Here is a 57,671-nt window from a genome sequence, read left to right as displayed (position 1 = left end):
GGAAATTGCCCCTCTACTCATAGTTGGGTACGGATTCGGCGCCAGTTTTGTGGCCTTGTTTGCCCAGCTGGGCGGCGGGATCTATACGAAGGCAGCTGACGTGGGGGCGGACATCGTAGGGAAGGTAGAGGCCGGGATTCCCGAAGACGACCCCCGCAACCCGGCAGTGGTGGCTGACCTGGTTGGGGATAACGTTGGGGACTGTGCCGGTCGTGGAGCCGACCTGTTTGAATCCACGGCAGCCGAAAACATAGGGGCAATGGTGTTAGGAATCGCTTTGTACCCTGTATTCGGGGTTAATGGTTTATTGTTCCCGCTGGTGGCCCGTGCTTTTGGGATTATCGCCTCCATAATCGGCATCATGTGCGTGCGCGGGAAAGAAAACGAAGACCCGATGTGGGCCCTAAACCGCGGGTACTTCGTGACAACCCTGTTCTGTGTAATCTTCCTCTACTACGTGGTCAACAACATGCTGACCGGCGTCAATCCCGAGACCGGTCAAGCCATAAAATCCATGAACTTCTTCTGGTGCGCCATCATCGGGGTTGCCTTGAGCTATATTTTTGTTCTCTTGACCCAGTACTATACAGACATTCATTTCCGACCAGTAAAAGAGATCGCCAAGGCTTGTACCACTGGACCTGCAACTACTATTATCCAGGGAACTGCGGTAGGAATGGAGAGCGTTGCCCTGCCCGTAATATTCATCTCGGCAGCGATTTACGGCGCATATACCTTAGGGGCAACTAGCGGGCTTGGAGCCGAAGGCGGTCTTTACGGGACTGCCGTAGCCACTATGGGCATGCTATCGACCTGTGCATTCATACTGGCTATGGACACCTTCGGACCGATTACCGACAATGCCGGGGGGATCGCCGAGATGTCTGGGGCACCCGAGACGGTTCGCTTAAGAACAGACCGGTTGGATGCCTGCGGCAACACCTGTAAGGCTCTGACCAAGGGGTACGCCATCGGCAGTGCGGCTCTGGCCACGTTCTTGCTGTTCCGGGCTTACCTGGACGAAGTGGTCATCAAAGTGCAAGCGCTTCCTGCGGAAAAAATAGCTGCCAACCCTGAACTGCAGATGATCGGGAAGCACCTGCCCGTTGACATAGGGAACGTGAAGGTGTTCATCGGTGCTTTTGTAGCCCTGATGCTGGTATTTCTCTTCAGCTCGACTGCCATCCGAGCTGTGGGCAACGCCGCTCAATCGGTTATTATCGAGGTAAGAAGGCAGTTCCGGGAGATCCCGGGGTTGATGGAAGGGAAGGCTAAGCCGGAATATGGACGTTGCGTAGACATAGTAACTGCCCGGGCTTTGAAGGAAATGGTTCTGCCAGGTATGCTGGTGGTAGTTACTCCTATCCTGGTCGGAATCCTGCTAGGACCGGCGGCAGCAGCTGCTTTCCTGATGGTGGGTACCATCGGCGGGGTCGTGGTTGCGCTGTACCTCAACAACGGCGGCGGTGCTTGGGACAATGCCAAGAAACTTATCGAGCTCGGACACTACGGCGGTAAAGGTTCGGAAGCGCATGCGGCCGGGGTGGTAGGCGATACAGTGGGTGACCCGTTCAAAGATACAGCCGGGCCATCCTTGCACGTTCTGGTCAAGCTGATAAGCACCATTACTCTGGTCTTAGTAGGAAGTTTCTTCATGTTCATATAAGTTAGGCGTTTGGGCGCGGGGTGGGAATACCACCCCCTTTTTGGTTTTGGGGAGGAGAGGATCGTGGACAACGTCCATCCCAAGGCAGAACCGTTTCTCCTAACCGGGAACTCGGGAACATGCATTCTGTTAATTCATGGTTTTACTTCTTCTCCATCTGAGCTGAGGGAATTGGGAGAAAGACTGAACCAACAGGGCTTCACCGTGAGGGCACCCTTATTGCCTGGGCACGGGTCGAGCCCGGTTGACCTCAATGAGACTACCTGGCGCGATTGGTACGGTAAGGTGAAAGGGGAGGTAGAAGGTCTGCAATCTCTTTGCAGTTCGCTGTTTCTGGTGGGGCTGTCCATGGGTGGACTGTTAGCCCTGAAGGCTGCGGCCGAGTTAGAAGGGATAAGGGGAGTAGTTACGATTAACGCTCCTATTTTTTTCAAAGGTTCCCTGGTGCCGTTTGCTCGCATCCTGAGGTTCATCAGACCGTATATGCCCAAGAAACTGGATGACAACTACCGCATTATGAGGGAACAGGACCGGTTTGCTTATGACGAGATACCGGTAAAGGCGTTTTTGAGTGTTAGGGAGTTGTCAAGACAGGTGGTCAGGGACTTGAAAAACGTCAAGGTGCCGGTTCTGATTTTTCAATCCAAGAACGACGAGTCTATCGAGGAGAGAAGTGCTCTGGTTATCAGGGGCCAAGTGGGGAGCCAAGAAGAAAACCTTATATGGCTTGAAAAATCGAGTCATGTGGCTACAATGGGGCCTGAGTTATCGTTCATAACTAGAGAGATATGTCGGTTTATTCATAAACATACCAATTAGAGGACATTACAACCATATGTAACAGGGAGGTTTCGCACGGCATGACTAGGGATGAAGCGCTTAAACTTTTGAAAAGATACCTTAAAAACAAGAACCTGTTCAACCACTGCCTGGCGGTGGAGGCCATAATGCGCGGTGTGGCCCGGCATTTCGATGAAGATGAGGAAGAGTTCGGATTGGCTGGGCTTTTGCACGACATAGACTACGATTCCACCGCTAACGATCTGTCGCGCCATTCTCTGGTAGGTAGTGAGATGCTGGCTCAAGAGGGGCTTCCCCCAGAAATCGTTTACGCGGTGAAGGTCCACAACGACGCCCACGGTCTGGAGCGTAAGTCACTGCTTGACAAGGCCTTGTACGCCGCGGACCCCGTAAGCGGGTTCATCGTGGCCGCAGCTCTTATCCGGCCGGAGAAAAAGCTGGAGGTCGTAGATGTGGATTTTTTGCTGAACCGCTTCAAAGAGAAGTCGTTTGCCCGGGGAGCCCGGCGGGAACAGATGGCTGCCTGCGAGGAGTTTGGCATGAGCTTGCCCGAGTTTTTGGAATTATCTCTGAGGAGCATGCAGGCAATAGCGCCTGCCTTGGGACTATAAATTCAGGAAAAGTTGAGAGTGAGGCAGATTTTATTTGATAACCCGCGATGAGATAATCGCCTATATGGAACAGAAGAGCTACCGGCCCCTCGGGTACCTGGAGCTTAAGGAAGCCCTGAACGTCTCCGAGGAAGATGAGACGGCTTTTGCCCGGTTGTTGGGCCGGATGGAAAAGGAAGGCGATATCGTCCAGACCCGGAAGGGAAAGTATGGATTGCCCCGGATGATGAACCTCGTTCGAGGCGTCATTTCCATTAGTCCCAGGGGATTCGGAATCCTGAGGCCTGACGAACACACCGAAGGAGAGATATTCGTTTATGGAAGGGATCTCAACGGGGCCATGCATCACGACCGGGTGATGGTGCGGATTAACCGCACAGGAGCGGGAGGTCAGCGCCCGGAAGGCGAAGTAATTCGGGCGCTAGAGAGGGCTCACCGGCAGGTGGTGGGGACGTTCCGAAAACTCAGGCCGCTGCCCCAGGTCATCCCCGATGATCCGCGTTTGCTCTATCCGGTTTACGTCAAACCCAAGACTAAGATGAGGGTGAACGATGGCGATAAGGTCCTGGTAGAAATCACGGTTTGGCCCGACAAGGACCGGTATCCGGAAGGCAGAATAATCGAGGTACTGGGCGGTAAAGGGGAACCAGGACTGGATGTGCTGTGCATAATAAGAAAATTTCAGCTTCGAGACGAATTCCCAAGCCAGGTCGTGAAAGAAGCTCGACGGGTAGCGGTTTTACCGGGCGAAGACGAATTAGCTCAGAGGCGGGATCTTCGCGAGTGGAAGATGGTGACCATTGACGGCGAAGATGCAAAGGACCTCGATGATGCGGTTTCGATTGAAAGAACACAAGGGGGTTATCGCCTCGGGGTTCATATTGCCGATGTTTCTCATTACGTGAGCGAAGGCGGTGTTTTGGATAAGGAAGCTTTCAGAAGAGGAACCAGCGTGTACCTTACAGACAGGGTCCTGCCCATGCTTCCCCCAGAGCTATCAAACGGAATATGCAGCCTCAACGCGGGGGAGGACCGCCTGGCAGTCAGTGTAGTTATGGACATAGACGAAAAAGGAGAGGTAAGGAATTACGAGATTTTCAAATCTGTCATCCGGGTCAAAGAGAGGATGACCTACACTGACGTGAACAAGATACTTCTGGAAAACGACCCGGATCTTCGGACGCGTTACTCGGAACTAGTGCCTGATTTTGAAGTCATGGGGGAACTCTGCCGGATATTGCGAAAACGACGCATGGACAAAGGTGCTTTGGACTTCGATTTTCCCGAGACTAAGATAATTGTGGACGAAAAAGGGTGGCCAGTCGCCGTGGCCAGGATGGAGCGGCAGTTGGCCGAGATGATAATCGAGGAATTCATGATCAAGGCCAATGAAGTCGTGGCTGAGCACCTGTACAGTCTGAAAGTTCCAACTCTTTACCGGGTTCACGAAAGACCGGACGAGGACAGCATTAGGGAACTGAACCGCGTACTCGGGGTGTTTGGACACCGCGTAGCAGAGCGAGAGGTTCAGCCGAAGCATTTCCAGGAGATACTTGAAAAGATAAAGGACAGGCCGGAGGAGAGAACGGTCAGCACTATAATCTTGCGTTCGATGCGGCATGCCCGGTATGCTCCGCAACCCTTAGGCCATTTCGGCCTGGCGTCTGCATATTATACCCACTTCACTTCCCCCATCCGGCGTTATCCGGACTTAGTTGTGCACCGGGTTCTCACTTACTTGCTGGAAAAGGGAGCGATACCAGCCAAGAAACGAACGGCCTGGGAGATGAAGATGCCGCTTTGCGGCGAACACTCGACACTGAGAGAGATAACAGCCGAAGAGGCGGAACGGGAATCGGCGGACCTGAAGAAAGCCCAGTACATGAAGCAGTTCGTAGGCGAATTCTTCGACGCTGTTGTTTCTTCGGTAACCTCTTTCGGCCTTTTCGTGGAACTGGAGAACACTGTTGAGGGACTTGTCCACGTGTCGTCTATGGCCGATGATTATTACGAGTTCGATGACCGCAGCTTCAGTTTGACAGGCAGGCACACGGGTAAACGGTTCCGCATCGGTGACCGGGTGAGGGTACAACTGGTCAACGTGAACATCGACGAAGCTAAGATAGACTTTGAACTTGCAGGCTAGCGACGCCAGACGCGAGCCGCTCGAAGGCTTTGGCTTTGGTTGACGAGTGCTCGCGACGTGTTATATAATGGGAATGCGAAGCAAAGGAAATCATGCAAGTAACCCTGGCTGGAGAAAGAGAAGCTTCAAGCTCGAGTCGGGGTTTATTTTATCTGCCGAAGGTGGGTTTCAGAATGAGCAAGGAAGGTTATAAAGTAGTGATTGAGAACCGCAAAGCCCGCCATAATTATCATATTGAAGAAACGTATGAAGCCGGCCTTTGCTTGGTAGGGACCGAAGTAAAGTCCTTGCGAGAAGGAAAAGGGAATATACAGGACGCTTATGCAGAGGTCAAGGACGGGGAAGTATGGGTGAACAACTTCCATATAAGCCCCTATGAGAAGGGCAACAGGTTCAACCACGAACCTAAACGGCCCAAGAAACTGCTTTTACACCGCCGGGAGATAAACCGTCTCTACGGTTTGGTTCAGAAAAAAGGTTATACGCTCGTCCCTTTGCGAATATATTTCAAAGACGGAAAAGCTAAGATGGCCCTGGCGGTGGCCCGCGGCAAGAAGATGCACGACAAACGTGAGGACATGGTAGCGCGGGATGTGAAGCGGGAGATTGAACGGGCCATGAAGGCCAAATAAACTATGAGGGGGCGTAATGGTTTCGACGGGGGAATAGATGGGTTGAGTAGCGAGCCGAGTTGCCGCCAGCTCGTTAAAACGGCGGGAAAACAATAACTGCCAACAACGAATTAGCTCTGGCAGCTTAGTGCTGCCACGTCCGGCTGGCCAGCCCTACGGGTCAGTGCAGGGCGTCACCTAGTAGGGATACTCTGGAAGCCTTTCTCCCTGGGGGCCTTCAAGGGAAACACACAGGGATAGCCTGAGGGTAGCCTGTCTGTGGGCGGCCTGAGGGCGAAAAGCAAAACACAGACTGCGCTCGGAGAGACTCGGCTGGTCTTTCTTCCGGACGGGGGTTCGACTCCCCCCGCCTCCACCATGCGTATCCACAGTCACCTTAAAGGTGATCTCGATAGATTCGGGATTTACGACGACTTTCTCGATGAACCTTTCGAGAACCTGTTTGATCTGAACAGGGTCCTTGGAGCGAAGCAATTCCCGTTGTGCCTTAAGATAGGCAGCTATATTTTCAAGGGAAAACGTGCTCTGTTCATGCCTGTGGCGCCATTCGAGAAGCCTTGCTTCGAGGATGGCCTTTCGCATTTCTAGGGATTTGAGCTGTTCTACTAGCGTCTTTATTTGTCCGCCAATGGTTATGGCTTCGACTACGTTCGTGATTTGCTGTTCCACCGTTCGTATTTCTTGCGCAAGGTACTTATTCTCGCCTTCAGTGTCCTTTAGCTCCCGTATATATTGCTTATACAGCCGAGATGCCAGCTTGCGGATCGCACGAGTGCTGAACACTTCCTCTTCCAGCCTCTCAATTACATATGCTTCGATCTCTTCTTTATTGACTTTGCGTGCGCTGCACTGTTTTGTACGCCAGGCATTGTTGCAGTGATAGTAACATCTGCGGCGGTATTCCCGACTGACGCGGGTATGATAGCTGCCCGAAGTGCCGACCATCCGCGAGTCACATTTCCCGCAATAAATAAGGCCTGAGAGCAGGTACGCTTCTCTGGCTCTGTAGGAGCCGCTGGCGGCCTGGGCCAGTCTCCTGTTTCTCTCCAACCTGGCCTGTGCCTTTCGGAATAATTCTTCTGTGACGATCGCCGGTATCCCTCCCGGGATTTCAATTATTTCTTCCGGCGGCTTCGATGCGTGGTTGTTCCGCTTCCCATCCGGGGACTTCCGGGCTGAGCGGTTAAACGTAAAGTATCCCGCATACTTCTTGTTGCGGAGTATATCATGGATACTGTTTTTCCCGAAGGGACGGCCCGTTTTCGTTTTGAGCCCGCGCTTATTAAGTTCGTCTATTATCCGGTTATAACTGTACCCGTCCGCATACATGCTGAAAATCAGCCGCACAGCTTCCGCTTCTGCTTCATTGACTATGTAGTTTCGTTCTTTGTCCACATCGTAGCCCAGGGGTGGGGTCCCACCGGTATGCTTACACTGGAAGGCCGTTTCTTTCATACCTTTCATGACTTCGCGCGCCAAATTCTTGCTGTAATATTCGGACATGCCTTCGATGAGGGATTCAAGAAGGACAGACTCCGGACTGTCGTCCAAGCGTTCTAGAACGGATTCTACCCGTACACCAGCCCGGCGCAGCTCGCGCTTGTAAAATGCGCTGTCATAGCGGTTCCGGGCGAAGCGGTCCAGTTTATGGACCAGGACAACATCTACTACCAGCCGCTTGGCCTTTATGTCCGCTATCATCTGGAGAAACCCGGGCCTATCGTCCGTCTGCGCACTCCTGGCCTCATCGGTATATACCTTTACGACGGTATAGCCCTGCCGTTCCGCGTACTCCGTGCAGGCCCGGACTTGGGCAGTTATAGATTCTTCCCGTTGGTTATCGCTTGAGTAACGGGCATAGATCACTGCTTTCATTGTGTTCCCCTGTCCTTACTATTTATCTTCTAAACTAAACATGAGGCCACAAGGATGGTGATCAGAGAGTCGAACAACCTAAACATAACAAAACCTTCTACTCGTGGCTTTGGCAGTAGGTCTGTTATAAGACGTCTCGCCTTAGTGTTTCGTATTCTTCGGGCGATATATCTATATCCCGTAGAATCTTCCTGATTAGACCTCTGGCTAAGTCTTCGCCTTTGTGGAACGGGACAACTGTACACCGTCCATCGGGATGGGCAAACATCACATGGCTTCCTGCCTGTCTTTTACGCTGGAATCCCAAATGAATCAATATGCGCTCCATGTCTTCAGCAGAGATGACGGCAAGCCTCGTCATGGCAGTACCTCGATCTGGTAAACACCTATTAGTTTCTCAGTTGTAGGAACTATATCCCCGGCCTCGTCAAGGTAAAGGCTGATGGCTTCTTGAATCCGTTTCTCCAAGTCGGCCAGGTTATCTGCCTGGGTATGGCAGCCAGGCAGAGATGGTACTGATGCGATATACTTTCCATCCTCGTCCTGTTCGATAATGACCAAAAAGCGACGGGACATTCTGTTTCCCCCCTTTTGCCTTCCCTACCAGAGCACCAATAACTTGGTTTATTTTATGCTCTTGTTTATCCTGCCGTCCATGGTCTGAGTCACCGCAGCGGTTTTTGTTTGGTTAAGTTTCTCAATCTCCCGTATCAACCGCGGGCGGTCCCACAGTTGCACATCAGTATAACCGCTTGCTTCCTCTATCATTTCGCGCGTGAAGTACTGGTTCGTGACCACTATGCCCCGTGGAGCCTTGTAATACTTCATGGCTCTCAAGACTTCACCAAGTACCTTCACCCCAACTTTCCTTCCCGGAGCAAGTTTTTTGGCCTGCACTGCTATTGTGAGTGGTCCTTTCTGCAAAATTAAATCTGCTCCCTTGTCTTTGAAGCCTCGCTGTAGTTGTACTTTATACCCCATCTGCTTGAATTTAACACTCAGCCATTGTTCAAATTCTCTGCCGGACATTCTATCCGTTTTGTCAACGCCAGTTCTACGTGCCCGTGCGTTAAAGTGAACCCTAACCAACCATCTAATGAAAGAGGGCATGATAGCAAGTGCATAGAGCATCAGGAAGAACTTGTGTGTTAGTACTTGCCATAAAGGACGAAAAAAATACATGAATTGCTCAAATGGGTCAGTACCAAACTCCATGTCATCCGGTCTCCCACAGTTAGTTAAACCGCTAAACTCGTTATTCCCCTTCCGCTTTGCGCTTATCTTTGTCTAGGTCCTCTAATCCAGCGGACGTTTCGTCGTGCTTGGGATTAAGCTTCTGCTTTGTTCGCAACCATTCTATATATTGTAGTGCGTCCTGCTTCATCTCTTCGTCTAAGTCGCTTATGTCTATAATGTCTTTTGTTAAGGCACTATCCATCGCCTCTCTCAGTGTTGTTTCGAGATCGCTTACTAATCGTCCCTTTTCTTCGTCTGCGACATTAGCGAGTTTTTCGAGCAGTGCCAAAATAACAGCCGGTATCACGATGAGAAGACCAAGTAAAGTCTCCGACGGCATCATGCCGCGGTTATCTTTGAGCATGTCTATAAATGACCTCTTAACGTTGTTTGTAATTCCTCTGGAGGATTTTTCAGCGCTTTCATATGAGACATTTGCCGTGACTTTTGTGTCAAAAGGTTCGCGCGTATCAGTCAAACAGAGAAGATAATCCACCGATACGTTAAAAAACTTCGCGAGCTTTTTCAGCGCCTCACTGTCGGGTAGAGTGTGACCTTTTTCATATTTGGAGATGGCAGCCTTTTGTACGTTAAGAATTTTTCCTAATTGTTCTTGAGTGAGTCCGCGCTCTTCTCTGAGTTGTTTAATGCGGCTTCCCACTGAAGTCAAGGAACAGCACCTCACTTACTCCTTTATTATACAGTTCCGTCGCGGATACTGCTTATAATGTTTCCATCTTTTCAACTTTTTTAATCTCAGGCATTGACAGTTTCTTGCGGAGACACCTATAATGATAATGACAGTATCCCAGCCTGATACAACGGAGGTGACTACAGTGGCGTATCAACGATTACGAGATTTAAGGAAAAGCAAAGGCATATCAGCAAAGCACATGGCCGATTTACTTGGGCTTGTAACCAAAGCTGCATACTACAAAAAAGAATCCGGGATGACGCGGTTCACCTTGCACGAGGCGCGCATTATCGCTCAGAGACTTGGTACAAGCATCGATGAACTTTTTTTTGCCGACGAGGTCTCTTGTAGAGATACAAAAGCGGATACCGAGACTGTATCACAGTACTTCGCTTCTGATTGTCTAATTCCATTCGACAAGGGGGTAGCGCAAAGCAATGTTAACGAGAGACGAATACATCCACCTGCGAAACATCCTTGAAGATCGCATCAACGAGCAGTACGACCTGTTCCTGGAACTTACCGACGGGCCCAATACCGGCTGCGTTGAATCGGCAGTCGAAACCCTTCTTGCCTCGATATCCAAGAATGTGAACATTCTAATGAAACTGGCTGACGTGATCGAAAGCGACTCCATGTATGACAATCGCTGGCTGGAGCACCTCTACAATCGCAAGCACGAATGGCTCAATACGAAAACCGTGCGAGACCGGGCAAGCGCGGTCTGAAGACCCTTTGTGCCCGGTTTTTTGCTCGCGTTTCTTGATGTCATTTTAGCACTACTGGTTTTATTTCCCAAGTGAGAGGGGGGGTGCACAAATGGCGTCAAGAAGGACCACGAATACCGAACCGGCGGCTGAGATAAAGAAACCCGTCGGAAAGGAGAGGAGATGTTAGAGATGCCCGTACACTATCTGACCATCATTGCTGCCCGCCAGAAGGGAAAACGCGGCAGGGAAACGTACCGTGAGGTGGCGCGCGTTCTCGGACCAGAAGTACCGGACATGACGGAGGACGAGTACTACGACGAGCTCGCAAGGCTGATGTGGCCAATGATAAAGGCTGGGCTGTTCGCAAGCACCCCACAGGATGCGCCAATACAAAGGAGCGAAAATAAGGAGGTGCAAGACAGATGAAAACCTGTCTGAATTGTTTACACCGACACGGTCTCAACATGTCTAAATGCATACCATGCTGGACCAGGCAAGACTTTTCGAACTGGCAGTTTGGTGGCCGGACCGACCAAGAGCGTACTAGCAACGATAACGAGTGAGGAAGGTGAATCAAGAATGCGGTTAATAGCAAGAGCGGCTTTATATGAATTGCAGCCGGAAATCGTACAAAGAAAAAGAAACGACCGCATGAAAAGCGGCCACGCAATACTACCGGCTAGATTATACCATAAGCAAAACCAATACGGCAAAAACTCTTGCAAATTGCCTAAGACTATGCCTCCGGGTTTGTTTCTAAGAGGAGGTGCTCACAAATAGTGTTTCGGTTTCGGATCGGTTCGTGCAAATTCAAACGTACAGGGAACGACAAATGGGAATACGGTATTGCTATAAATGACGGTGAGTACATCATAGGCGCGGATGGGTACAAGGTACAGGCAGACGATGTGTTAGGATGGCGCCCAACTTCCGGATTGGCGATAGATTTCGACGCATTAGAAACGTACCTGCCCATTCTCACTGCGTTACTTGCCCGACTGACTGAAAAGGAGGCGAAAGAATGTACTGCCCGATAAAGTCTCTTCTGTTTGACACGGTTTGCGGCTTTGACGAAGCTGAGTTGGAATGTAACCGGCACATCGCGGGGAAGGGGTCCACCTGGTACATCGAAGATCATGGTTGCTGTGCACTGGTCCAGCTTGGCTCTTCGCTGACCAGACTTTCAACCATGCAGAGACTCAGGTTGACGGAAAGGAGGCATAAACAGTGAACAAGGAACGCCTGTACGCGCTTGAAACCTGTCTCTTCCGACGCAATGGAGACGGTGAATGGGAGCCCGGAATAATGCTCAACGATGGTCATGTTGGCATTCTGGACCAGTACGGTTCGTTCGTCGACGAATGCTGGGAAGTTAAAAGGGTGCCCGGGATTAACCTGGTCCTGGATGTGTTTCTCTCCGAGGAATACTGCAACCGTTTTGTTACCTCGAGGACAAAATAGCGGGAGGAGATCACTTTGCAGAAACCCAAACCCGATGATGACATAATCCAGTGGGTACATGACAAGCTGGGCGTCACTAATAAGCACTTTATGCCGAAACTTGCTCCCGAGCTTCGCTCAAAGTTCGTCGTAGCACCGCAAACACCGCCAGAATATGTGCCAAAGGCTGCACACAGGTGGTGTCCCTATTGTGGAAAAGGGACTCGGTTTCCATACGACGCATATCTTGGCATTCATCGGTGCGAGCTATGCGGGATAACCGAAAACGATTATTACGTTCGAAGTGCCAATCGATCGTGGCCGTCTAAGCGATGATGGCCACGCACATTCGTCCCCGTCGCCACTGACACTGGTGTTGGGCGACGACCGGGATATTCACAAAGGAGGGTGACCATGCGCAGGGCGGTGGGAATAACCTCATATTACAACGGACAAGTAAGGCGCTTCACAGCAACACCCTTCGACGAAAGCACCATCCAATATACCAAAACTCAAAGCGACGACCACCTCCAGTTAGAACGGCTAGAACATTCAATGGAGCTCATAGGGCGAATAATAGCACTTGCGGCGCTCGCGTTGGGTGCTGCCGTACTCATTGTTCAAATAGGAATTTGGCGGAGCTGGTGGTGACCATGATATTTATTACCGGCGATACAAGGAACACCAAACTCATAACAATTTTGCGGCATTATGGGTGGGGGAGGATGGTAATAAATAAGAAAATCCATCCCTACCCGGGGGAACCATGGGGTTTTGACAACGGTGCCTTTCGCGATTGGCGAAGTGGCAAACCCTTTGATGAGGTCGCATTTATGCACCGGTTGGACATGGCGTATTCCATTGGGACACCTTATATGGCAGTGGTTCCAGACATAGTTGCCGGCGGCAAACGAAGTCTCGAGTTTTCCCTTCGTTGGTTAGAACGATTGCCGCGACAGTGGCCGTGGTATCTGGCCGTGCAGGACGGGATCCAACTTCAGGACGTGGAAGAGGTCCTACCTCTTTTTTCCGGCATTCTGCTTGGGGGAACCGATCGGTTCAAAACTACTGCCTGGTATTGGAAACAGCTTGCTCACAAACACAGGAAGAAGTTTCACTATGCCAGGGCTGGAACGCCTAGGAAGATTGAGTTGGCCAGGCAAATCAGTGCGGACTCGGTAGATAGTGCTTTTCCACTTTGGTCTTTTCACCGTTTTGACAGTTTTATCGTTGCCTTCCATGGATCACTGGAACTTACTCTCTTCGGACCGGAAACATGGGCTTTGCACGCGAGCGCGTTTAACAGAGCTCATGCCGTTTAGAAGGAGGGTGAATAGATGGCACAACCCAGGCTTACTATAGTCCCATGCACATTGGCCCAGGCCAACGAGTACATAAGAAGATACCACCGCCACCACGGGCCGGTTCGGGGACATAAATTCAGTCTCGCAGTTGCGGACGAATCGGGTCAAATACGCGGTGTCGCCACTATAGGCAGGCCGGTGGCGCGTGGGCTTGATGACGGCTGGACTTTGGAAGTAACGCGGGTGGCAACTGACGGCTGTCCAAATGCCTGTTCCGCATTATATGCCGCTGCATGGAGGGCAGCACGAGCTCTGGGGTATCGCCGGCTGGTCACATACACTTTGACCACCGAAAGCGGATCGTCTCTATTAGGGGCAGGCTACAAATGCATCGGACTGGCTGGGGGCGGGACCTGGAACAGGCCCAACTGCGGTAGATCCCGCCTGGATAAACACCCTTTGGAGAAAAAGCTGCGATGGGAAGTTTCTGACCGCAGGCCTTATCTTCAGAATGAAGACGTGGGAGGTATCATACCCAATGAAGCCTGAACTTAAACCTCCGCTGAAGTGGTACGGGGGCAAACAGTACCTTGCGTCTAAGTTGGTGCACTTAATCCCGCCACATCACACGTATGTAGAAGTTTTCGGGGGAGCTGCTGCTCTCTTATTCGCCAAACCCCCGGAGCTCTCCCAAATAGAAGTTCTAAACGATATAGACTCCGGCTTGATCAACTTCTACCGGGTTCTCCGGGATCCAGCGAAGTTTTTTGAATTCCAGCGAAAGGTGAACCTTACTCCATTCAGCCGGGAAGAATTCTACTCTTTCCGTGAGAACTGGCACGAGGCTCAGGACGACGTAGAACGTGCCTACCAGTGGTATATTGTCGCTCGAATGTCTTTCTCGGGACACTTCGGCCACTCATGGAGTTTCTGCGTGACGGAATCACGGTGGGGAATTTCGCAAGCGGTGGCAGGTTATCTTTCGGCTATCGACAGGTTACCCGACATCCACGAGCGCATTAGAACAGTTCAGATCGAACACAGGGACTTTCGCGACTTAATCAGGGTGTACGATACTCCCGACACCTTTTTCTACTTGGATCCACCCTATGTGCACTCTGCACGGCGATGGGGGAAGTACGAGCATGAGTTGACCGACGAGGATCACCGCGAGTTGGTCTCTCTAGTCCTTTCTGTCAAAGGAAAGGTGTTATTGAGCGGCTATGACAACGAACTCTACCGTCCCCTGGAAGAGAACGGATGGGTACGGATTGACTGGCTGAGTGTATGTTACGCTATAGGCCGGACTAGAACCGTGACGGCCAAGACAAACTGGAAAGAGTCACAAAAGAGAACCGAAACCGTCTGGATGAATTACAGACCGCCTTCAGTGGCAGGGTCCTTATTTTCGGAGTAGGTGGGGGATACCAACACTATGACACAGGAGTTCACAGTTTTGCAGGTCTTAAGCGGCATGGGCGGCGCGGCACCGGGTTGTCAACAGTCCATAACTAACAAAGGGACATTAGGTTTGACATAATGCACGTAATCAATTTGCTTATTCAATTACGTCCAGAATTTCCAGAACGTATTAAGACAAAAGGAGGACTCGCTTGTGATAGAGCTCAACTGTGATGTATGTCGCAACAGAAACACCTATAAGTGCGATGCATGTATCCATAACGAGGATGTCCTTTTGGAAGATCACTTTGAGGCTTGCCCCGAAACGCTGGCCAAGCTCGAACAGGAGAGGATAGAACAGGTCCAGAAGGCGGCGATAAAAGAATGGATAGCGGTTCCCACTCTATCCGATGCGTTCAGGAGTATCTTCGCTACTGCCAAAAAGTGTACGGCCAAGGAGCATTTCAAGACTTGCTTTATGGGAGTCTTTGTGGCAGATGGGGAACTCGTGGCTTCAGACACACATGAGATACTGGTAATGCTTTTTGCCGATATTCCTTCAGAGCTGCGTAACAGAGTGGTTATCAAACTGGAAGGGGATAAAGCCGGTATTACCACTGAAAAATACCCGGAATACGAACATCTGTTTAATCTTTCTGGCTACGTTTCCGTCCCCATTCATCAGGTTGAAATACGGCCACCTCTGGGGACGGACTTCCCATATAGAAGGTGGCAGGTTCTCTCTCACGGCAGTTTCACTGCCCACGTATCGAAACATTACCTGGATTTGATGAAGGATGTCCTAACTGGTAACGTAATTGTTTCGCATTCGATCGACGATGAATCATTACCTATTCTTTTTACCGGAGAAAACGGGCGGATGCTGGTCATGCCGCTCATCATAGAGTAAGGGCATTGAATCAAAGCGTAAGAGTGAGCAGGCGTGGGTACATAAGCACAGAAACATCAACAGACCCAGAAGTAAACCAGCTCATTGAGCAATATGGTCCACTTGCTGGTCTCCTCTGAGGGCTCTTCGGCGATTATGGATTGTGTGAATTGTCAATATTACGAACCCCATCGCCTATTCCGTAATCCGGGCGGGTTTTTGAGGGTTTGTATCAGCGACAGAGAGCTCATTCAAATGTGCCGATTATATAAGTCGGTATCGCACTGTCCTGTAGAAAGGAGTGTATAAAATCAGAGAGATGATGAGTCACTGGAAGCACGACAAACTTTGTGAAGACCTTGCAATATCATTGGGTGGAACTCCATACCTGAATGTCCCGCTTGGAAGTCGGTTTATGAGGGCCTACGAAAACCAAATAAAATTGTATCGCGCCATAGCGCAGGCTGAAGATTACCAGACAGCGCGCAAAAACCTGCACCAGGTACAAATGGCCGATGTTATGAGAGTATTACCTTCGTATACCCGTTTCTGCGTGTTTATCTACGAGGTGAAGGTGAGCCGCAACGATTTTTTATCTGATATTCGAAGCGGAAAGTGGCGAGGCTATCTCGACCATTGTCACCGCTTCATGTTTGCCATGCCGACCGAGATCGCCACAAAAGACGACATTCCGACAGAAGCGGGACTGATTGTCCGGGGCCCGAAAGGATGGAAGATAGAGAAGTCAGCCCCTTTTCGGGAGATCGATATACCTAAACAAACACTGATGTCCATGTTGTTTATGAAACAGCGAAATTCCCTTCGACAGCGCAATTTATCAAGGGCGTTATACGAAGGCAAGCACTCTCGTTGGAGCGATGAGGCCAAGCACCTGGGTAAGAAGATAGCTAAAGCTCTTGCAAGGTTTGACGAATACGAATTTCTAATTTCCGAAACCAAACAGGCAATAGCTGAGGGTTTAGGTATTGCGCCAGATGGCTGGGAGATATACGAGCTTAGGGAGTTGGTTCGGCAGATCAAGGTAAGGGCTGAGTTATTGCAAATTACTTCAGAGTGGGGGATTAGACCATGAGACTAACCGCCTATTTCACCGACAGAAAGGAGGCCGAGAGCTATGCTCGGTTCATAGCGGGGCGGGCATGGCGCTATGTAAGTAAACTAGAACGCGATTCAAACACGGGGCAATGGATTCTTCATATGTACGACGGCAACTTATACGGGATCAAGGAAGGCAGAATTAAAGGGAGGCCAGAAGGTGAGTAGAAGACGATATATAAGTACAGAAATTTCGTTGGATCCTGAGGTGAACCAGTTAATCGAAGAGTATGGTTTGTTTGCCGGCTTACTTTACACATGGATGATTCCGCACGCCGAAGACAACGCCACCCTGACAGGTGACCCGCGCAAAATATTGCTTCAGGTTGTCCCTGGCATACGATCCGTCACAGTTCAAGATGTCGAAACCGCGCTTGAGGGTATGGTGAAATACGGTCTGATTATGTGGGACAAAGAAGCCTCCTTAATAACTTTTCCAAACTCCTTCTACAAGTACCAATCATATATCAAGGAAGATAAGCGCTTACCACATCGCGCCAATCAGCGCACTTCAGCGCAAATCAGCGAAGAACAGCGCCCAACACCGCAAAACACCGCTTCACCTTCTCCTTCACCTTTACTTACACCTTCTCTTAAAAATAATAATAATTGTGCTTCTGACGAAGCACGCTTGTGTGACCAGTTGCCAGCGAATGAGTTGCCACGCGAGTACGAAAGCACCCCGGCTGAGGTCTCTTCGAAAGCAAACGAAGACGGAGCGTGGCCCGTAGAGGCCGGCAAGGGTGCTGACGACTCGTTAATCATGAGCACCCTGAGTGAGATCTCTTCCAAATCAATCGGAGAGAGGGAGCGGTTTTGCGAAACTGGAAACGGTGCTGCTTCTTTGCGTGCGGGTCCTAAAAACAAACGCGCTGGCATAGGACACTCGACCGTGATATACACCAGAGATTTTGAGGAATTCTGGTCTGTCTATCCGCGGCCAAAAGAAAAGTTGGCGGCGTTCAAGGTGTGGTGCGCGCGGATGAAGGAAGGCCACCTGCCTAGGGACATGATCGAGGCAGCGCAACGATACAGGGAAGAATGCCGGCGAAAAGGGACAGAGGAGCAGTTCATCAAGCTGCCCAAGACGTTCCTGGGCCCCTCCAAACCGTTTCAAGAATATCTAAATGCAGATTACAGAGATCCCGCGGAGGTAGATGAACATGCAAGATATGAACGAGAGCGGTATACCGGGTAAAGCACCGTTAAGCTACCAACTTCTTGCCCAGCAGGAAAGACGCTGTGACACATGCGGCCAGACGTTTGTTAGCACTATTCTCATCAGTCCAACAAACCTGGTGGTGAACGTTCGTGGTCGGTGTCGATGTTCGCCAACTCCGGACGAGGAGCGAGCGTATAGGCTACAACACATGTGCGAGCGCATCGAGATCAGCTTCGGAAAGGACAATTTGCTTAAACGTGATGGACCAAAACTGTCCGAGGTAAAACCCAAGCCGGGGCAGGAACCGGCTCTCCAAAGTCTCAGAGAGTATCTCATCAGGGAACCCCGGAATACGTTGTTGCTTTACGGTCCCCAGGGCAGGGGAAAGACCTATCTGGCGCTTGCTCTCGCCCGAGAACTGGCGGAGAGGCAATATTCGGTGCTGGCTCTCAAGTCCATAGACATGCTCTCGTACGTGCGCCGGAGCACATGGCATCCTGAGAACGGTACCGAAGTTTTGGGTCTTCTAAAGCAGGTGGACCTGCTAGTAATAGACGACATAGGCACCGAGAAAATCACCGACTGGAAGCTGGAGACGCTGTACGCCATCATAGACTACCGTTACGAGCGAAAGCGAAAGGCTACGGTGTTTACCTCAAACCTTACGGGGAAGGAAATGACGGCAAGATTGGGAGGACCTATTACGTCGCGCATATGCGGAGGACTTCAGGTGGCCGTGTCGGGGAAGGACTGGAGGATAGCTTAAGAGAGGTGGTCAGATGGCGAGACGCTGCACATCGCGGGTAAGATTTAGCGAACATGCTTGCCGGAGGATGAAAGAACGCGGGAAAACCAGAAAGAAAGTCACACCCGAGGTGGTTAGACGTAAACTCCTGGCAATGTTACCTGCTGGTCTGCAGGTATATGGACTTGCAGTTGAAATCCCGATTACCGAACGCCTCTATGCCGTCTGCGTCCCCGAAACGTGGGGCGGGTGGACTGTGGTCACATTCAAAAAAACTGCCGGTGCTAAAAGGCACTGACGAGGGAAGATAAAACTTTTTTCTATCGGGAGATGGTAACGTGGGCTGGCCGACGCGTAGTCAGGGTAGTCAGGTGGGATTGGAACAGGCGGACGAAACGTTGAAAAATTACCGTTTCGCGCGCGGGTCCGTCCGCCGTGAAATCGAGGAGTTTTTTTCGCGGTTACCGGAACCATACCGTTCTTTCGCAAAATACCGTTACGAAGAAAACCAGCCTATGACCATGGAGGTAATAGCTGAAAAACTAGGGTATTCGACAAGAACCATGTACGTTTTCAGAAAAAAGGTTTTGCACTGGTGGATTCTCTATTCCACGGGTGATGTAGAATCTTTGCACAAAGGTTTCATTGTACAAGAGGAATCGGGTTGATTATTGTGTAGATAAGGGGTAAAGGAAATGTCTTACAGGGTTTTTACTCCAGAAGGCTTTTTTGAAGTCCTGCAGCAACTGACTTACGGGGACATGCTTATAGCCGGAATACTGGTAATCATCCTCGCAGTAATCGTATTCAAGGTACTGTACGACATAGCGGACCGGGAGGGCTTCATCTGATGTGGGAAATGCTTGATACGCATGGCCTTGTAGGAATATACGCCGCAAGTTTGCTGATACCGTTTTCCTTGGTTTACTTCATTGAGCGCATTTCAGACTGGTGGCAGGGATAAGCTGATGGACAACTTTGCTTATTGCGTCATTTGGTTTCTTAGCTACCCGGTTCTAATCAAAGCAGTTGCCCTTGCCTGTCTTTCACTCGGCATTTTTGGTTCTGTGGTAGCCCTCGTAAGGTAATGAAGGGGATGGGATTATGTCCTTCAACGTAGACATGAATGCTGTTTACCAACAGTTTGCAAATGTATTTGGCTCGCTCAGCCCTTTACTGTGGCCCTTTATAGGGGTGTTGCTGGCGTTATTTGTCTTTGGAGGTTTGATAACGATATTTAAGCACTACGCTCAGAGGTAAGCACCATGCCTCACATGAGTTTGAATTACGATATCAATTACATGTACCAGGTCATAGTGGATTTAATGCATTCACTGTGGCCCATAATAGCCGCAGGACTAGGCATAGCGATGGCCGGCCTGCTACTGGCGGTTATTGCGAAGGTATTCAGACGATGGGTGGATGATGAAGGTTAAGGAAGCTTAAGCTTACCTTACACATAACTAAAATCAAAAAGGAGGTATTGTGGTGAGTCTCAACGTTATTCCTGCCGACGTAATTGGGTATATTGGCGATGTTTTTAGTGCTCTGTGGCCGATACTGGCAATAGGGCTGGGAATCGCTGCCGTCCCGAAACTTATCGGTGCCGCTAAGACTGTTTTCGCACGCGGAAGATAGTTGGGTTGTCCAAGCTGAAACGGGCAAGGGAGTCGACCAAACACATAACTCTTTCGATACCAGTAAGCGCCCTTTGTCTGGGAAAGACAGGGCGCTTATTGGTAAGAAAGACTTGAGAACCTAGCGAAAAAAGTTAGGGCAGGGTGCCGATCTCGTGAAGATTATAGGTATTTATTACTTTTACCATTTCATAATTTTCCTAATAGGTCTCGGAATAGTCAGGACCTGGAGACGGTTTTTCGTTACGTGTACGCACCGGCTCGCAGTAATAATACCTGCACACAACGAAGAATCCGTAATAGGTGGCTCACTGGCTTCCATCATGGCGAGTGACTATCCTAGGTCTCTGTATGACGTGTTCGTGATTGCCGATAACTGCACCGATAGGACCGGCGTTATCAGCCGGGAAATGGGAGCGAAGGTCTTGGAACGGTTTGATGAAAAGTTAAGGGGAAAACAACACGCTCTCAAATGGGCGTTTGAGCATATAAACCTGGATGAATACGATGCGGTGGTGGTTTTGGACGCCGACAACCACATTCACCCCAAATACTTAAGGGCTATAGATGCTGAATTACAAAGAGGCAACAGGGTTGTACAGGGATATGTGGAGACCCAAAATCCCTGTGACTCCTGGATAACGGCCAATTATGCCTATATGTTCTGGTACGTCTGCAGGCTGCAGATGGCCCGGACATTCTTGGGACTCTCGGCCTGGCTGGCCGGGACGGGGCTGTGCATCAGTACCGATGTCCTGCGCCGGGTGGGTTGGAACGTTTGTACCATGACGGATGACGTGGAGTATACCTGTCAGTTGATCCTTGCCGGGGAAAAGGTAACGTTTGCCCCAGATGCTGTTGTTTATGACCAGAAACCGGTCAGACTGGCGGACTCGATGAAGCAGCGTCTCCGCTGGATACGGGGACAAACTCAGGTTACCTTAAGGTACATTCCCCGGCTGCTGGCGGCTGTAACTCGCTTCTGGTGGCAGGGGAACTTCAGCCAGGCGGCCCGGGAGCTTGACGCAGTAATGTGGGTCCCGATGCACCTGGTCATCTGTGCCTCGGTAATACTTTCGCTGTATCAGGGCTGGTGGCAGTACCTGCTTTCGGTGTTTCTAACGGTTCCTGTATTCAATATGCTGCCCATGCTGGCGGAGCAGGTCAAAAAGTGTAAGGCATGGGCGTACCTGGTGACTGCCGGCGCGTTTTTCTTAACCTGGTTGCCGATTACTGCTTACGGGGTGATCTCTTGTGGAAACAAGGTGTGGTGGAGAACGCCGCACTAAAGAAAAAAGCGGGAAAAACATAAAGAAAAGAATTGTGCAGCATTCACTATTAGTTCTACTGGTGGTAGCTCTTGTTTTGGGTTCTCTGGCTCTGGCAAAGGCGGAAACCTCCTTGCATAACGAGCCTCCGGGGACTATCATCACCTTTTCGGGCATGCAATGGGTCATTCTGGAACAAATGCCAAATGGAGAAACTTATATTCTCCTTAAGGACAAGATTGGTGCGATGGCTTTTGACCCCAATAATACAATTCTCTTTGATCCTAATGACACAAACAACATTGCCTATTACTTGAACAACACGTTCTACAATAGCCTCAGCCAAAAGGATTTAATAGCGGAACATTCATGGGATAGATTATCTGTTAAAGCAAGTGACAAACCGGATGGTACCGACTTTGGTAATATCACTTGTAAAGTAGGACTCATTAGTTTCAGAGAATACCAAAGATATCTGAACATAATTCCCTCAATGTCTAATGTAATTTGGTGGTGGACGCGCACTCCAGTTTCTTATGATTATGATAATAATCATGTTTGGGTTGTAATAAATGCCGATAAAACTCTTAGTATCGCTTATGCAAATTATTACGACAATTTAGGACGTGGTATTATACGCCCTGCTTTGTATCTGAAATCTGGAACCGTGATCGACCGGAATAAGGTTGTGATAGGTGTAGCAGGTACACCACCGGTTCCTCCTGTAGGAATTTCCGCAAGCGTGGAATCTTCAACCTCAGTAAATATAAGCTGGCAGGCAAACACTGAAGCGGACCTGGCAGGGTATAAGATCTATCGGAATAACACTGAAATAGCCAATGTCGATAAAACCGTGACGAGGTATAACGATATAACAGTTGCTCCGGGTATAACTTACACATACGAGATAACAGCGTACAACACATCCAACCTGGAAAGCGCAAGAAGCTCTCCCATTACTGTAACGACGCCACCGGCTACGCCTACAGGGGTAACGGGGCAGGCAACAGGAAGGAATATAACCCTTACCTGGCAGGGTCCCGGGAACCCGCAGTATATCATCGAGCGCAGCAACGACGGGATCAGTTTCACTCAGGTTGCCGAAGTGACTCAAGCATCCTTTACGGAAACAGCTCCTTTATGGGGAACGACCTATTATTACCGGGTGGCTCAAAAAGGGCAGGACGGCACGATATCAGCATTCTCAGATCCCGTTCAGGTGATGACGGATCCGGTTCCCGTTCCTAGCAATCTGACTGCAGTTCTTGACGGCAAAAATGTTAAACTCTCATGGCAGTCGGCGAACGGCATAAATGATTACATAGTGGAAAGAAGTACTGACAATATCACCTGGAGTTCTCTTGCGAACGTCAGCAACGCAACTTCATACACGGATGAGGTGACAGACCCCAATACTACCTACTATTACCGTGTGCGCTCGGACGGCGGGAACGGCCAACTTTCTGAACCCTCGAATACAGCAGTAATAACAACGCCCCCGGCTGCCCCCACAGGCCTGACGGCAACGGCAGCGGGCAGAAATATATCTCTAACCTGGTCTGGCAGCGCAGGAGCTGCATCTTACGTCATCCAGCGCAGCACCGACGGGGCCAGCTTCTCTCAGATAGCCGAAGTGACGGTAACATCTTATTTGGACTCCGCGCTGGACTGGAATACAACTTATTATTACAGAGTGTTCGCAAAGAGTGAGAGCGGGCTTCTGTCTAGCCCCTCGAACACTGCTCAGGTAAAGACTGCCCCGGCTCCACCGGCCAACCTGCGGGCTTCGGTTTACTACAATAACGTCACCCTGACCTGGGACAGCAGCGCGGGGGCAGAGTCATATACCATACAGCGTAGCCTGGACGGAGACGAGTGGGCTGAAGTATGCACAACGTCAGAAACATCATATACTGATGAGAGTTTGGGGTGGGGCATAACATTTAGGTACCGCGTGACCGCCAAGAGCGCAGATGGTCTTGTTTCTGAACCGTCGGCGGTCATGGCCACAACGGAAAACGTCCCAGCACCCTCAAATCTGACGGCAAGGCTGGAGGGTACGGACGTTACCCTATCATGGCAGGCTGCACCTCACGTTAACATGTACTTGATCGAGCGAAGCATGGACGGTCAAACTTGGGAGTTTCTTGTTGAAATTAGCCATATTACAACCTATACAGATACCGGACTGAATCTGAGCAACGACTACTACTACCGTGTGCGTTCGGACGGCGGGAACCAGATTTCGGGTCCATCCAATGTCGTTAAAGTGACCATGCCGCCGGCGGCACCCACGGACCTGCAGGCCAGCGTAAACGGGAAAAGCGTAACGTTAAGCTGGACAGGTTCAGCTAATGCATCCTATATCGTAGAGCGCAGTACGGACGGCAGCGTGTGGGAACAAGTTGCGGAAGTACCTGAGACTGAGACAACCTACCAGGACACCGCTCCGCGTTGGGAGACAACCTACAATTACCGGGTGCTGGCGAAAAATTCAGGTGGGATGATATCGGAGCCATCGGAGTCGGTTCAGGCAACCACCTCTGCGATTCCAGTACCGCAGAACTTAAAAGCAAGTGTTTCTGGGAACGCTATTACGGTAAAATGGGATGCCGTTGCCGGGATCGGTCAGTACAAGGTTGAACGCAGTGTAGACGGGGCGTCGTGGAGAGAGGTGACCCTCACAGATGAGAACTATTTCACGGACAACGACCTGGAGTGGGAGACTACATACTACTATCGAGTGAGGTCCATGGACAGTGATCAGGAGTCTGATCCTTCCCAGCCGGTATCAGTCAAAACAGCCCAAAAACCAATACCGGCTGCGCCACGGTTAGCGTTTTCTGTGGACAATACCAGAATAGGAGTGTCATGGAATTATCAAAACGTCACTGGTTACCGCATATATGTTGACGGCAAGCTAGTCGAAGAGTTGCCTGGAAGTTCTGTAAACTACGCCTTCGAAGGTGAACCTGGGGAAACCTACGAAATTAGTGTGGAAGCCTACAACGCATACGGCGAAGCCAGTTCGACCATCACCGTCACTGTAGGACGACTGAGAGGCCCTGGAGCTGCAACTATGGCGCGTGATCTCGCAGAAACGACAACAGTTGTCATTGGGTCTATGGGCGGACTGTTGGCGCTGGCCCTGGGCATCAAGGGCTCAGGGATGCTAATGGGAATACTTCGGCTGATCATCGGCAGGTAAATAGGAGTAGCCGTGGTCGGAGGAGGAACGCTGAGGAGTGAAGATAAATTATATCGCTGCAATAACGCTAATACTATGGATTGGCCTGTTAGGTGGTCCCGTTACTGCCCAAGAAAGCTGCCAGATTGATTGCCGGCTGGGACAGAGCACCGTTAAGGGACATAACGTGAATTGTAGCAATGTCAGGGTAGCGGCGGAGACACGGGTTGACGTAAGCGAAAGAAGCGTGAAGCCTGCACCAGTCCTGGCGAGGTCTGTTACGAGCGTTCAGATGTTGTTCTATCGGGTGCCGGAGCACCTGCCGGATATAGTGCGTAAGTTGATAGATCGCATTGCCGGGGAACTCGGAATGAACCCGCGACTGGTTAGAGCCGTAGCGGCGGCTGAGTCAGGGGGCGACCACAGGGCCGTATCGCGTGCGGGTGCGATAGGCGTTATGCAGCTCATGCCGGACACGGCGCGTGCTATCGGGGTAAACCCCTGGGTGTTGGAGGAGAACATTCGCGGCGGGTGCTTGTATCTCAAACAGCTTTTGGAGCGATACCAAGGCAACATACCCCTGGCTTTGGCCGCTTACAACGCGGGACCAGGCACCGTAGACAGATACAATGGTATTCCACCGTACAGAGAAACCAAACAGTACGTGGCCCGGGTGTTGGGGGCAATCGGGAGGAATTGAAATGGCGCGGGTGTCAGGTTGTCTAAGATGGGTATTCGGGTTGCTCTTCACTATAACAATCTTAATTGTTTGCACGGCCGGCGTTTTTGCTGAAGACTTGCCACCGGAACAACCGCTGCCGCCGTCAGCGCCTTCAGAGATAACGGCCGCAGGGATAGAAGAAACCCGGGCCAGCGTTGCCTGGTCGCCGGTTCCCGGCGCGACACATTATACCGTATGGGTCGACGGGCAGCGGTGGACAGGGAGCTCATGCACCGGAGCAGAGATAAAGGGACTGCAGCCGTACACGGAATACACCGTTTATGTTACCGCCTCAAACGACAGTGGAGAAAGCGGTCCGTCGCCTTCGGTAACGTTTAAAACACTGCCGCCGGTGCCCGGAACTCCCATACCGTCAATAAAGGCGGTAGATTCGGCGGGAGCCACAATAGAGTGGCCGGCGCTCCCGCCTTCTCAATATGTAAAGCAGTATCGAATATACGTTGACGGGCAGTTTGTCGCAGACATAGATGCAAAAGAGGGCATCCAGGTGGCGCAACTCACAAACTTGGAAACAGGAGATCATTACGTTACGGTAGCCGGCGTAAACGAAAACCGGGAGGGTCCCATGTCACAGCCCTTGCATTTTGTTGTCCGGGCAGTTCCGGAACCTACCGGGGTCACGGTCGCTAATCGTGGTAACGACTGGGTGATTGTATCTTGGGACAAACAAGTTGACATATTCAAGTATCGGGTATTTCTCGACGGGGAGTTAGTTGGAGAGACCCGAGAACAATCTTACCTTATCAAAGGGCTGGAACCCGATACTGAGTACCAAATAGGAGTCGTTGCGGTATCGGAAGATGGGAATGAATCCTTGAGTGCCGAATTGACGGTCAAAACGTCAAGTACCCCACCGGATGTTAGTTTGAGTGGCATAATTGACCCCGTGTACGGATATGTTCCCGACGTTCTGCCCGGAATGCTGGTTGTCTTTGCGATCGGTGGCGCGATCAAAATAGCAAGAACAGGTAAGTATGCACTGGGCGGAAGGCAGTTGTTGAGGTGGTTATAAGGTGAAGCGAAGCTGGCATGCTTGGCTTGCGGTGATATTATCATTTCTAACTGTACTGGCTAACACACCCCTGGTATGGGCCGAAGTGACCTATTCCAGCGAATGCATCGTGGCGTCGACGTCAGAAACGAATACGACAGTAGGTTCACTGTACGTCACTGCGGACCCAGAACACAGGCTTGGGTACTATATTACGCAATTGAAAGTGTCCTGGGAAATTCAGCCGGGAGACAGTGTCAGGGTTAGGTGGTGGGACGGACAGGCGACCGAACTCCAGGCGACTGTTTTGGACACCGGACAGGTCAGCGTGAGAGAGCAGACGGTAACGGTCCCATCGTCTGCGTGTACTGCGCAAATAGAACTTACAAGCGGCACTGCCACGGGGAATAGGTACGCATGGATGAAAGAATGTACAAACAACTACGGGAACACTACAGTTTTCGTGGATCCTGACATTCCAACGGAACCTCCACCCGAAGAGCCTCCACCTGAAGAGCCGCCGCCAAGTGGAGGGGGAACAGACCTAAGCGGGGTAATAACCGAACTGCAGAACATAGGCGGTCAGTTAAGAGACATCGGCGGGGACGTGGCGACAATCAAGAGCCGCATGAGCGATGTGATTTCTGGAATAAGCGAGGTTACCGACACACTGGACACCATTAGTAGCCAACTCGATAGCATTTCATCGGACATGAACAGCCAGTTCAATGCGGTCAAGAGCCGCCTTGATACTATATCATCCGATTTAGCTGTGGTTAAGAACGATCTGCAAACCGTAAAGAACTACCTGACTACACCGAGGACGGCGCAGGGTTTGCAGGTTAACCCGCTTCCTACTGTCACCTTCGACAGCACTGTGCCGGACATGTCCGAGCCGTATCAGGAGCCTTACGAATACGACAGGCCAGATCCCGAGCTGCCACCGGCTGTCTTCAGCCCCGAACCGCTTCCACTCGCGCCGGATCCCGAAGTTATGCCGCACGACGAGCCAGTACAGATGGAACAGGCGGTTGTGCCGAACGAGCCCTTGACGCGCGATCAACCATTGACGCGTGAGAGCTCAGTGATGGATCAGCCCCTAAGCCGCGAAGCACCCCGGCAACAGGACCCGGTTATAATGCAGGATCCGCTTACAAGAGAGCAACCGATAACGAGAAATACGCCATACGGCCGCGAAAATCCCTTGACGCCAGCACAGCCTCTAACACGCCAGACACCACTGACGCCTGATCCGCCGCTAACGCCAGGAGGGTAGCAGGAGGGTAGTAATATGTACGAGTTTTTGCACAGTTTGCTTGAACACGTTGTTAATGTCCTGGGGACGTTTTTCGCGTGGCTCGGAAACCTCTTGCAGGCATTGTTTAATGCGTTGAAAAGCGTACTTATAGCCATCATGCAGCCGCTGGTGGCTTTTTTTACAGGCATTGCCTACCTTCTGAGCAAGTGCTTTTATATCGTTGTGCTTGTGGTGCAGGTGATATTCGGCCTGTTCAAATTGATAGGCGCGGTAATCCTCGGGGTATTCAACACATTTGCGCAATTGCTCAGTTTCGGGGGCAGTACCGACTATTATTACCTGCCGGACGCATACCGCACGGGCTGGGACGGCGTGACAGGATTTCTGGCGAGTACAGGGGTACATACGATAGCCGTTATCATGACCGTGTTCGTGTGGTTGATGACGGCTTACGCTTTGATCCGGATCGCGGGAGGGGACCGTTAGGTGTTTCAGAGGATCATCGACACTATATTTGACCCTGTAATACAGATACTGGCGACAGCACGCGACTATCTTGACCAGGCGGCCACCGTTGCCGCACGGGGCCTTAATCTGGATTACTTCCTAGGGCCCGTCGCGATGCTTGGATGGGAGTGGAAGGTATTAATTAGCAGTGTAATAGCAAGTGCCTTTTTGCTGCTGATTGTGGTCGTAGCGCGTAAAGCCTACGGTATGTATCTAGCGATGAAAGAGGGCGTTAAGTGGTGGTAAGAAGCTGCAAGAGAAGTATAAGTAACAAAAAACACACGTTGATAGCTCTATGCGCGGTCTTGGTAACGGTGATAGTTGGAGCAGGAATAGCGCGCGCAGACACGACGCCTTTAGCCAACGTTGAGCCCGGCGGCACAATACACTTTTCGGGTCTGGAGTGGATAGTCCTGGAACATAAGAGCGACGGCAAGACATATATCATCCTCAAAACTCCGACCGTGCAACGGGCATTTGACCCGGATCGAACAAACCGATTTGACCCGACGGACAGCAATAACATTGGATATTACCTAAACACGACATTTTACAACAGTCTCTCTCAAAAAGAACTGATAGAGACTGTGACGTGGCAGCAGGAAGATTATCCGGGTGTAAGTGCTAAGATAGGTTTGCTGACTCTTTCGGAATATACACAATACAGTACCGTGTACCAAGGCAGCGTGCTTCCTAACATCCCTTATAGGTGGTGGTTGCTATCGACACCGACGAGCACATCAGAGTTTGTGTGCACAGTGGACGGGACCTTAAATGGATACTGGTCGAATGCCAATGCTGATGCTACCGACATTTATTGCCGTCCGGCACTGTATCTTCAGGCCGGGCTGATGGTGGACAGTAGCGGGACTGTCCAAGAAGGACCAGTGCAACCGCCTGCCGGACTGACAGCGAACCCGACGGCAACATCTGTTACCTTGAATTGGAACCCAAGCTCCGGCGTCGACGGGTACAAGATATACCGCGACGGCACACTGGTCGGAACGGTGTCGGGAAGTCAAACATCATACACCGACAACGGCCTGACACCTAATAACACATATACTTACGCGGTGTCAGCGTACAAAGGGACACAGGAGAGTTCGGTGACGAGTATAACTGTCACAACGCTGATGCGCTACGCCAGGGATCAGGAAGTAGGGACGATTATCAGGTTTTCGGGTACTGACTGGGTTGTGGTCGGACACGATGAATCAGGCAATACGATGATAATACAGACGGAACCGGAAACAAGAATGGTGTTTGATTATGATCGACTGGCAGACAATCGGTTCAATCCGTCAGACACGAACAACGTGGCATACTGGCTGAACACCACGTTTTACAATGCAATCGAAGGCAAGGAACTTGTACAAGACCGACAGTGGAGTAGAGTGCAAATGATGGTTGACGGCAGTGACGGCACGGATTACGGCGCGGTCACTGGAAAAGTGGGGTTACTGGACGCGAGAGAATATTTAACTATAAAGGACCTACTCCCGGCAAGCATGATGCCGAGTGGGTACACAGCACACTGGTGGCTGCGCACGCCGGGGCCTGATAATCTGACGACCATCACGGTAGGTGACAACGGAAACCTAACATATGATTATGTCGATGCGCTGCATTACGTGTATCCTGTAATAGTGCTTAAAAAAGATGTTGTGCTGGACGACTCAGGTAACGTGGTAGGCATAGGAATCGCGGCGCCGACAAACATAACCCATAGTCAACCCTCGGATACCAGCGTCCGTTTGTCGTGGGACCCGAGCCAAAGCGAGGACGTTGAGGGGTATATAGTCTACAGAGACAACCAGTACCTGGCCGACGTGGGTAACGCAACCGAATATACAGATACCGGACTCGCACCCGGACAGACGTACACATATCAGATCGCTCCATACAATTCGAATGGCGAAGGAATACGCAGTAGTCCGTACAGCGTCACGGTGAGACGGAAGCCGACGAACCTCACGTACACCAGGGATCGATACCAACGCTATACACTGAGTTGGCAGCCGAGCGCTGATGAAAACGTAGCAGGCTACAAGGTGTACCGCAACGGGGAAGTAATAGCAGACGTTGGAAACGCGACAGAGTACACCGATTGCACCTTGTCGCCGGGGTCTACATATACGTATCAGGTTGCAAGTTACTACACCACGGGCGAGCAGGGACCCCTAAGTGATCCTGTGACTGTGGAGGTGCCGATACCTGTTACGGCACCGTCCGGCTTAACGAACACTAACTCAGCACCGGGCAACGTCACGCTGAGCTGGAACGCCAGCACGGACCCGAACGTAGCAGGCTATCACGTGTACCGCGACAACGAATTGCTGGCCGATGTCGGAAATGCGACGCAGTACACCGACACCACAGCCGAACCGGGCAAAACGTATACCTATGAGGTAGTACCCTATGACAGGAGCGGGATAGAGGGCCAGTGCAGCGACCCGATTACCGTACAGGTACCGGACGTCGCAGACACGCTAACTGCGTGGTGGAAAGGCAACTATATCGAAGTCAAATGGCGAGCCGAAAACGTTACCCTGGGATCCCGCGCTGTCCTTTGGCGGCAGATGGAAAACGGGCCGTGGCAGGCGATAAAGGTACTGAAGCCGGAGGAACTGAACGGCTTTACCTACAAGGATTACAATGTCGCGATAGGACTAAACTGCCGGTATCAGATACGACAGCAGGGAACTATATCGAACTGGTTTGCGTGGAGTACGGCGGCGGAGTCGGGCTGGGCCACGGGCGACAGACCGTTTGCCGCGCCGAAGAATGTGAGGATTGCCTACGGTGAGGACACCGCCGTTGTGAGCTGGGACACAGAGGACGGACAGGCACCCTATGCAGTGAAATACAGCACCGACGGAGGAGAGACGTGGCGAACGACTTACACCAGTTCGGGCACAATTACGGTCCCGCGACGGTCCAAAGTGCGCATCAAAGCTCAGGGGTCTTACAGCCACTGGACCGGGCTTGTCACAGTGCGGTAACCTCCAAGAGTCTCCTAAGACAGGAGGCTCTTTATTATTTTGCGTGCAGAAAGACTGCACATAACGTGCATTGTACGAAGCATCACGCCCCAAGATAATTATGGTGGAGGTGAATGGTGTGGCGGAATGTGAGTATGGGCTAACACCTTGTTGGGGGCCGTTGATAGATGTTTTGATGGAGCGATTCATGTATATGGGGACTACAACCTGCCCTGCAGTGATGGGCAAGCGTAGAATACACATGTATAAACACGTATGGACACGGCGGTATCTCAACATTGATGACCGTGGATTTACGTATCAGTGGAAAAACGGGAAGTATTGCCCCGTTAATGTTGATGAGGCCATTGCCCACGTATTTTCATAGGAGGGGTGGATATGGTATTTGAATTCTTTTTTGGGGCAGCAGCAGGCATTACTCTGGGGATCGCCATTGTAGTATTACCCTGCATTCTCATGTACAACCGACTGGCATCGGGTCGAAGGGGGAGGCAATAACTGTGCTGTTCAAAAAGCGTACAACGATGGACGTAGCCATCCTTGTCAACGATAGAGAGATTCGCGAGGTACCTGTGGAGGATGAAACCGGAGAAGCTATTTTTGCCGGCGGACTATCTCTTCCAAAAGCGGATGCGCAAGTCAGGTATTTCCCGAGCGGAGGCCGAGCATACATATACGGGTATACGCCAGAATACCTGGTTGAGTGCGAAAATGTTGCCAGATTGGAACGGTCGACTGTTTTGCGGAATCTTTTCGACTATGGCGCAGCGGCCCGAACGGCAAATATCCAGTTCTATGTAATGATGGGTGCTCTGATAATTACAATTTTCTTGCTTAGGGGGTAAGGCAAATGGACGAACAACAGAAAACGAAGACCCTGCAAGATATCATGGCCGGGGAGCTTTTCGCCAGCTCCCGTAGCGATTTAGTGGAAACGCTGAAGTTCATGGAAAAACACGGTACCCCATTGTCTGAGCGTCAGGTAGCCGCAGTTGCGTTGCTGAGGAGTTTGCAGACCAAACGGGGAGACAAGACGTACGAGCCCATTATCAAAGTCATGACCGACATGGCTAAAGAAGTCACTCCGCCGGGATTGTTTGTAGATGTGATAGAAAAGATGACGCTGGGAGGCTTTGTGACCGGTAAGGTCCGGCTGTCAAAGGTGTTTGGCAGTGGAGGCGACAGGTAGTGTACGTCTGGGTATTTCAGGGCAACCTGGGTGAAGGCAAAACATTCGGGATGTGCGTCCTGGCATGGCACTTCGTGGCCTGGGCTCGTCGTGCCGGCATCAAAGCTGATCTTTACGCCAACTTCGACTTGGTAGGAGCAAAACCCCTGACAAGCTATCGGGATTTCTATAACGTGGCTCGGTCGGAGGCATCGATATGTCTCATGGACGAAGCTCACGTAAACCTGGACAGCCGTCTTTTTGCCCGGGGAGCAAATATCTATATGACGCAGTTTATGTTCTATCTGAGAAAGCTAAACGCGAGTCTCTTTATGACCACCCCGCACATCAGGAACCTGGACTCTCGGATGAGACAACTGACCAACATCTTAGTGGACTGTCACAAACTGTACGGCGGTTTCCTATATGACATATACGACTTTCAATCAGAACGCCTTCTGAGACGAAAGTTTCTTCCCAAATACGTTGCCGAACGCATATTTGAGACGGGCATGTATGATTCGCACGCTATTATCCGCGCGGTGGATTTTCCATCGAACGAACGGGCCTTCGAGAGATTCTTGGATACGATAGTCGAAGTGAAGGAAAAAGGAAGGGCACCTTTAGAGGATCACGAAGCCGACGCTATGCGGTAGTTTAAGATTGAACGGAGAAGCAGTTAGATTATGGACTACAAAGTAGTTGAAGTTAAAGATAGACCTTACGTTGATACCAGACTTGGCCGAGGACGATTATTTCGGATTCTCGGCGACAGGGTGCATGTCGAATTTGACTATATGTACTTGGTGGAATTGCGTGTCTCTGACGTGGACCTATCAGGAATTGAGACGGAGGTTAGTAATGAGAGACATTTGGAAGGAACAACGAGTGATAGAAAAAGCTGTTGACATGGTCTTCGAATATGCGAAAAAGCCGGCCAATCCTTATAATTATCTATATCACAATCCGCGCGCAATCCACACGCCCCAGTACTTGGCTCACTGGACCCAAAAGTGGCAGAACCATCACGTGTACATGACGCTTGTACGCGCTGCTACCGTTACGGGATATGAGCCCGTGCCTTCGGTACTGTTACTCCGGAACGCCAAACGTGATGGCTATGGAGGACGGGCTGTGCGGGTGGGCCACCTGGTGTTTTATCTCATCAGACCGGAGGAAATGACTCCGGGGTTGCAAAGGCGATATTATAAGTTCAAGAACATGTTGATGACTGACATAAGCAGGGATATGGACAAGTATTATGAAAACAAGAAAAAGAAAACCATGGCGGATAATGTTGTCGTCGAATAGGCATTAGGCGTAATCCTGGAACGTTGCCGCCTGTGTTTTGGGCGTGGTCGTCCTACGTTATCTCAGGTTTTTGACTTCGTATAATGTGGGAGAGTGCAGAGTAGTGTCCTTCAGTACCTTCCTGAATGAACTCAATAGAGGGACAGCCCGAGCTTATCGAGAGGACTTACTGGATTTTTCCCGTTGGTTCGCCGAGACGAACGGTGAATCGCTTGAACCTCACCTGGTCACATCTATTGATCTCAAGGAGTATCAGTCACATATGATATTAAACCGCGGTCTTAAGCCGGCCACGGTCAACCGCCGTATGGCCGCGATCCGAGCCTGGATGCGGTGGTGTCAGGAGCAGGGTTTGATAGAGAACTTGCCCCGGTGGCCGAAGCGAGCTGCCCAAGTACAGCACGCCCCAAAAGCACTGTCTAAACGGGAACAGGAAAGATTCCTCCGGGCCGTTGAAAAAGAAGGCAATCGCAGAGATGTGGCCCTGATAGGGCTAATGCTTTTCGCCGGACTGCGGGTCGGCGAAGCGGCCCGGGTGCGGGTTAGTGATGTTTCTATATCGGACCGCAAAGGGAAAGTGAGCATAACCGGAAAGGGCATGAAACACAGAGAAGTGCCTTTGGGTTTCGATGCCAGAAACATGGTCCGCGATTGGCTCAATCACCAGGCTCAGCATGCTCAACAGGAATGGTTATTCCCAGGGCAAAATGGAGGGCATATTTCGGCCAGGGCAGTCCAGCACATGATCAAGAAGTACGCGTGGCAGGCCCGTATTGAACCCCAGAAGATAACTCCTCATGTCTTGCGTCATACGTTCGCAACCAATCTTCTTAGAGATGGAGTAGACCTTGTTACTGTGGCCGCACTTTTGGGCCATTCCCGGCTGGATACCACTGCTAGGTATACCCTGCCCAGCTATTCCCACATGGAAAATGTGGTCGAGTAAGTCCGAAGCCATCATAACGGTCAAGCAGGAAATCGAGGAGTTTAGTAGCCTCTTCCTACTCGATTGAAGGGACGCAAATCTGAGCCTTCCTGTCTGCTTCAGCTTGACTAGAGGATGCAGGAATTGTTTGACAAGTTGGCCTTTACTACTTATAATATTAGCAAGCAAGGGACAGCTTTAAGGGGGGTATCGATTGGTAGACAAGGACAAAACCATTGATGAACTGAAGGAATTATTTCCAGTTTTGTGGGATGCATTTGAAGCCGGATGTGATGATGTTCGACAGTTCTTTTATGAAAGAAGAGAAATCAACCGTTCGCTGGCCCATCACATATTACGTTATTCTGCCAAAGAATTCATACTAGATCACATTTGGATGATACGAGGTCTTATTGTTGACAATATACCAAGCAATGGACTGTCCCTGCGTTATGGAAAGTACCATATCAGGGCTTGGATGGATACGGGTGTCGATTTGCCAAACCCAGGTGATTCAATGGTGAAGAATGCCTTCCTTCGTCAACAATCGTACTATCAAGGTTCATTGTGGCCAGTTCTTGAAGACGATGGCCAAGATGGTGAGTTTACTAACTTGGTTCTGTTATGGGGTGTGGACTACTCTTATAACCTTATTGGGCTAAGGTTATCCCATCCTCAAAAACAGTGGGACCCTCAGTCGAATATTGTTGCTGATTGGAGCATAATACTCGAACGTCCACAATCGGGAACAAATGGATTTCCTAGCGTTTCTATTCAAGACGAATTGTATGATTTGCCAATTGGGAACATGAGAACTGAAGAGGAAATGTTGGGAGATGATGTAAATCTAGGTGGATCAATAGTCGATGAGGAGGATACTTACGGTGAACCCTTGGGTCAACGGAGAAAGAGTGAAACAAGCTAGAGAATTAATTGGACTTAGTCAAACAGAATTTGCCAGGAGATTGAATATAACTCAACCAGCCGTTGCCTTAATAGAAGCCGGAAGGTTTACGCCGTCGGAAGAACTATTGAATCAAATAGCTTTCCAGACGGGATTCCCGGTATCCTTTTTCTTTAAAGAAATCAGGATAGATTTCCCTATGGGCTCCTTGCTTTTTCGGAGCAAAATGCAAGCGAGTGTTAAAGAAAAAACTAAAGTTTACCGTTCTGCACAATTAATTTATGAGTTGACTGATACATTCCTTGCTCGAGTGAGGGGACTGCCGGTAAGAATCTCAAAATTAGATGTAGATCCAGCGGAAGCTGCTCGACTAACTAGATCGGCATTGGGGTTATCTCCTGATAGACCGATTCCGAGACTTATTTATACTCTCGAAAACGCTGGTGTTGTGATTATCTCTTTACCTGTGTACTCTAACAGTATAGATGCGTTTTCCTGTTGGGTTGGGACTGGAACGGTCAGGCCCGTAATTGCTCTAACGGAAGGCTGGCCAGGGGATCGCCAGCGGTTTAGCTTAGCCCATGAACTCGGGCACCTAGTATTGCATGGATCATATCATGGCACTGGGATAGATGTTGAACAGGAAGCCAACGATTTTGCTGCAGAGTTTCTGGTACCGGAACAGGCAATCCGTGAGGAGTTAACAACCCCAGTAAGGCTGAAGGATTTACTTGAAGTCAAGAAGCGTTGGGGGGTATCTGTCCAATTTTTGGTTCTTCGGGCTTATCGCTTGGGTTTAATCACTCAGCGGCAATACAAGTATCTTTATCAGCAAATCGGAGCTAAGGGCTGGAGGCAGAAAGAACCTATTGATATACCCGTGGAAAAACCTCGGTTGTTGCGCCAACTCGTCGAAACTACATATGGAGTACCGATGAATTTCAAACAGGTGGCATCGGATACTCAGTTGCCTAGCCGGTTTGTGGAGAATACACTACTTGGATATCTCGGTAAAGATCCTGCGCATCCTATAACGAGTGAATCAGGGAAAATAGTTGCATTTCCTGGAAGAGATAAGTCTACAGGGGCTAACTGATCCCGTTTTCCACGTATGTGAACCCGGAATGGAAGGCCCATGCGTTTGCAGCCGATCTTCTTATTCCTAATAAAGGGCATCAGTATTAATGAGCGTTGATGAAGTTGCGGGAGTGTATCAAGTACCTCGTTAGGCTGCGCTAATACAACTATCTCGGTCACATAGGGAAGGAAGGTGAAGGTATACTTGAATCAGTTATAAAAGCCACTAGCTAGTTAGACTTGACGCCGTTGCCCACGAACGTCTTACAACGACTTCAAGACAAATTGCTTTTGTGGGCCGGTGTTATGTTGTGACTCAAATACATACATACCACATGTATGATTTGTCTGGCAACGGTGTATCTCCTCCAGGAGAAAGGAGGAGCCGTGCGTCGCTATAGGCTTATATTTCGTGCATGGAGACGTCATCCTCAAACCGGGGAAAAGCTTTGGGCGCGGGATTATGGCTATCGCGCTTGGCCTTTATGGGTCGAAGTGAAGTAGCAAGTATCTCTCACTTTGAGGCCTAATTAATTATCTGTGAACCAGGTCGGCGACCGGCAGCCACTTGGTTCCATTATTCTCAGGGAGGAGTGGGCGAAGGCGGCGCAGTACAGCCCCGGTCAAGAGATTGAGACTTATAGCCCTCTCCGACCACAGTTATGACTGTGGATACGGTATGTGACAGTCCGCCTCCACCAGAATAACAGGCGAGAAGCCTTGATAATAGAGAGTTTGGGTGATTTGTAAAATTATAGAGCGCTAAACCGGTTACTTTTAAGGTTCCCATTTTCTCGGCATTTCTCCCACGGTTGGGTAACAAGTCGGTAACAAAACCGGTAACAGGTCCGGGCCCAAGAAAACCCGTTTGCGAGCTTTTCGGAGACGGGTTTTTTGCTTTTTTTGAGCACAGAAACATGTTTCTCTTGACAGATGTTGTCGACATGTGACAATAATCTAGATTGAGAAGGAAAAAAGTCCTGGTTATTCTTAGCATTATTGCCAAACAAACTTTGAGACAGAGTAACGCAAACCTGGCAGGGCATAAAACCCGATAAATGTTTAGAACGAAACGGTTTAGACGGTATGGACCGAAAAATGAGATGTGATGTTGAGACAAAAAATCAATTGACAGAGTGGATGATTGGCATGATTCCTGCAATCAATCAATCAATCAATCAATCAATCAATCAATCAATCAATCAATCAATCAATCAATCAATCAATCAATCAATGAGCTCGTATGTGGGTTTGGAATGAAGCGCAGCGGAGGAGCGAACGTTGCCCTGCTGCTCAGCGGCTTTCTTAAGCACTGCCAATATCAAGACCTGGTGAGACGCATCGGAGACCCGGTTAAAGACAAAGTTTGTTTTGGCCCGGGTCTTATTTTATGTAAACTTCCGGTTTTAGGGCTGGGGAGGTACGTAGTATGGGCAGAGGAAAACTGCGCTGGATACAGCATGCTTTTGCCGCGGAATTCTGTTTGGAAACGGGGGCTTCATGTTGAATAACAGAGTTTTCGACGGGGTGTCGGCTAGGATTTTGGTAAAAACTCGCAGGTGCCAGAAAAAACTCTGGCAGTATGACCCCGATACTTACCTGCATTGCCAGAAGGTTGCTCAGGTTTCTTATTTTCTGAGCCATCTGTTGCGTCTCCCTTCTGACGCAGCTCAATATGTCTATTTAGGAGCCTTGATCCATGACCTGGGCAAGACGGCAATACCGAAAATCGTGTTGCATAAGACCGGTGCGCTGACACCCGAAGAACGGGCGATGATGCAACGACATCCTTCCCTCGGTAGGGAAATCGCGCTTTCCATCATGAAGAACGTGCCTGAAACAGAAAAACAGGTAGTTCTGGATGTCGTCGAATTCCACCACGAACGTGTTGATGGGAAAGGATATCCTTACGGCATGTCCGGTACTGAGATTCCCTTGGCTGCAAGAATTGTCGCCGTGGCCGACGCGCTCGATGCCATGGTCAGCTATCGTTCTTATCGTTCCAAACCTAAAAATGTCAAACAAGCGCTGGAGGAGTTGAAGCACAACTCCGGTTACCAGTTTGACCGGAAGGTGGTGGGTAAGCTCGTAGAGTTCTTTACCACCTATTAACGAGTCTTCGAGTAAAGGCCAACCTCTTGGCAAGGAATATGGGTGATGCCCGTGACCAAAGACGCGATTCGAGAATCTCAAATCCTCACCTGTTCCTAAAGCCGGAAGCGAGACACCGATTGATTTAAGGTTTGGGCGGTCTCGGCTAAGCGGGCGGCCGCTTCTGCTACCTGCACCACCGATGCCGTAGTGGTTTCCGTCGCTTTAGCGATTTCGGATGCCGATTTGGTGCTCTCATCCATGGTCTGGGCTACCGACTCTATAGCTTTGGCTACTTCGGTGACGGTGGCCAGGACCTGCCCGCTCATGTTCGCGGTTTGGACCGAAAGGCTGTTAAACGTACACGCATCCTGGGCATACTGCTCGCCAACAGTTGCCAGCTGGTCGTAGTCCTTGATGACTTTTTCCGTGACGAAGGATAACAGCTCGCTGACGTGCGACACCAGGCTTTCGATGGAATGGGTCACGTTGTCGGTCAGGCTCTTGATGCCGGCGACGGAGGTAGAGGTTTCTTCCGCCAGTTTCCTCACTTCCTCAGCTACTACCGCAAAGCCGCGGCCCTGCTCCCCGGCCCGGGCGGCTTCGATAGCAGCATTTAGGGCCAGGAGGTTGGTCTGGGCAGCAATCCCGGCGATGGAGTCGGCCAAAGAGGTTATCTCGGTCACGATTTCCGCTTCTTTGACCGCCAACGCCACCTTCTCTTCTATGTCTCGATAAATGGAATGAGCTTCACTACGTGATGCTTGGGCTTGCTGCTGGACGGACCTGGCTCTCTCTTCAACAACGGTTGAAGTTTCCGCTCCCTTCTTAGCTTCCGCTGCCAACTGGTTCAACGAAGCGGTCATCTCTTCGCTGGAGGCAGTGATCTCTTCTACCGAGGCAGAAACCGTCTGGAGCCCCGCGGTTATTTCTTCAACCGAAGCCGATACCTCCTCCATGTTGGCGGAGACGTTCTCAGAGGTGGCGGACAGCTGCTGGCTCGAAGCTGCCACTTCCTGAGCACTACTTACTACCTCCCGCATAAGCTTTCGCAGTTCTGCAGTCATGACCTGCAAGGCCCGGCCCACATCGCCGATCTCGTCTTTGCGTTCAACCAGGGACGGAGGAACTTCCTGGCTTAGGTCCCCTTGGGCCACCGTTTGAAGCTGCCCGACTGCGGTTTTCAAAGGCACGGCTATCACTCTTCCGATACCGATACCGCTCCCGAAGGCCGCTACGAGAACTACCAGGGTAAAAACTATTATGAACTTTGTCGAATTAGCATAGTTCTCTTCTGCCTGTTGCCGCAACTGGCTAGCCATTTCCCGGCTGAGTTGGTAGAGGTCAGCCATGCTCTGTTCAGCAGCTTCGCGGTAGGGGCGGACCACCTCGGTAAGGTATTTGTCCCTCTGCTCCGCGGTATAACCGGGCCCGAACATCCCGGCGAAAGGCTCGGCCACCTTGCGGTACTGGGCCATGTTAGCCCTTACCTGGTTAAAAAGCTCCTTTTCGCGCTCGGTCATACGGCTTTGCCCGTAAGCGCCTAAAGCTCGGTCTAGGGTTTCGAAATCGGATTTCAGCTGGTCGAAGGCTTCATTCCTCATGGTCTCGCTGGTCGATCCTTGGGCTTTCCATAAATCGCCTCTCAGGGCTTTGACCGCCTCGCTGGCTGTGGCAAGATCCAGAGTGGGGACGAACCGATCTTCGTATAAGGTCTGCAGGTGCTTTTGGATGTTCGACATCCCGTTCCACCCCACGCCTCCTACCACACCGATGAGCACCACCATAAGGGTGCTGGCCAGCATCATTTTGGTCATGGTAGGTAGGTTACGCAGCCAATTCATCAAAATACCTCCTTCAAGGCCCAGGTCATGGGACAAAGGTACTGTTTTCCAGTTAATTCGACAACATTTTGGTAAATCCTTCACAAAGAAATTCTTTTTTCAATTATGTTGTCAGAGCCTCATATGGCTCGGTAATACCAGGGGATGCATAATATAGAGACCGTGTTACCTGGACCCACAGCCTTCTTGCCCACAAGGGGCAACCAGGGGGACGGTTCCTGCGGTTTATTTTCTGACAATAAACCGCAGGAACCGTCCGCTTCTATGTAAAAAAGGGGCCGCGCCAGACGTGCGGCCCCAAATCCAGATAACCGGCTTGCCATTCCACCTTGTCCGTGAGGCTTAGACATTGACACGGAAGAACCGTCCCCTTGTGTCAATATGTCAATAACAAGGGCCGCAAGCAGACATACTGTGCTGACGGCCCCAAAATCCTATCTCAGTTTGCGTTTTCTGCCTCTGTCTTTTATGTGGCAGTTCCTGATTGGCGGTTGCTCTCTAAAACCCTAGGCCTTTTTCTTGACCAACATGCTGCTGGTATACTCGATTACCTGCTCGTTGCGCTGGTTATAAGTTTTGTTGTGGTAAATGAAGAGGAACATGTCGGGGTTCTTGGTCGAGCGGAAATCGACTACTTCGGCCTGGGCCGTTAGTGTGTCGCCGAAAAGGACTGGCTTGGTGACCTTGACGTTGTCGATCCCTACGTAGGCGTAAATCTCGTAGCCGTAGTTGCCCAAGAGCTCGGCCACCGTATCGGCATTGTGGACTAGTCCGTCGGCCACGACAAATATGACCGGGGCGGCCAAGGAACGCTCCTTGAACCATGTTCCTTTGGCGTACTCGGAGTTGCTGTGGACGGCCATGTTAAACCAGGTGAGCTGGTGCAGGATGGAAAAATCGCCGACATCGAGGGTGCGGCTGACCCGGCAAGGGATCTTGGTCCCGGCAGGAATCACGTTACTCATCTTATTCAACTCCCTCCCATTTGATTAAAAAATAAACAACATACGGCATGCTTGTACCGGATGTTTCCGGACGTCTCTCGATGAGCGCTCTAGGTACTACTTTCTTACTCCTGTCACTTGTTCACGTCGACGACCAGGTGCCCGTACACTCTTCCTTCTAGGATCTCCTTCACGTAATGCAGGACTTCTTCCAGCGAAATGAGCTTGTTTATCCTCTCCAGCGAAGAATCAGGCATGTCGGTTACCAGGCGATCCCAGGCGGCTATCCTCCTGGGGTTTGGGCACCAGACCGAGTCCACGCCTCTGAGGCTAACCCCGCGCAGAATGAAGGGCATAACAGTGGTCTTGAAGTTGTGTCCCCCGGCCAGTCCGCAGGCAGCAACGCAACCTCCGTAATTCATCTCTGACAAGAGTCGGGACAGAACTACACTTCCCACGGTGTCCACCGCTCCGGCCCACCGTTGGTGCTCCAGGGGACTCGGTTCCTCAGACCACTCGGGACCTGATATGCACTCTTTGGCTCCGATCTCCTTTAAGAAACCGTGAGTGTGCTCTTGGTCCGGCTTGGTGAGGGCTACTACGTGATATCCCAGGTTGGCCAGGATGGCGACCGCGTTGCTTCCTACTCCTCCTGCTGCCCCGGTTACGATGACCGGACCCTTGTCCGGGGTAACTCCGGCTTCCTCCAGGGTCATGACGCAGAGCATCGCGGTATACCCGGCGGTTCCTATTTGCATGGCCTTCTTGGTGTCCATACCTTTCGGAAGCGGGATGAGGAAGTTGGACTTGATCCGGGCCATCTGGGAGTAACCTCCCCAATATCTTTCGCCGACACTCCAACCGTTCAGTATAACCTGGTCCCCGGGTTTGAAGTCAGGAGAAGCTGATTCCACGACGGTTCCAGCGAGATCTAGCCCTGGCACCATAGGGAACTTGCGAAAAATCTTGTTTCGTCCCGCGAAACCCAGGCCTTCTTTGAAATTGACTGTTGAGTAGTCCACTTTAATGAGCACGTCTTCCGGTGGAAGATCATCGACGGTCAACTGCTTGATCTCGGCGACTATCTTCCCGTCGACTTGATCCACAACTATAGCCCTAAAAGTGTTTTCCCCCGCCATACACATACCACTCCCCAAAGCTCTACATCTTTTTCTTGCATACTCTTATCCCAACTTGTTGCGGTTCCCCAAGCCACCTCCTCTCATTATCGACGTGCTGCAAACCGAGCTGCGAATGCATTCTTCTTCCAAGGGCAGAAATCGGACAACTGGAATCAGTAATCAATTATGATTATTCGGCAATCATTCTATTTTTCCTTCGAGGGAAAATAAAAAGCATAACCCAGATGGGAACTCCGAGAAAAGAGACTGCTGAAGCGGTCCTACGCGGGAGATCGACGACAAAGGTCAGCGGGAAATGGATACGGGCCTGACTTAGAAAATCTGATTGAGAACAGGAAGATTAACGGATAGTATCGAATAAATAGTAAAATAGCATAAAGGATGTAGGTGCAATTTGAGGCTTTAAACCGGCGGGCTCAAACAGAAAACAGGAGGGAGATACGATGGCAGAAGAGATTCAACTGGTGGTATTCACTTTACGGGCTGGGGACAACGTGTGTGAATACGGGGTGCCGATTACCCAGGTCCAGGAGATCAACCGTCTCACGAAACCTACCAAACTACCTCAAGTCCCTGATTTTGTCGAAGGCATCATTAACCTGAGAGGGAATATAATACCGGTCATAGATCTCAAGAAGCGCTTCGCTATGACTACGGCCGAACAGACGGACGACAGCCGTATCATAGTAGTGGAAGTAGGGGGGCAGACGGTTGGCATAGTGGTGGACGAGGTGACTGAGGTTTTACGGTTACCACTTTCCAACATTGAGCCGCCGCCTGCCATTATAGGAGGAATAACGGCAGAATATCTTACGGGTGTTGGCAAACTTGACAACCGGTTGCTGATAATGCTGGACATGACTAAGATCCTTACCGAAACAGAAAAGCGGGAGCTGGAGGCTCTTGATGCAGCTAAAGCTTAAAAGAAATCTACATGGCATTACAGTAATTGTTAGAGAAACCTATGAAAGACAGGTTTTCTGCCCTGAAAATGGTATTCGGGGCTTTTATTTTGGAGATGATTGATAAATAATTTTAGAAAAAGAGGGACGTGGTTTTTTGCTTTTGGTGGGAGTAGATATTACCGAAATTAGCCGCATCGAGCGGGCTGCAACGCGAACACCGCGTTTCCTAAAAAGGGTTTATACCGAATCGGAATTATCCTACTGTTATTCGAAAAAAAATCCTTATCCTTCTTTGGCGGCGCGGTGGGCGGCCAAGGAGGCTTTCCATAAGCTTCATCCCCGGCTGTCAAGTCAGGTCAGGTTTACTGAGGTCGAAGTTGGAGTGGGCCCAGGCGGTAAGCCTGAGTTAAATTTGTATGGCGGGGCTCGGGAGAAGGCTTGGGAGGTCGAGCTAAGGGAGATAGATGTCAGTCTTTCTCATACTCGGGAAAATGCGATTGCTGTAGTTGTAGCCCGTATAGGGTAGGAGGGGACAGCGTTGAAAATAGTATCAGCACAAGAGATGAGGGATTTAGACCGGCGCGCTTCAACCGAATTTCACATTCCCAGTATAGTTTTGATGGAAAACGCCGGGTTAAGGGTGGTTGAGGCAGTACAGACTGCTTTAGCGGGCATCAAGCTGCCCCAGGTGGTGGTAATAGCCGGTAAAGGCAATAACGGGGGTGATGGCTTTGTTGTTTCCCGGCACCTTATCAACAGCGGTTTTCACGTGGATACTTTCCTGCTTGGAGATCCATCGAAATTGACTCCTGACGCGGCCTTGAATTTCCGCATACTTCAAAGCATCAGTGACCGGGTTTTCGTGGTATCAGACACGGGTGAATTGCAGGGGTTGCTCGCGCCGCTGTCTGGATGCGACCTGGTGGTAGATGCCATCTATGGTATCGGGTTTCACGGGGAGATGCCTTCCCTGGAGTCCGAGGTAGTGAAAATGGTCAACCAGTCAGGGAAGCCGGTGGTGGCGGTCGATATTCCTTCGGGAGTAGAAGCTGATACAGGTAAGGTTCGGGGAGAGGCAATCCGGGCGACCTGGACGGTTACCATGGCTTTGCCCAAGAAGGCTTTTTTCTTGGAGCCCGGGCGGAGCTATACCGGTATGTTGACCGTAGGCGATATATCCATCCCCCGCTGTTTGCTGGAGGCCCCGAATATCAAGACTAACCTGGTAACTGAGGATTGGGTGGCTCCTTGGTTTCTACCGCGACCAGCAGAGACTCACAAGGGAAGTTTTGGACATGTTTTGGTAGTTGGGGGTTCGGTAGGACTTACTGGGGCTGTAGTTATGGCAGCCGAGGCCGCACTGCGCAGCGGGGCCGGATTGGTGACAGCCGCGGTACCCCAATCTTTGCAGCCAGCGATAGAGAGCAGGTTGATAGAGGTGATGACTACTCCTTTGCCCGAGACTTCGCTCAAGACCATCTCACTGGAGGCCCTTCCGGCTCTGCAGAGTTTGTTGGAGAGGACATCGGTTTGCGTGGCGGGACCGGGAATGGGGAGGTACCCTGAAGCCAGAGCCGTGATCAGGTTTGTACTTGAGACAGCGGGGGTACCGGTAATCATAGATGCTGACGGGTTGAATGCTTTAGCAGAAGACCTGGGCGTTCTTAAGGACCGTCAAATCCCGGTAATCCTTACACCTCATCCAGGAGAAATGTCCGGTCTCTCAGGACTCAGTGTAGCCGAGATCCAGGCGGATCGTTTGGAAGTAGCCCGTGGGTTTGCTTCCGAATGGGGAGTAACCCTGGTACTTAAAGGGCACAACACGGTCATAGCCACTCCCGGCGGGGATGTATATGTAAATGTTACGGGAAATCCCGGTATGGCTACGGCTGGGAGCGGTGACGTATTAAGCGGGATAATTGCCGGTTTTATGGCCCAGGGCCTGCTACCTGACCAGGCAGCGATTTCAGGTGTTTACGTTCACGGGAAAGCCGGAGACGAAGCCAAGAAAGAAAAAGGGGAACGGGGGTTGAATGCTATGGATATCGTGCATTATATCCCAGCGGTTTTGAAGGCTTTCGAGTCAAGATGAAGGTGCCTAAGTAATATTCTTTAGAAAAGGGGTCTTAAATTGAAAGCGAAAGACATAATGACCAAAGAGGTTATAACTGTCCGGCCGGAACAAAGTGTAGAAGAAGTGGCTAAGATTTTGGCCGACAACCGGATCAGCGGGGTCCCAGTTGTGGATGACGCCGGAAAGCTGGTTGGGGTGGTCACGGAAAGTGACCTCATGATCAAAGCCCGTGATCTCGAATTGCCCTTTTACATCACGTTGTTCGACAGCATCATCTTTCTGCAGAGCCCGCGCCGGTTTAATGAGGAGCTAAAGAGGTTCACGGCTTCCAAGGTCAAAGATATCATGACCACACAGGTTGCAGCAGTAGATGAGGATACTCCACTGTTCGATATTGCTCGGCTGATGACGGCAAAATCTATCAACAGGGTTCCGGTGGTGCGCGACGGCAAGGTGGTAGGGATAGTGACCAGAAATGACGTGGTGAGGGCATTGGCAAGATCATGATGCATCTGGCAAGACCAACCTGGGCAGAGGTAGACTTGGGGGCTGTAGCCCACAACCTAAAAGAATTGAGAAACCTGCTTGTAGGGACAGCTCGCTTGATGCCGGTTGTGAAGGCTAACGCGTACGGGCACGGGATTCTGGAGGTTGCCAGGACATGTGTAGAGGAAGGGGCCGAGTTCTTAGCTGTGGCTCTTTTGGACGAAGCGCTCCTGCTCAAAGAAGCCGGGATTAATAGACCTAGAATTCTGGTGCTGGGCGCTACCTCCGAGGAAGGGGCCCAAGAGGCGGTTAAACAGGGGGTGCGGCTTACCTGTTTTGACCGGCGTCTGGCCGAAGCCGTTTCCCGAGTTGCCTGCAAGCTGCAGAAGCCCGGGTACATTCACATCAAGATCGACACCGGCATGGGACGGCTGGGATTTTATCCAGATGAAAGAGCATTGGCGGACATCGAGGAATTTCTTCGCCTGCCGGGACTAGAGGTAGAAGGGATTTTTACCCATTTTGCCGCAGCCGACGCCGCTGACAAGAGCTATACCGAATGGCAGCTCCGGCGTTTTCTGGACTTTGTGGGTGAACTCGAACAAAAAGGGGTTAAAATTCCTTTAAAACACGCGGCCAACAGCGCGGCTTTAATCGATTTACCATCAGCGCATCTCGACTTAGTGAGACCGGGCATAAGCGTTTACGGGCTGTGGCCTTCGGATGAAGTGGCGAACCGATGCTTAAACCTCATCCCGGCTATGCGGCTTCTCAGCCGGATTGTGATGCTGAAAGACCTGCCTCCAGGCCATGCCGTTAGCTACGGGTGTACTTACATTACAACCCGTACCACGAAGGTGGCTACGGTTCCTATCGGTTATGCTGATGGGTATAGTCGGTTACTTTCCGGCAAGGTACACGCGGTGGTAAGGGGAAAGCGGGTTTGCGGCATAGGGAGAATATGCATGGACCAGTGCATGTTTGACGTTTCGGAGGTCGAGGGGGTCAGAGAAGGGGATGAAGTTATCTTATTTGGACGGCCGGAGGACGGTGTTACTGCCGATGAGCTGGCCTCCCTCATCGGAACTATCAACTACGAAATCGTGTGTATGTTAGGGCCGCGCATACCCCGCATTTACAAGCGGAGTAAGTTGTAATTATTGGATTTGCGACCTTAACTGGCGACCGGTATAATAATTAATATCACTCATAGTGCGCGTATCAGCCTTAGGGGGTGCTCGGTTTGTCGGCCTCGAGAAGGATAATGATCACCGTACCGGAAAACCTATTACTGGAGCTGGAGGACATCTACGTTGCCGAGAGCAAAAACCGAAGCGAGATTATCCGCGAAGCCCTCAGGATGTACCTGGGGGAGCGCAGGAAAAGACTTATTAACGAGCAGATGAAAAAAGGATACATGGAGATGGCCGATATAAACCTGACCCTCGCTTGTGAGTGTTCCTCGGCTGATTACGAGGCCCTGATACAATGTTTAGAAAGGTTAATAACGGAGTGATGGGTTTGACAATAAAGCGTGGTGAAGTCTATTTTGCCCAACTCAACCCGGTCGTCGGCTCAGAGCAAGGAGGGATCAGACCGGTTCTCGTAGTTCAGAACGATATAGGTAATCAGTATAGTCCTACCACCATCGTGTTAGCTATTACATCGCAGATAAACAAGGCCAAGCTGCCTACGCATGTGGAACTTCGGGCCGCAAAATACGGTCTGGACAAAGATTCGGTCATACTGGGAGAACAGATACGCACTATCGACAAGACCAGGCTCAAACAACGGATTGCCTTTTTGGATGAAGAGACCATGGCCAAAGTGAATCACGCCTTGGAAATAAGCTTGGGATTGGTCGATGCCTAATTTATCTACATAAGAATGAAATGAGAGGAAACAGGCAGTAACGCCTGTTTCGCTGTTTATTCAGAACGGTTGTAAGCTAGTTTCGGGGAGGAATACCGATTGGGGGTAAGAATAGGGATCACTTGCTCTTTTGAGCCGGACGAAAACCGTCATTACCTGAGAAGGGACTACATAGACAAGATACTGAACGCCGGGGGTGTGCCTGTAATCCTGCCGCCGACGAATGACAGAGATGTTATAACGGAATACAAGGAAACTTGTCATGGCTTGCTCCTAGCCGGGGGTGGGGATGTTGATCCAGTTAACTGGGGCGAAGAGCCGCATCCTGATTTAGGAACAGTGGATCCAACAAGAGATGAGTTTGAACTGGCCTTGATGAAGTGCGCTATGGAAGAGGATTTGCCTGTTTTGGGAATATGCCGCGGGGCTCAGGTCATAAACGTCGCTTTTGGAGGGAGTCTGTACCAACATTTGGCGGGAGGAATTTCCCACCAGCAGAAAGCGCCCCCAAGTCACGCTTTTCATGGTATATTGGTAGTAAGGGACACCCGCTTGTATCGCATTTCTGGTAGTGATACTTTAAGGGTGAATAGTTTTCATCACCAAGCAGTGCGAGAAATCGGAGAAAATCTCATCATATCTGCGACTGCTTGTGACGGAGTGATAGAAGCGGTAGAGTCGGTATGCCACCGTTTTATTCTTGGGGTGCAGTGGCATCCGGAGTTGATGACGGATAAAGTCTCGGAAAATCTGTTCAAGGCGTTGGTCGATGCTGGCCGAGAAAGGATTAAGAATTAAGAATTAAGAATTAAGAATTAAGAATTATAAGGCCGGTTTTTGGGAGCGGGTTTTGGGGCGAACCGGGGAAAGACAGTTTTCAAGTTTTCATAGGATAAAGTATGCGGGAGGTTTGGGATGCTAGCGATACGTGGGGGTAGGGTTTATACGATGTCAGCTGCCGGGGTCCTGAACAATGCGACTGTTTTGATTGACGGAGACCGGATAAAGGCAGTTGGCTTCGACGTGGAGATTCCCGCGGGATGCGAGGTCATAGAGGCGGCTGATAAGCACGTGTGCCCAGGGCTGATCGACGCCCACTGCCACCTGGGATTGGAGGAAGAAGTCTACCGGGTGGAAGGGGATGACCTGAACGAAACCACAGACCCTCTGACTCCGTACCTTATGGCCTTGGACGGCATCAATTTTTGGGATATCGGGTTTACCGATGCGGTTCGTGCCGGAGTGACAACGGTCTTGGTATTGCCGGGAAGTGCCAACGTTATCGGGGGGCAGGCGGCTTTGCTCAAGACTTGGGGCCCCAGACCTTTGGATATGGTTTACCGCAGTTCTTGGGGCTTAAAGGCGGCGCTGGGAGAAAACCCCAAAAGAGTCTACGGATCCCAGAACAAGGCCCCGCGTACCCGCATGGCCAGCGCTGCCATGTTAAGGGAAGCGTTCTATGTTGCGGCCAAGTCATTAGATCAGCCTAAGGACTTGAAAGCCAAAGACGAATTCGAGCAAATGCCTTTGGGTAAAGTGTTACAGGGGAAAATGCCTCTTTATATACATGTTCACCGAGCGGATGATATTTTGACTGCTTTGCGTTTGAAGGACGAGTTCGGGATTGATATGGTCATACAGCACGGAACCGAGGCTTTCATGGTAGCTGACGAGCTGGCGGCAAGAGGAGTAAAGGTGGCATTGGGCCCGCTTTTGGTCAATCGGGCGAAAGTGGAGCTGAAGGAGGTTTCGTTCAGAAACGCGCGGCGCCTTCACGAGGCCGGGGTCGAGTTTTGCTTTATTACGGACCACCCGGTAATTCCCATTCAGTATTTGAGCGTTTGCGCGGGACTGGCGGTAAGGGAAGGACTGGATGAAGAGGTTGCGATGGCGGCGATTACTTCTCGGGCAGCTGTCATATTGGGGATGCAAGACGAAATAGGCACGATTGAGGAAGGGAAAAAGGCGGATATTGTGATTTTTTCCCACCATCCACTGGAAATCAAAGCCAGAGCTGAAGCCGTACTGGTGGGTGGGCGGCTGTGGAGGGATACTTGTCATGGATAAAGGGGATCTGTTTACCGTTTACTTAGATGGGGTTCAGATGACCGTGTGTATAGTGAATATTTATAAAGAAGAGCCGTCGGGGCGTGATGTGGCGGTATTGGCGGTTATTGACCAGGATAACCTTATTCACATTCCGGTGTCTGATCTAAAAGCGTTTTTTGCATCTAAACAATGGGCTAACTAGTGCGGATAAGGGGTGAACGGGACCGGTTGCGTTTAGCTAGGTACTTGGCGGCTGCAGGTATAACCTCGCGTCGCAAGGCTGAAACCTTGATTCAAGCGGGAAGGGTTAAGGTCAACGGCCGGGTGGTCAGGGAGTTAGGATTTGTAATAAACGAAGAGAAAGACCAAGTGGAACTGGATGGGTGGCTTTTGCACAGGGAGGAGCCTGTCTACATTTTACTGAACAAGCCTTCAGGTTATCTATGTACTTTGGCCGATACCCACGGGCGACCCACGGTAGTAGACTTATTAAGGGGCGTGACCCAACGGGTGTACCCGGTCGGGAGGTTGGATTATGATACCGAGGGCCTGCTTTTGCTTTCAAATGACGGTGATTTTACCCATCTGATGACGCACCCCCGCTTTGAGATAGAAAAAGTGTACGAAGCTTGGGTTCAGGGGATGGTCAGCCGCAAGGCGATAGAACGGCTTAGAGCAGGGGTAATAATTGACGCGGTTAAGACAGCCCCGGCTAAGGTTAGAGTACTAGCAAAGCGAAAGGATCGGACGTTAATGGAAATAAGGATTCATGAGGGGCGAAAGCGCCAGGTGAAGAAGATGTGCGCTTCCGTAGGACATCCTGTCGTTGCCTTGAAACGGACCAGGTTTGGCGACCTAACCCTAGATGGGTTACGGCCCGGGGAATTTCGCTATTTGACCAAGGATGAGGTGGAATATTTACAGAACCTAGCAAAAGGACAAATTAGATAGAACGCTTCGAAAACGGAAGGACAAATGGATTTTTTTCTCGAAGTACACTAATTGGACACATATCGGTCAAGCACTTTGTTTTGGAGAAAAACATCAAGGCAGGTGACGAGGGACAGGTGGAGGGTCTGAGAATTAGAGTTCGTTTCGATTACAAGGGGGTACGGGCCGGAAAGCTTTTCGGCGGCAAGAGCGCGGAACAGGTCGCGGAAGAGGTGCGAGAACAGAAGGTAGCTTTTCTGCGTAATGTTCCGTTCCAGGGCATTCATATTGAAGATATTGATTTAAGCCCGGACGTGTATACGGTGATGGATGAGTTTTCTGGGCAAACGGTGGGGTTTGCTCCGGCTAATATAACCTTCTGGGCTGACAGTTTAGACGATGCCCTTCGTTTTATAGTGAAAGAAGAGTTTCGTAAAGTGGAGGTGCTGGAACCGGATCAGGCAGTTTTGACCAGGTATGATATGGAAAGGTTGCTTTTCAAGGCTAATGAGGCACTTAGAGAGTTTAAGGTGTATATGAGGAGAAAGTTAGAGAGAAGCTAGGGGAATGGCGATGACGAACATCACACTGGAACAACTGGTGGCCTCGGTAGATGACATACCGGCCTTGCCCAGCGTGACTATCCAGGTTATTAAGCTTACCGAAGATCCCGATTCGACTGCTGAAGACGTCAACCGGGTGATAACCCAGGATCAGGGACTCACCGCCAAGGTTTTGAGGTTGGCCAACTCGGCGTATTACGGGTTTCCACGGAGGATAAGGACTGTAACGGAAGCTACGGTACTCCTCGGTTTCCAAACTATCAAGAGTCTTGCTCTTGCTGCTTCTGTTAGTGAGGTCTTGAATCGGGAAGTGCAAGGCTACGCGCTGCCGGCGGGAGAGCTTTGGCGTCATTCCCAGGCGGTAGCCATTTCTTGCCGGATGATAGCGAGAACCGTAAAGTTCAGGAACCAGGAAGAGGCATATACGGCCGGCTTGCTCCACGATATAGGCAAGGTTATACTTAACCGCCACCTACAGGAGGCATATCAGGAGGTCATCGACAGTGTTCAAAAGAATGGAACCTCGTTTATAGAAGCGGAGGAGAAGATCCTGGGGTTTAACCACGCCCAGGTCGGCTCTCGGATTGCAGAAAAGTGGAACCTCCCTGACGGATTGGTGGAAGCCATAGCTTGTCATCACTCGCCGGGTGCCGCCCGTATTAATTCTACTTTAACCTCGATTGTTCATTTAGCTGATGCTATGGTCATGATGATGGGGATAGGTTTAGGGGTGGACGGACTCGATTATTCATTTGAGTTCAGTACATTACACGCGCTGGGGCTCTCAGACAAGAGTGTCGAAGAGATGATGGCTAGGCTGAGCGAAATTCTGGCTGACGAAAGCTGCTTTCTTTTGTAAACGAATCCGAATGCAAAACGGGAAGACACAGCCAGGAGATACTCGGATCGAGTATCTCCTGGTATGTCATTTTTATTTATTAGTTAGACTACCGAACAGGTAATGGATTTTCTCACCGGCTCCGGAATAAGATCTCCGACCTTACCGGAAGCTACACAGACGTGCGTATCGGCAGCGCCGTAGTATACGAGGATTTCGTCTTCGGCACCGAGAACAGGTTTATCCTCTACCGGAACAGCTCCGCAGGTGAAAACGACATTCGGGACCCACGATTCTCCCGGTTTGCCTATTTCATATTCGGTTTCGGGGGAAAGTATGGGGTTGGGTGAACGGTACAGAACCCGCGCGGGGTTGTTGTGATCCACCAGTATTACTCCCAGACGATAAACCCGATTACGATCTACCCCGTGGTAGATCATCAACCATCCGTATCTGGTCTTAATGGGCTGAGTCCCCGCTCCGATCTTCAGAGAGTCCCACATCCGCCCGGAGCGCGGACCGAATATGATGGCATGTTTCTCTTTCGGAACTGGGAAGGCCAGTTCATCCATGTAAGAGACCCATACGCTGGGCTCGATTCGGTGATAAATAACGTACTTGTTATTTATCTTTTCCGGGAATATAATGGCGTCTTTATTCCATATATCTTCGAAAGCCAGGCCAATTCGTTTCCAACGGTCAAAACGGCGGTTCAGAAAGTCGTCCAGGCTGATGGAGGCCGCGGCGATCTGGGCAATCTGGCCGTCATAAGCGGTGTATACCATGTACAGCTCGTTATCGATGACTACTACCCTCGGGTCTTCACATCCCTTTTTCTCTTTGGCATCAGCCGGGAAGTATACCGGTTCGGGCAGCCTTTCCAGGATGTTATAACCTTCAGATATTGCCAGCCCGATACGCGATACCTCATCATCTCCGTAAGCCCGGTAGAGGATATAGACTTTATCTTTGAGACGGAAGGTACCGGCATTGAGGACGTATTTGCTTTCCCAAGGATGGTCTTTTATGGGAGAAAGGATGGGGTTGCCTTCGTATCTCACCAGGGGCTTGGCTGGAGGATAATCTGCCATTTCCTGTGGTACCACTATTACGTCTTTGGGTATGCCGCCAACCAGTGCTTGTAACAAGTTTTCGCTGGCTTTACCTTCACCGATGAGTTGGACCGTCAGTTGCATGATGTCCTGCACGTCATAGCCGAGTTCACTATAAATATCTTCGAGCAGGTCATGGTTGAACCATTTTTCCTCTACGTGGCTGGAAAGAGGAGTTGGTATCCCTTTGCCTCCTTTATAACTGTAACTGGCCCAGGTCCAGGCAGAACAGGGAAGGAAAGTACCATCATCAAGAATCTGGCTGAGTCCATAGCTTTCAGCCATCAACTCGAGGGCACGCGCGTTGTCGAGTTGATCTTGGGTACACAGCTTTTGCGCCAGTTCTCTTAGCATGTTCACCAAAGCCCGGTGATGGGAATTCTCGAAAATATTGTGAGCAGAAAAGGCGTCGGTCTGATAGCGACCGATCAAGGAGTTCCGGATTTTCTCACCGAGGTTTTTCTTTTCACGTGCATACGTTTTCCAGAGCAGAGAATAGTTTTGGGCTATCATTATGTGTCGCAATATATGCAGGCAGTATCGCAGCCGCGGAAATTCGCCACCTAGTCCTTTGCTCAAGGGGTTAACAGTTATGCGGGTTGTAATCTTGTTGATATCAGAAATGCTGCCCTGACGAACTGTTCCTCCCAGAACCTTGCTCCCCAGGACAATCGGCTTGATGTCAACCTCAGCCATGTCCTCAGGCGTAATGTTGTCCAGAATCCACAACAAGGCCCGGTCCACGTATTTCCTGTTTTCCATAAGATTGGCCAGGCTGGTAGCATCACGGGCATCCATGTTATCTATGAGCTCGCGGGCTGTCTTGAAGCCGGCAGGAATGATGACGTTGAGCGGCGGAAAACGGAGCAGCATTTCTTTGAAGACATCGGTCTTGATGCTGAACATCTTAGGTATGGGCATCAACCCGAAGATGCCTTGTACCACTGCTTCTGCTCCTTCCTCGGCGTAGAGATCTCCCGGAATCATGCGCTCTAAGACTATTTCTAATTCGTACATAAAATCCCGTAGAGCCCGGACGATGGTACCGGGATCCGCATCTTGTGCTAGCCCTAGGCCGGAAGTGATAAACCGGTTAAAAGCATCCTGGTACTTGTTTTGCAGTCTATTGAACACACCTTCCGTCCAGACGACCCGGCCGCCCCTGCCTTCGATTCGTTTAGGCAAGATGACCGGCATGCCGGGGATAAACTCTAAGTAATAAGTTGGGGTCAGTGGAGGTTTTATCTCTTGGGCTTTTTCCAACCAAGTTTTCGTAAAGTCTTCTTTCAGTTCGCGAAATTCATCGCTTTGCTGGGTTTTCAAGGCGTTAGCTGCCGCTTTCATGAAGGTCGGTAAGCTAACCGGGACCGCGGTCTTACCAAAGGATTCTTCTATTTCTGTTAACTCTGAGACAAAGCAGGCCAGCCTGCCGTCAAAGGCGAAGGTGAGGGCGTTCAAAATGTCATCCCGCTGTATGCCGTTGTCAAACCAGTAATGGATAAGGAAACGGTTGACCAGCTGAGCCCAGATGTTGGCGTTGAAACTGCACACCGGGTCAGTGTGGTTAAAGTCTCTGGTAGGCGTATAAACTATTTTTTCTAAAACGTTGTACACTTCTTGAGGCAGAGTTTTTCGGTAAAGAACATTGTAGTGATTGAAACTGCGCTTGAAAGTCAAAACGAGGTCTCGCAGAGAAAAAGACGCTGCATAAGGAGTGTCGCGATATTCGCACCCGGATATGTCGGGAGTTCGAGCTATGGAACTCGGGCGAGCGGTCCAGTAGTCTTCATCTTTCTTTAAGCAAGTAAAGAGCGAAGCCGCGGTTTCTTTGAAGACGTAGTTAACTTTTTCCAGGGAAGCAGCGGCCAGTTTGGCTCCGAGCTTGACTTCGCAAATTTTCTTATTCCAAATAATAGCTCGGGTGACTAGCCAGGGGTCGATGCCGTAACCCTGGGTGATGTCAGTCCAAAACTTGATTTCTATAGCATAGTTTTCTACTAGATCGTGGGACATGGCGTAGACACCGCTCAAGGGATCTTGAAACCGGTAGCCGTAATAGGTTTCAAGCAAAGGAGCCGCGAAGAGCCCTCCGATGACATCTTCGAAGTGATGCCGTTCGAAATTACCTACGGCCAGATCGTGTTCTTCTCTTATAGGTGTCAGCAAACGGCGAATCCAGTCGGGTTGAAAACCCCGCAATCCTTCTTGCTTAAGGTCGGCAGCTAGTATGACCAAGTCGGCTGTAAGCAGGTTCGCTATCTCAATTATGGCCCTGATACTTGATCCCCGTCCGTTGATACCGGGTTTCATCAGGAACCCGCAAAAAGGAACGTTCAAGCCTGCCTGGTTGATTACTTCCAGCACTTCAGCTCCAGCCGGATCCCCTACACAGAGGAGAAGGGCAGCCCTAAGAGGCTCGATATCTTGAAGGCCTTTTTGTACCAGGGCCAAGACCTCAGGCAGGACTTCTTTTTCGTTGTAAAAGGGTATACCGATGATGAGGTCGACGTCCTGCATCGTCTGCACTTGTTTTGCTGCTTCTTCTATGCTTTGATCAAATAAGGCTTCCAGAATTGCGCTTTGTTCTGAAGACATTACGATCCTCCCCAAGACGTTTATCTACTTATACTTCATTGTAATGCACTTGTCCTGCCGGGTCACCAGTCTTGGCGCCGATTTTTTTGGCTCGACGGGTAAAGTCGAACCCGGCAATTTCATGTTGCTTTTGCGGGTAATGTATTCTATATTATCGATTAGTATTAGGGATTCGGGAAGGTAGAGGTGTTGGGCAATATCACTATATTTGCCGGCGGGTTTGGGAGCGGTAAGAGCGAGACCGCTCTGAATTATGCTCTGAAGTTGGTTCGTAGCTGCGAGCAGGTGGTTTTGGCTGACCTGGACATGGTAAACCCCTACTTCTGCTCGCGGGAATTGGAAAAGGTATTAAGCGTAAACCGGGTGAAACTGCTGGCTCCTGTGGAGCGGCTTCGTTTCGGGGACGTGCCTCAGGTGCCGCCCGAAATAGTGGGTTACCTCGGAATGGAAAACGAGATGGTGCTGGATGTGGGAGGCGATGAGGTAGGAGCACAGGTCTTGGGATATCTTCGTCCCTATATGCGTGACCGTCCTTACAAGATGTTTTTGGTTGTTAATCCATACCGTTCTTTTGCGAGGGAACTGGGTGCGGTTGCGGAGCTGAAAGATGCTTTGGAGAGGGCTTCGCGGCTGCGGTTTACCGGAATAGTGAGCAACCCTAACCTGGCTGGCGATACCGACGTGGAGATTATTATTTCCGGGCATGAACGGGTACGGGAATATGCCCAGGGGATGAATTTACCAGTAGTTTTCTTGGTAGTAGAGAACTGCTTTTACGAAGCGGTTCGAGTTCGGTTACCGGACACGGAGGTCAAACCCTTAACGCTTTATTTGCGGCCGGAATGGTTATAGCATGAGGAGGAGACAAGTTATGGCCCAGGGGAGAGTTTTGTTTGATGAAGGACGGTGCAAAGCGTGCGAGCTTTGCGTGCACTTTTGTCCTAAAGGTGTCATAGGCATCGACAAGATCAGGATAAACAGTCTGGGGTATCACCCGGCCAGCGCGGTTAACCCGGAAAACTGCAACGGCTGTGCGATCTGCGCCCGCATGTGCCCAGATCTGGTTATCGAAGTGGAAAGGGAGTGATGACATGGCCAAGGTTTTGATGAAAGGCAACGAGGCTTTGGGAGAAGGAGCAGTCATAGCCGGATGCAGGTATTTTTTTGGCTATCCCATCACTCCCCAGAGTGAGGTAGCGGAATACCTGGCTCGTCGGTTGCCCCAAGTGGGCGGGGTTTTCCTGCAGGCTGAAAGCGAGCTGGCAGCTATAAACATGGTCTACGGGGGAGCGGCTGCGGGAGCCCGGGTGATGACAGGATCGTCAGGCCCCGGTATCAGTCTAAAACAAGAGGGCATCTCTTTTATCGCGGAGGCGGAACTGCCTTGCGTGATTGCTAACATATCCCGAGGCGGGCCGGGACTCGGGGGAATCCAACCTGCTCAATCCGACTATTTCCAAGCCTGCAAAGGAGGAGGGCACGGGGATTACCATTTAATAGTATTGGCCCCTTCCAGCGTGCAGGACATGATGGATTTCGCTCTTTTGGCTTTTGACTTGGCAGACCGGCACCGGTCACCGGTCATGATCATGAGCGAAGGCATGTTGGGGCAGATGATGGAACCAGTTGAGGTACGTGAACCGATAGTCGAGCAGTACGCGAAGCCCTGGGCTACTACCGGTTGCGCCGGCCGGAGTCCCAACATAGTGAACACCCTGCACCTGCCACCCGATGAGCTGGAAATGCGGAATCTTCACCTGCAGCAAAAATACGCGCGAATACGCGCTGAAGAAAAGAGAGCCGAATCCTTTATGACCGAAG

General features: G+C 50.6%; 65 protein-coding genes, 1 other RNA gene and 1 pseudogene (2 of these 67 cut by a window edge). 58 read left to right on the top strand and 9 right to left on the bottom strand.

Annotation, left to right across the window (positions count from 1 at the left end; translation table 11 throughout):
* The 6 genes from SLIP_RS09160 to ssrA all read left to right on the top strand — a co-directional run.
* Nucleotides 1–1,666 carry the 3' portion of a sodium-translocating pyrophosphatase gene (locus SLIP_RS09160; RefSeq protein ID WP_013176002.1) on the top strand. It extends 497 nt beyond the left edge of the window, so 1,666 of the gene's 2,163 nt are visible here — the last part of the coding sequence; its start codon lies beyond the left edge, outside the window; it ends in the stop codon at nt 1,664–1,666.
* 63 nt (nt 1,667–1,729) lie between these two features.
* Complete coding sequence (locus SLIP_RS09155) at nt 1,730–2,485, top strand: alpha/beta hydrolase (protein ID WP_013176001.1); 756 nt, start codon at nt 1,730–1,732, stop codon at nt 2,483–2,485.
* A gap of 41 nt (nt 2,486–2,526) precedes the next feature.
* On the top strand, nt 2,527–3,078 hold the full coding sequence (locus SLIP_RS09150) for an HDIG domain-containing metalloprotein (RefSeq protein WP_013176000.1): 552 nt from the start codon (nt 2,527–2,529) through the stop codon (nt 3,076–3,078).
* A 34-nt stretch (nt 3,079–3,112) separates the two neighbouring features.
* On the top strand, nt 3,113–5,224 hold the full coding sequence (gene rnr, locus SLIP_RS09145; RefSeq protein ID WP_013175999.1) for a ribonuclease R: 2,112 nt from the start codon (nt 3,113–3,115) through the stop codon (nt 5,222–5,224).
* Between the two features lie 173 nt (nt 5,225–5,397).
* On the top strand, nt 5,398–5,856 hold the full coding sequence (gene smpB, locus SLIP_RS09140; protein ID WP_013175998.1) for an SsrA-binding protein SmpB: 459 nt from the start codon (nt 5,398–5,400) through the stop codon (nt 5,854–5,856).
* Nucleotides 5,857–5,863: 7 nt separating this feature from the next.
* Nucleotides 5,864–6,214: a transfer-messenger RNA gene (gene ssrA, locus SLIP_RS12445) on the top strand.
* A 446-nt stretch (nt 6,215–6,660) separates the two neighbouring features.
* On the opposite strand, the pseudogene SLIP_RS09135 reads toward ssrA, so the two are convergent.
* The 5 genes and pseudogenes from SLIP_RS09135 to SLIP_RS12165 form a co-directional block, all read right to left on the bottom strand.
* Nucleotides 6,661–7,731, bottom strand: a pseudogene (locus SLIP_RS09135) (recombinase family protein); the annotation flags it as partial.
* Nucleotides 7,732–7,855: 124 nt separating this feature from the next.
* Complete coding sequence (locus SLIP_RS09130; protein ID WP_013175996.1) at nt 7,856–8,092, bottom strand: type II toxin-antitoxin system HicA family toxin; 237 nt, start codon at nt 8,090–8,092, stop codon at nt 7,856–7,858.
* Complete coding sequence (locus tag SLIP_RS09125) at nt 8,089–8,307, bottom strand: type II toxin-antitoxin system HicB family antitoxin (protein WP_013175995.1); 219 nt, start codon at nt 8,305–8,307, stop codon at nt 8,089–8,091. The genes SLIP_RS09130 and SLIP_RS09125 overlap by 4 nt, the downstream gene beginning before the upstream one ends.
* 48 nt (nt 8,308–8,355) lie before the next feature.
* Nucleotides 8,356–8,760, bottom strand: a complete 405-nt coding sequence (locus SLIP_RS12940; protein WP_278078300.1) for a restriction endonuclease — start codon at nt 8,758–8,760, stop codon at nt 8,356–8,358.
* 226 nt (nt 8,761–8,986) lie between these two features.
* Entirely contained in the window at nt 8,987–9,628 is a 642-nt protein-coding gene (locus SLIP_RS12165) for a helix-turn-helix domain-containing protein (protein WP_049765040.1), read from the bottom strand.
* Nucleotides 9,629–9,758: 130 nt separating this feature from the next.
* Between SLIP_RS12165 and SLIP_RS13135 the strand changes: the two genes are divergently transcribed.
* The 36 genes from SLIP_RS13135 to SLIP_RS08930 all read left to right on the top strand — a co-directional run bounded on the left by SLIP_RS13135 (nt 9,759) and on the right by SLIP_RS08930 (nt 38,517).
* Nucleotides 9,759–10,142 carry a helix-turn-helix transcriptional regulator gene (locus SLIP_RS13135; RefSeq protein WP_013175992.1) on the top strand — a complete coding sequence of 128 codons (384 nt, stop codon included), beginning with the start codon at nt 9,759–9,761 and terminating at the stop codon, nt 10,140–10,142.
* Nucleotides 10,099–10,389: a hypothetical protein gene (locus SLIP_RS09110; RefSeq protein WP_013175991.1), complete on the top strand. Its 291-nt coding sequence runs from the start codon at nt 10,099–10,101 to the stop codon at nt 10,387–10,389. The genes SLIP_RS13135 and SLIP_RS09110 overlap by 44 nt, the downstream gene beginning before the upstream one ends.
* Before the next feature lie 171 nt (nt 10,390–10,560).
* Nucleotides 10,561–10,797, top strand: a complete 237-nt coding sequence (locus SLIP_RS09105) for a hypothetical protein (RefSeq protein WP_041432976.1) — start codon at nt 10,561–10,563, stop codon at nt 10,795–10,797.
* A gap of 353 nt (nt 10,798–11,150) precedes the next feature.
* Entirely contained in the window at nt 11,151–11,408 is a 258-nt protein-coding gene (locus tag SLIP_RS09095) for a hypothetical protein (protein WP_013175988.1), read from the top strand.
* Nucleotides 11,393–11,602: a hypothetical protein gene (locus SLIP_RS09090; protein ID WP_013175987.1), complete on the top strand. Its 210-nt coding sequence runs from the start codon at nt 11,393–11,395 to the stop codon at nt 11,600–11,602. The genes SLIP_RS09095 and SLIP_RS09090 overlap by 16 nt, the downstream gene beginning before the upstream one ends.
* Nucleotides 11,599–11,832 (top strand): hypothetical protein, encoded by a 234-nt coding sequence (locus tag SLIP_RS09085; protein WP_013175986.1) that lies wholly within the window; start codon nt 11,599–11,601, stop codon nt 11,830–11,832. The genes SLIP_RS09090 and SLIP_RS09085 overlap by 4 nt, the downstream gene beginning before the upstream one ends.
* An 812-nt stretch (nt 11,833–12,644) precedes the next feature.
* Nucleotides 12,645–13,133: a hypothetical protein gene (locus SLIP_RS12160; protein ID WP_169303761.1), complete on the top strand. Its 489-nt coding sequence runs from the start codon at nt 12,645–12,647 to the stop codon at nt 13,131–13,133.
* 15 nt (nt 13,134–13,148) lie between these two features.
* A complete protein-coding gene (locus SLIP_RS09065) occupies nt 13,149–13,664 on the top strand; it encodes an XF1762 family protein (RefSeq protein WP_013175983.1) in 516 nt (171 codons plus the stop codon).
* The gene (locus tag SLIP_RS09060) at nt 13,654–14,532 is read left to right on the top strand and encodes a DNA adenine methylase (RefSeq protein WP_013175982.1); all 879 of its coding nucleotides are present in this window, start codon (nt 13,654–13,656) and stop codon (nt 14,530–14,532) included. Before SLIP_RS09065 ends, SLIP_RS09060 begins: the two co-directional genes overlap by 11 nt.
* A 198-nt stretch (nt 14,533–14,730) precedes the next feature.
* The gene (locus SLIP_RS09055) at nt 14,731–15,426 is read left to right on the top strand and encodes a hypothetical protein (protein WP_013175981.1); all 696 of its coding nucleotides are present in this window, start codon (nt 14,731–14,733) and stop codon (nt 15,424–15,426) included.
* Between the two features lie 394 nt (nt 15,427–15,820).
* Nucleotides 15,821–16,498, top strand: a complete 678-nt coding sequence (locus SLIP_RS09050; protein ID WP_041432967.1) for an MmcB family DNA repair protein — start codon at nt 15,821–15,823, stop codon at nt 16,496–16,498.
* Entirely contained in the window at nt 16,495–16,689 is a 195-nt protein-coding gene (locus SLIP_RS09045) for a hypothetical protein (RefSeq protein ID WP_013175979.1), read from the top strand. Before SLIP_RS09050 ends, SLIP_RS09045 begins: the two co-directional genes overlap by 4 nt.
* Before the next feature lie 40 nt (nt 16,690–16,729).
* The gene (locus SLIP_RS09040; protein ID WP_148216562.1) at nt 16,730–17,719 is read left to right on the top strand and encodes a hypothetical protein; all 990 of its coding nucleotides are present in this window, start codon (nt 16,730–16,732) and stop codon (nt 17,717–17,719) included.
* Nucleotides 17,685–18,449: an ATP-binding protein gene (locus tag SLIP_RS09035; protein ID WP_013175977.1), complete on the top strand. Its 765-nt coding sequence runs from the start codon at nt 17,685–17,687 to the stop codon at nt 18,447–18,449. The genes SLIP_RS09040 and SLIP_RS09035 overlap by 35 nt, the downstream gene beginning before the upstream one ends.
* 13 nt (nt 18,450–18,462) lie before the next feature.
* A complete protein-coding gene (locus SLIP_RS09030; protein ID WP_013175976.1) occupies nt 18,463–18,726 on the top strand; it encodes a hypothetical protein in 264 nt (87 codons plus the stop codon).
* A 40-nt stretch (nt 18,727–18,766) separates the two neighbouring features.
* A complete protein-coding gene (locus SLIP_RS09025) occupies nt 18,767–19,096 on the top strand; it encodes a hypothetical protein (protein WP_013175975.1) in 330 nt (109 codons plus the stop codon).
* A gap of 27 nt (nt 19,097–19,123) precedes the next feature.
* Nucleotides 19,124–19,279: a hypothetical protein gene (locus SLIP_RS12760; protein WP_013175974.1), complete on the top strand. Its 156-nt coding sequence runs from the start codon at nt 19,124–19,126 to the stop codon at nt 19,277–19,279.
* Between the two features lie 414 nt (nt 19,280–19,693).
* On the top strand, nt 19,694–19,864 hold the full coding sequence (locus tag SLIP_RS12755) for a hypothetical protein (RefSeq protein ID WP_013175971.1): 171 nt from the start codon (nt 19,694–19,696) through the stop codon (nt 19,862–19,864).
* A gap of 52 nt (nt 19,865–19,916) precedes the next feature.
* Nucleotides 19,917–20,066, top strand: a complete 150-nt coding sequence (locus tag SLIP_RS12750; RefSeq protein WP_013175970.1) for a hypothetical protein — start codon at nt 19,917–19,919, stop codon at nt 20,064–20,066.
* Nucleotides 20,067–20,220: 154 nt separating this feature from the next.
* Nucleotides 20,221–21,354 carry a glycosyltransferase family 2 protein gene (locus tag SLIP_RS09020; protein ID WP_013175969.1) on the top strand — a complete coding sequence of 378 codons (1,134 nt, stop codon included), beginning with the start codon at nt 20,221–20,223 and terminating at the stop codon, nt 21,352–21,354.
* Between the two features lie 154 nt (nt 21,355–21,508).
* Nucleotides 21,509–24,541: a fibronectin type III domain-containing protein gene (locus SLIP_RS09015; RefSeq protein WP_423218586.1), complete on the top strand. Its 3,033-nt coding sequence runs from the start codon at nt 21,509–21,511 to the stop codon at nt 24,539–24,541.
* Nucleotides 24,542–24,578: 37 nt separating this feature from the next.
* Nucleotides 24,579–25,220 carry a lytic transglycosylase domain-containing protein gene (locus SLIP_RS12935; protein WP_013175967.1) on the top strand — a complete coding sequence of 214 codons (642 nt, stop codon included), beginning with the start codon at nt 24,579–24,581 and terminating at the stop codon, nt 25,218–25,220.
* Nucleotide 25,221: 1 nt separating this feature from the next.
* Nucleotides 25,222–26,274 carry a fibronectin type III domain-containing protein gene (locus SLIP_RS09005; protein WP_013175966.1) on the top strand — a complete coding sequence of 351 codons (1,053 nt, stop codon included), beginning with the start codon at nt 25,222–25,224 and terminating at the stop codon, nt 26,272–26,274.
* Between the two features lies 1 nt (nt 26,275).
* A complete protein-coding gene (locus tag SLIP_RS09000; protein WP_013175965.1) occupies nt 26,276–27,529 on the top strand; it encodes a hypothetical protein in 1,254 nt (417 codons plus the stop codon).
* 15 nt (nt 27,530–27,544) lie between these two features.
* On the top strand, nt 27,545–27,997 hold the full coding sequence (locus SLIP_RS08995; RefSeq protein ID WP_013175964.1) for a hypothetical protein: 453 nt from the start codon (nt 27,545–27,547) through the stop codon (nt 27,995–27,997).
* Entirely contained in the window at nt 27,998–28,264 is a 267-nt protein-coding gene (locus SLIP_RS08990; protein ID WP_013175963.1) for a hypothetical protein, read from the top strand.
* Nucleotides 28,255–31,020, top strand: a complete 2,766-nt coding sequence (locus SLIP_RS08985) for a fibronectin type III domain-containing protein (RefSeq protein WP_013175962.1) — start codon at nt 28,255–28,257, stop codon at nt 31,018–31,020. The genes SLIP_RS08990 and SLIP_RS08985 overlap by 10 nt, the downstream gene beginning before the upstream one ends.
* Nucleotides 31,021–31,520: 500 nt before the next feature.
* Entirely contained in the window at nt 31,521–31,865 is a 345-nt protein-coding gene (locus SLIP_RS08970; protein WP_013175959.1) for a hypothetical protein, read from the top strand.
* 5 nt (nt 31,866–31,870) lie between these two features.
* Complete coding sequence (locus SLIP_RS08965) at nt 31,871–32,209, top strand: hypothetical protein (RefSeq protein WP_013175958.1); 339 nt, start codon at nt 31,871–31,873, stop codon at nt 32,207–32,209.
* Nucleotides 32,209–32,844, top strand: a complete 636-nt coding sequence (locus tag SLIP_RS08960) for a hypothetical protein (protein ID WP_013175957.1) — start codon at nt 32,209–32,211, stop codon at nt 32,842–32,844. The genes SLIP_RS08965 and SLIP_RS08960 overlap by 1 nt, the downstream gene beginning before the upstream one ends.
* A gap of 205 nt (nt 32,845–33,049) precedes the next feature.
* Nucleotides 33,050–33,499 carry a hypothetical protein gene (locus tag SLIP_RS08955; protein WP_013175955.1) on the top strand — a complete coding sequence of 150 codons (450 nt, stop codon included), beginning with the start codon at nt 33,050–33,052 and terminating at the stop codon, nt 33,497–33,499.
* 103 nt (nt 33,500–33,602) lie between these two features.
* Nucleotides 33,603–34,445 (top strand): tyrosine-type recombinase/integrase, encoded by an 843-nt coding sequence (locus SLIP_RS08950; protein WP_013175954.1) that lies wholly within the window; start codon nt 33,603–33,605, stop codon nt 34,443–34,445.
* A 193-nt stretch (nt 34,446–34,638) separates the two neighbouring features.
* Nucleotides 34,639–35,349, top strand: coding sequence for a hypothetical protein (locus SLIP_RS08945; RefSeq protein WP_013175953.1), 711 nt, complete (start codon nt 34,639–34,641; stop codon nt 35,347–35,349).
* Nucleotides 35,309–36,424 carry a helix-turn-helix domain-containing protein gene (locus SLIP_RS08940; protein ID WP_013175952.1) on the top strand — a complete coding sequence of 372 codons (1,116 nt, stop codon included), beginning with the start codon at nt 35,309–35,311 and terminating at the stop codon, nt 36,422–36,424. Before SLIP_RS08945 ends, SLIP_RS08940 begins: the two co-directional genes overlap by 41 nt.
* A gap of 1,237 nt (nt 36,425–37,661) precedes the next feature.
* On the top strand, nt 37,662–37,916 hold the full coding sequence (locus SLIP_RS08935; protein ID WP_013175951.1) for a hypothetical protein: 255 nt from the start codon (nt 37,662–37,664) through the stop codon (nt 37,914–37,916).
* The gene (locus SLIP_RS08930; RefSeq protein ID WP_013175950.1) at nt 37,906–38,517 is read left to right on the top strand and encodes an HD-GYP domain-containing protein; all 612 of its coding nucleotides are present in this window, start codon (nt 37,906–37,908) and stop codon (nt 38,515–38,517) included. The genes SLIP_RS08935 and SLIP_RS08930 overlap by 11 nt, the downstream gene beginning before the upstream one ends.
* A 95-nt stretch (nt 38,518–38,612) precedes the next feature.
* Here the strand turns inward: SLIP_RS08930 and SLIP_RS12150 are convergent, their stop codons facing one another.
* The 3 genes from SLIP_RS12150 to SLIP_RS08915 all read right to left on the bottom strand — a co-directional run bounded on the left by SLIP_RS12150 (nt 38,613) and on the right by SLIP_RS08915 (nt 42,423).
* Nucleotides 38,613–40,340 (bottom strand): methyl-accepting chemotaxis protein, encoded by a 1,728-nt coding sequence (locus SLIP_RS12150; RefSeq protein ID WP_013175949.1) that lies wholly within the window; start codon nt 40,338–40,340, stop codon nt 38,613–38,615.
* 506 nt (nt 40,341–40,846) lie between these two features.
* Nucleotides 40,847–41,305 carry an FAS1-like dehydratase domain-containing protein gene (locus SLIP_RS08920; RefSeq protein ID WP_013175948.1) on the bottom strand — a complete coding sequence of 153 codons (459 nt, stop codon included), beginning with the start codon at nt 41,303–41,305 and terminating at the stop codon, nt 40,847–40,849.
* A 113-nt stretch (nt 41,306–41,418) separates the two neighbouring features.
* Nucleotides 41,419–42,423: an MDR family oxidoreductase gene (locus SLIP_RS08915; RefSeq protein WP_013175947.1), complete on the bottom strand. Its 1,005-nt coding sequence runs from the start codon at nt 42,421–42,423 to the stop codon at nt 41,419–41,421.
* 446 nt (nt 42,424–42,869) lie between these two features.
* Between SLIP_RS08915 and SLIP_RS08910 the strand changes: the two genes are divergently transcribed.
* The 13 genes from SLIP_RS08910 to SLIP_RS08850 all read left to right on the top strand — a co-directional run bounded on the left by SLIP_RS08910 (nt 42,870) and on the right by SLIP_RS08850 (nt 52,164).
* Nucleotides 42,870–43,349, top strand: coding sequence for a chemotaxis protein CheW (locus SLIP_RS08910; RefSeq protein ID WP_013175946.1), 480 nt, complete (start codon nt 42,870–42,872; stop codon nt 43,347–43,349).
* Between the two features lie 145 nt (nt 43,350–43,494).
* Nucleotides 43,495–43,857 carry a holo-ACP synthase gene (gene acpS, locus SLIP_RS08905; protein ID WP_242649160.1) on the top strand — a complete coding sequence of 121 codons (363 nt, stop codon included), beginning with the start codon at nt 43,495–43,497 and terminating at the stop codon, nt 43,855–43,857.
* Between the two features lie 12 nt (nt 43,858–43,869).
* Nucleotides 43,870–45,423: a bifunctional ADP-dependent NAD(P)H-hydrate dehydratase/NAD(P)H-hydrate epimerase gene (locus tag SLIP_RS08900; RefSeq protein ID WP_013175943.1), complete on the top strand. Its 1,554-nt coding sequence runs from the start codon at nt 43,870–43,872 to the stop codon at nt 45,421–45,423.
* A 39-nt stretch (nt 45,424–45,462) separates the two neighbouring features.
* Nucleotides 45,463–45,912: a CBS domain-containing protein gene (locus tag SLIP_RS08895; protein WP_013175942.1), complete on the top strand. Its 450-nt coding sequence runs from the start codon at nt 45,463–45,465 to the stop codon at nt 45,910–45,912.
* Nucleotides 45,909–47,048 (top strand): alanine racemase, encoded by a 1,140-nt coding sequence (gene alr / locus SLIP_RS08890; RefSeq protein WP_013175941.1) that lies wholly within the window; start codon nt 45,909–45,911, stop codon nt 47,046–47,048. Before SLIP_RS08895 ends, alr begins: the two co-directional genes overlap by 4 nt.
* Before the next feature lie 86 nt (nt 47,049–47,134).
* Nucleotides 47,135–47,407 carry a CopG family ribbon-helix-helix protein gene (locus tag SLIP_RS08885; protein WP_013175940.1) on the top strand — a complete coding sequence of 91 codons (273 nt, stop codon included), beginning with the start codon at nt 47,135–47,137 and terminating at the stop codon, nt 47,405–47,407.
* A 5-nt stretch (nt 47,408–47,412) separates the two neighbouring features.
* Nucleotides 47,413–47,763 carry a type II toxin-antitoxin system PemK/MazF family toxin gene (locus tag SLIP_RS08880; protein WP_041433572.1) on the top strand — a complete coding sequence of 117 codons (351 nt, stop codon included), beginning with the start codon at nt 47,413–47,415 and terminating at the stop codon, nt 47,761–47,763.
* 99 nt (nt 47,764–47,862) lie between these two features.
* Nucleotides 47,863–48,561, top strand: a complete 699-nt coding sequence (locus SLIP_RS08875) for a gamma-glutamyl-gamma-aminobutyrate hydrolase family protein (protein WP_013175938.1) — start codon at nt 47,863–47,865, stop codon at nt 48,559–48,561.
* 117 nt (nt 48,562–48,678) lie between these two features.
* Nucleotides 48,679–49,830, top strand: a complete 1,152-nt coding sequence (locus tag SLIP_RS08870; protein ID WP_013175937.1) for an amidohydrolase — start codon at nt 48,679–48,681, stop codon at nt 49,828–49,830.
* Nucleotides 49,823–50,014 (top strand): hypothetical protein, encoded by a 192-nt coding sequence (locus tag SLIP_RS08865; protein WP_013175936.1) that lies wholly within the window; start codon nt 49,823–49,825, stop codon nt 50,012–50,014. The genes SLIP_RS08870 and SLIP_RS08865 overlap by 8 nt, the downstream gene beginning before the upstream one ends.
* Nucleotides 50,015–50,040: 26 nt before the next feature.
* Entirely contained in the window at nt 50,041–50,763 is a 723-nt protein-coding gene (locus SLIP_RS08860) for a pseudouridine synthase (RefSeq protein ID WP_041432953.1), read from the top strand.
* Between the two features lie 116 nt (nt 50,764–50,879).
* The gene (locus tag SLIP_RS08855) at nt 50,880–51,305 is read left to right on the top strand and encodes a hypothetical protein (protein ID WP_242649094.1); all 426 of its coding nucleotides are present in this window, start codon (nt 50,880–50,882) and stop codon (nt 51,303–51,305) included.
* 10 nt (nt 51,306–51,315) lie between these two features.
* Entirely contained in the window at nt 51,316–52,164 is an 849-nt protein-coding gene (locus SLIP_RS08850) for an HDOD domain-containing protein (RefSeq protein WP_041432950.1), read from the top strand.
* 83 nt (nt 52,165–52,247) lie between these two features.
* On the opposite strand, the gene SLIP_RS08845 is transcribed toward SLIP_RS08850, so the two are convergent.
* A complete protein-coding gene (locus SLIP_RS08845; protein ID WP_013175932.1) occupies nt 52,248–55,850 on the bottom strand; it encodes a glycoside hydrolase family 130 protein in 3,603 nt (1,200 codons plus the stop codon).
* A 186-nt stretch (nt 55,851–56,036) separates the two neighbouring features.
* Here SLIP_RS08845 and SLIP_RS08840 point away from each other — a divergent pair, with 186 nt between their 5' ends.
* The 3 genes in view from SLIP_RS08840 to SLIP_RS08830 are tightly spaced (at most 19 nt apart) and all read left to right on the top strand, a layout consistent with a single transcriptional unit that may run on beyond the window.
* Nucleotides 56,037–56,702 (top strand): hypothetical protein, encoded by a 666-nt coding sequence (locus SLIP_RS08840; RefSeq protein ID WP_013175931.1) that lies wholly within the window; start codon nt 56,037–56,039, stop codon nt 56,700–56,702.
* A 19-nt stretch (nt 56,703–56,721) separates the two neighbouring features.
* A complete protein-coding gene (locus SLIP_RS08835; protein WP_013175930.1) occupies nt 56,722–56,937 on the top strand; it encodes a 4Fe-4S binding protein in 216 nt (71 codons plus the stop codon).
* A gap of 4 nt (nt 56,938–56,941) precedes the next feature.
* Nucleotides 56,942–57,671 carry the 5' portion of a 3-methyl-2-oxobutanoate dehydrogenase subunit VorB gene (locus tag SLIP_RS08830; protein ID WP_013175929.1) on the top strand. It continues 329 nt past the right edge of the window, so only the first 730 of its 1,059 coding nucleotides appear in the window; the start codon lies at nt 56,942–56,944; the stop codon falls past the right edge of the window.

This window comes from Syntrophothermus lipocalidus DSM 12680, from assembly GCF_000092405.1.
GTDB classification, from domain to species: Bacteria; Bacillota; Syntrophomonadia; order Syntrophomonadales; family Syntrophothermaceae; genus Syntrophothermus; species Syntrophothermus lipocalidus.
This window is presented reverse-complemented; position numbering and strand designations above follow the sequence as displayed.

Excerpts from the sequence above, each read along its gene's own strand:
- SLIP_RS08965 (WP_013175958.1), top strand. The coding sequence starts at position 31,871 with ATGGACGAACAACAGAAAACGAAGACCCTGCAAGATATCATGGCCGGG.
- SLIP_RS09065 (WP_013175983.1), top strand. The coding sequence starts at position 13,149 with ATGGCACAACCCAGGCTTACTATAGTCCCATGCACATTGGCCCAGGCC.
- SLIP_RS09125 (WP_013175995.1), bottom strand. The coding sequence starts at position 8,307 with ATGTCCCGTCGCTTTTTGGTCATTATCGAACAGGACGAGGATGGAAAG.
- SLIP_RS09050 (WP_041432967.1), top strand. The coding sequence starts at position 15,821 with ATGAGGGCCTACGAAAACCAAATAAAATTGTATCGCGCCATAGCGCAG.
- SLIP_RS12755 (WP_013175971.1), top strand. The coding sequence starts at position 19,694 with ATGCCTCACATGAGTTTGAATTACGATATCAATTACATGTACCAGGTC.
- SLIP_RS08995 (WP_013175964.1), top strand. The coding sequence starts at position 27,545 with ATGTACGAGTTTTTGCACAGTTTGCTTGAACACGTTGTTAATGTCCTG.
- SLIP_RS08910 (WP_013175946.1), top strand. The coding sequence starts at position 42,870 with ATGGCAGAAGAGATTCAACTGGTGGTATTCACTTTACGGGCTGGGGAC.
- SLIP_RS08955 (WP_013175955.1), top strand. The coding sequence starts at position 33,050 with ATGAGAGACATTTGGAAGGAACAACGAGTGATAGAAAAAGCTGTTGAC.
- SLIP_RS08915 (WP_013175947.1), bottom strand. The coding sequence starts at position 42,423 with ATGGCGGGGGAAAACACTTTTAGGGCTATAGTTGTGGATCAAGTCGAC.
- SLIP_RS08930 (WP_013175950.1), top strand. The coding sequence starts at position 37,906 with ATGTTGAATAACAGAGTTTTCGACGGGGTGTCGGCTAGGATTTTGGTA.
- alr (WP_013175941.1), top strand. The coding sequence starts at position 45,909 with ATGATGCATCTGGCAAGACCAACCTGGGCAGAGGTAGACTTGGGGGCT.
- SLIP_RS09150 (WP_013176000.1), top strand. The coding sequence starts at position 2,527 with ATGACTAGGGATGAAGCGCTTAAACTTTTGAAAAGATACCTTAAAAAC.
- SLIP_RS12150 (WP_013175949.1), bottom strand. The coding sequence starts at position 40,340 with ATGAATTGGCTGCGTAACCTACCTACCATGACCAAAATGATGCTGGCC.
- SLIP_RS08920 (WP_013175948.1), bottom strand. The coding sequence starts at position 41,305 with ATGAGTAACGTGATTCCTGCCGGGACCAAGATCCCTTGCCGGGTCAGC.
- SLIP_RS09130 (WP_013175996.1), bottom strand. The coding sequence starts at position 8,092 with ATGACGAGGCTTGCCGTCATCTCTGCTGAAGACATGGAGCGCATATTG.
- SLIP_RS08850 (WP_041432950.1), top strand. The coding sequence starts at position 51,316 with ATGACGAACATCACACTGGAACAACTGGTGGCCTCGGTAGATGACATA.
- SLIP_RS09015 (WP_423218586.1), top strand. The coding sequence starts at position 21,509 with ATGCAATGGGTCATTCTGGAACAAATGCCAAATGGAGAAACTTATATT.
- SLIP_RS09045 (WP_013175979.1), top strand. The coding sequence starts at position 16,495 with ATGAGACTAACCGCCTATTTCACCGACAGAAAGGAGGCCGAGAGCTAT.
- SLIP_RS08865 (WP_013175936.1), top strand. The coding sequence starts at position 49,823 with ATGGATAAAGGGGATCTGTTTACCGTTTACTTAGATGGGGTTCAGATG.
- SLIP_RS09060 (WP_013175982.1), top strand. The coding sequence starts at position 13,654 with ATGAAGCCTGAACTTAAACCTCCGCTGAAGTGGTACGGGGGCAAACAG.
- SLIP_RS09035 (WP_013175977.1), top strand. The coding sequence starts at position 17,685 with ATGCAAGATATGAACGAGAGCGGTATACCGGGTAAAGCACCGTTAAGC.
- SLIP_RS13135 (WP_013175992.1), top strand. The coding sequence starts at position 9,759 with ATGATAATGACAGTATCCCAGCCTGATACAACGGAGGTGACTACAGTG.
- SLIP_RS09090 (WP_013175987.1), top strand. The coding sequence starts at position 11,393 with ATGTACTGCCCGATAAAGTCTCTTCTGTTTGACACGGTTTGCGGCTTT.
- SLIP_RS09105 (WP_041432976.1), top strand. The coding sequence starts at position 10,561 with ATGCCCGTACACTATCTGACCATCATTGCTGCCCGCCAGAAGGGAAAA.
- smpB (WP_013175998.1), top strand. The coding sequence starts at position 5,398 with ATGAGCAAGGAAGGTTATAAAGTAGTGATTGAGAACCGCAAAGCCCGC.
- SLIP_RS09110 (WP_013175991.1), top strand. The coding sequence starts at position 10,099 with ATGTTAACGAGAGACGAATACATCCACCTGCGAAACATCCTTGAAGAT.
- SLIP_RS12160 (WP_169303761.1), top strand. The coding sequence starts at position 12,645 with ATGCACCGGTTGGACATGGCGTATTCCATTGGGACACCTTATATGGCA.
- SLIP_RS08845 (WP_013175932.1), bottom strand. The coding sequence starts at position 55,850 with ATGTCTTCAGAACAAAGCGCAATTCTGGAAGCCTTATTTGATCAAAGC.
- SLIP_RS08835 (WP_013175930.1), top strand. The coding sequence starts at position 56,722 with ATGGCCCAGGGGAGAGTTTTGTTTGATGAAGGACGGTGCAAAGCGTGC.
- SLIP_RS08870 (WP_013175937.1), top strand. The coding sequence starts at position 48,679 with ATGCTAGCGATACGTGGGGGTAGGGTTTATACGATGTCAGCTGCCGGG.
- SLIP_RS09005 (WP_013175966.1), top strand. The coding sequence starts at position 25,222 with ATGGCGCGGGTGTCAGGTTGTCTAAGATGGGTATTCGGGTTGCTCTTC.
- SLIP_RS12760 (WP_013175974.1), top strand. The coding sequence starts at position 19,124 with ATGTCTTACAGGGTTTTTACTCCAGAAGGCTTTTTTGAAGTCCTGCAG.
- SLIP_RS09030 (WP_013175976.1), top strand. The coding sequence starts at position 18,463 with ATGGCGAGACGCTGCACATCGCGGGTAAGATTTAGCGAACATGCTTGC.
- SLIP_RS12940 (WP_278078300.1), bottom strand. The coding sequence starts at position 8,760 with ATGTCCGGCAGAGAATTTGAACAATGGCTGAGTGTTAAATTCAAGCAG.
- SLIP_RS08935 (WP_013175951.1), top strand. The coding sequence starts at position 37,662 with ATGAAGCGCAGCGGAGGAGCGAACGTTGCCCTGCTGCTCAGCGGCTTT.